At 67.3% G+C, this 56898-nt stretch carries 49 protein-coding genes and 3 pseudogenes (1 of these 52 only partly in view); 29 read left to right on the top strand and 23 right to left on the bottom strand.

Going from position 1 to position 56898, the window contains the following annotated elements; genetic code table 11:
• Nucleotides 1-13: the start of an HpcH/HpaI aldolase/citrate lyase family protein gene (locus ACP95_RS07465; protein ID WP_049980603.1), read on the bottom strand. 833 nt of this gene lie to the left of the window's left edge; the window shows 13 of its 846 coding nt (coding positions 1-13); it begins with the start codon at nt 11-13; its stop codon lies off the left edge, out of view.
• Nucleotides 14-87: 74 nt separating this feature from the next.
• Nucleotides 88-795: a PGF-CTERM sorting domain-containing protein gene (locus ACP95_RS07460; protein ID WP_049980602.1), complete on the bottom strand. Its 708-nt coding sequence runs from the start codon at nt 793-795 to the stop codon at nt 88-90.
• 206 nt (nt 796-1001) lie between these two features.
• Between ACP95_RS07460 and ACP95_RS07455 the strand changes: the two genes are divergently transcribed.
• On the top strand, nt 1002-1481 hold the full coding sequence (locus ACP95_RS07455) for a MaoC family dehydratase (protein ID WP_049980601.1): 480 nt from the start codon (nt 1002-1004) through the stop codon (nt 1479-1481).
• A gap of 3 nt (nt 1482-1484) precedes the next feature.
• On the opposite strand, the gene ACP95_RS07450 is transcribed toward ACP95_RS07455, so the two are convergent.
• The 3 genes and pseudogenes from ACP95_RS07450 to ACP95_RS07440 all read right to left on the bottom strand — a co-directional run bounded on the left by ACP95_RS07450 (nt 1485) and on the right by ACP95_RS07440 (nt 4701).
• Nucleotides 1485-1880, bottom strand: coding sequence for a hypothetical protein (locus ACP95_RS07450; RefSeq protein WP_049980600.1), 396 nt, complete (start codon nt 1878-1880; stop codon nt 1485-1487).
• An 86-nt stretch (nt 1881-1966) separates the two neighbouring features.
• Nucleotides 1967-3759, bottom strand: a pseudogene (locus ACP95_RS07445) (acyl-CoA carboxylase subunit beta).
• A 78-nt stretch (nt 3760-3837) separates the two neighbouring features.
• Nucleotides 3838-4701, bottom strand: a complete 864-nt coding sequence (locus ACP95_RS07440; RefSeq protein ID WP_049980599.1) for a 3-hydroxyacyl-CoA dehydrogenase family protein — start codon at nt 4699-4701, stop codon at nt 3838-3840.
• 190 nt (nt 4702-4891) lie between these two features.
• On the opposite strand from ACP95_RS07440, the gene ACP95_RS07435 reads away from it, so the two are divergent.
• On the top strand, nt 4892-5647 hold the full coding sequence (locus ACP95_RS07435; protein WP_049980598.1) for a DUF7409 domain-containing protein: 756 nt from the start codon (nt 4892-4894) through the stop codon (nt 5645-5647).
• Nucleotides 5648-5795: 148 nt separating this feature from the next.
• Nucleotides 5796-7889: a hypothetical protein gene (locus ACP95_RS07430; protein ID WP_049980597.1), complete on the top strand. Its 2094-nt coding sequence runs from the start codon at nt 5796-5798 to the stop codon at nt 7887-7889.
• A 5-nt stretch (nt 7890-7894) separates the two neighbouring features.
• Here ACP95_RS07430 and ACP95_RS16455 read toward each other — a convergent pair whose 3' ends face one another.
• The 3 genes from ACP95_RS16455 to aglJ all read right to left on the bottom strand — a co-directional run bounded on the left by ACP95_RS16455 (nt 7895) and on the right by aglJ (nt 9367).
• Nucleotides 7895-8023: a DUF7503 family protein gene (locus tag ACP95_RS16455; RefSeq protein WP_272913168.1), complete on the bottom strand. Its 129-nt coding sequence runs from the start codon at nt 8021-8023 to the stop codon at nt 7895-7897.
• 132 nt (nt 8024-8155) lie between these two features.
• Nucleotides 8156-8365 carry a ribbon-helix-helix domain-containing protein gene (locus tag ACP95_RS07425; protein WP_049980596.1) on the bottom strand — a complete coding sequence of 70 codons (210 nt, stop codon included), beginning with the start codon at nt 8363-8365 and terminating at the stop codon, nt 8156-8158.
• An 81-nt stretch (nt 8366-8446) separates the two neighbouring features.
• Nucleotides 8447-9367 (bottom strand): S-layer glycoprotein N-glycosyltransferase AglJ, encoded by a 921-nt coding sequence (gene aglJ, locus ACP95_RS07420; RefSeq protein WP_049980595.1) that lies wholly within the window; start codon nt 9365-9367, stop codon nt 8447-8449.
• Between the two features lie 683 nt (nt 9368-10050).
• Here aglJ and ACP95_RS07415 point away from each other — a divergent pair.
• The 4 genes from ACP95_RS07415 (at nt 10051) to ACP95_RS15290 (ending at nt 14627) form a co-directional block, all read left to right on the top strand.
• A complete protein-coding gene (locus ACP95_RS07415) occupies nt 10051-11196 on the top strand; it encodes a glycosyltransferase (RefSeq protein ID WP_049980594.1) in 1146 nt (381 codons plus the stop codon).
• Complete coding sequence (locus ACP95_RS07410; RefSeq protein WP_049980593.1) at nt 11193-12236, top strand: glycosyltransferase family 4 protein; 1044 nt, start codon at nt 11193-11195, stop codon at nt 12234-12236. Before ACP95_RS07415 ends, ACP95_RS07410 begins: the two co-directional genes overlap by 4 nt.
• A 24-nt stretch (nt 12237-12260) precedes the next feature.
• The gene (locus tag ACP95_RS07405) at nt 12261-13613 is read left to right on the top strand and encodes a sulfatase (RefSeq protein ID WP_049980592.1); all 1353 of its coding nucleotides are present in this window, start codon (nt 12261-12263) and stop codon (nt 13611-13613) included.
• 108 nt (nt 13614-13721) lie between these two features.
• The gene (locus ACP95_RS15290) at nt 13722-14627 is read left to right on the top strand and encodes a glycosyltransferase family 2 protein (protein ID WP_082224618.1); all 906 of its coding nucleotides are present in this window, start codon (nt 13722-13724) and stop codon (nt 14625-14627) included.
• Nucleotides 14628-14715: 88 nt separating this feature from the next.
• On the opposite strand, the gene ACP95_RS07400 is transcribed toward ACP95_RS15290, so the two are convergent.
• The 3 genes from ACP95_RS07400 to ACP95_RS07390 are packed head-to-tail and all read right to left on the bottom strand — an operon-like array spanning nt 14716 to nt 18662.
• The gene (locus ACP95_RS07400) at nt 14716-16065 is read right to left on the bottom strand and encodes a sulfatase (protein WP_049980591.1); all 1350 of its coding nucleotides are present in this window, start codon (nt 16063-16065) and stop codon (nt 14716-14718) included.
• Nucleotides 16062-17603 (bottom strand): alkaline phosphatase family protein, encoded by a 1542-nt coding sequence (locus tag ACP95_RS07395; RefSeq protein WP_049980590.1) that lies wholly within the window; start codon nt 17601-17603, stop codon nt 16062-16064. The genes ACP95_RS07400 and ACP95_RS07395 overlap by 4 nt, the downstream gene beginning before the upstream one ends.
• Nucleotides 17604-17627: 24 nt before the next feature.
• Nucleotides 17628-18662 (bottom strand): glycosyltransferase family 4 protein, encoded by a 1035-nt coding sequence (locus tag ACP95_RS07390; protein WP_049980589.1) that lies wholly within the window; start codon nt 18660-18662, stop codon nt 17628-17630.
• A gap of 101 nt (nt 18663-18763) precedes the next feature.
• On the opposite strand from ACP95_RS07390, the gene ACP95_RS07385 reads away from it, so the two are divergent.
• From ACP95_RS07385 to thrS, 8 genes are all read left to right on the top strand, one after another.
• Nucleotides 18764-20353, top strand: coding sequence for an alkaline phosphatase family protein (locus ACP95_RS07385; RefSeq protein ID WP_049980588.1), 1590 nt, complete (start codon nt 18764-18766; stop codon nt 20351-20353).
• 93 nt (nt 20354-20446) lie between these two features.
• Nucleotides 20447-21316 carry a hypothetical protein gene (locus tag ACP95_RS07380; RefSeq protein WP_049980587.1) on the top strand — a complete coding sequence of 290 codons (870 nt, stop codon included), beginning with the start codon at nt 20447-20449 and terminating at the stop codon, nt 21314-21316.
• 56 nt (nt 21317-21372) lie between these two features.
• Nucleotides 21373-22908, top strand: coding sequence for an alkaline phosphatase family protein (locus ACP95_RS07375; RefSeq protein WP_154018491.1), 1536 nt, complete (start codon nt 21373-21375; stop codon nt 22906-22908).
• The gene (locus ACP95_RS07370) at nt 22908-24224 is read left to right on the top strand and encodes an oligosaccharide flippase family protein (RefSeq protein WP_082224617.1); all 1317 of its coding nucleotides are present in this window, start codon (nt 22908-22910) and stop codon (nt 24222-24224) included. The genes ACP95_RS07375 and ACP95_RS07370 overlap by 1 nt, the downstream gene beginning before the upstream one ends.
• An 8-nt stretch (nt 24225-24232) precedes the next feature.
• Complete coding sequence (locus tag ACP95_RS07365) at nt 24233-24439, top strand: hypothetical protein (RefSeq protein ID WP_049980584.1); 207 nt, start codon at nt 24233-24235, stop codon at nt 24437-24439.
• Nucleotides 24440-24561: 122 nt separating this feature from the next.
• Nucleotides 24562-27921: an oligosaccharyl transferase, archaeosortase A system-associated gene (locus ACP95_RS07360; protein WP_082224616.1), complete on the top strand. Its 3360-nt coding sequence runs from the start codon at nt 24562-24564 to the stop codon at nt 27919-27921.
• The gene (locus ACP95_RS07355; protein ID WP_049980583.1) at nt 27921-28859 is read left to right on the top strand and encodes a DUF368 domain-containing protein; all 939 of its coding nucleotides are present in this window, start codon (nt 27921-27923) and stop codon (nt 28857-28859) included. The genes ACP95_RS07360 and ACP95_RS07355 overlap by 1 nt, the downstream gene beginning before the upstream one ends.
• Before the next feature lie 71 nt (nt 28860-28930).
• Nucleotides 28931-30859, top strand: coding sequence for a threonine--tRNA ligase (thrS, locus tag ACP95_RS07350; RefSeq protein ID WP_049980582.1), 1929 nt, complete (start codon nt 28931-28933; stop codon nt 30857-30859).
• Here thrS and ACP95_RS15705 read toward each other — a convergent pair whose 3' ends face one another.
• Together ACP95_RS15705 and ACP95_RS07345 are read right to left on the bottom strand one after the other, a co-directional pair.
• On the bottom strand, nt 30860-31015 hold the full coding sequence (locus ACP95_RS15705; protein ID WP_154018490.1) for a hypothetical protein: 156 nt from the start codon (nt 31013-31015) through the stop codon (nt 30860-30862).
• Between the two features lie 108 nt (nt 31016-31123).
• On the bottom strand, nt 31124-31981 hold the full coding sequence (locus tag ACP95_RS07345) for a hypothetical protein (protein WP_049980581.1): 858 nt from the start codon (nt 31979-31981) through the stop codon (nt 31124-31126).
• A gap of 135 nt (nt 31982-32116) precedes the next feature.
• On the opposite strand from ACP95_RS07345, the gene ACP95_RS07340 reads away from it, so the two are divergent.
• The 5 genes from ACP95_RS07340 to ACP95_RS07320 all read left to right on the top strand — a co-directional run bounded on the left by ACP95_RS07340 (nt 32117) and on the right by ACP95_RS07320 (nt 37900).
• The gene (locus ACP95_RS07340; protein WP_049980580.1) at nt 32117-33313 is read left to right on the top strand and encodes a pyridoxal-phosphate-dependent aminotransferase family protein; all 1197 of its coding nucleotides are present in this window, start codon (nt 32117-32119) and stop codon (nt 33311-33313) included.
• A 153-nt stretch (nt 33314-33466) separates the two neighbouring features.
• On the top strand, nt 33467-34759 hold the full coding sequence (locus tag ACP95_RS07335) for an ABC transporter substrate-binding protein (protein ID WP_049980579.1): 1293 nt from the start codon (nt 33467-33469) through the stop codon (nt 34757-34759).
• A gap of 21 nt (nt 34760-34780) precedes the next feature.
• Entirely contained in the window at nt 34781-35824 is a 1044-nt protein-coding gene (locus tag ACP95_RS07330) for a carbohydrate ABC transporter permease (RefSeq protein ID WP_049980578.1), read from the top strand.
• Nucleotides 35821-36720, top strand: a complete 900-nt coding sequence (locus ACP95_RS07325; protein ID WP_049980577.1) for a carbohydrate ABC transporter permease — start codon at nt 35821-35823, stop codon at nt 36718-36720. The genes ACP95_RS07330 and ACP95_RS07325 overlap by 4 nt, the downstream gene beginning before the upstream one ends.
• Nucleotides 36721-36751: 31 nt before the next feature.
• Nucleotides 36752-37900 (top strand): ABC transporter ATP-binding protein, encoded by a 1149-nt coding sequence (locus ACP95_RS07320; RefSeq protein ID WP_049980576.1) that lies wholly within the window; start codon nt 36752-36754, stop codon nt 37898-37900.
• Nucleotides 37901-37915: 15 nt separating this feature from the next.
• On the opposite strand, the gene ACP95_RS07315 is transcribed toward ACP95_RS07320, so the two are convergent.
• Both ACP95_RS07315 and ACP95_RS07310 read right to left on the bottom strand, forming a co-directional pair.
• Nucleotides 37916-38365, bottom strand: a complete 450-nt coding sequence (locus ACP95_RS07315; protein ID WP_049980575.1) for a universal stress protein — start codon at nt 38363-38365, stop codon at nt 37916-37918.
• Between the two features lie 43 nt (nt 38366-38408).
• The gene (locus ACP95_RS07310) at nt 38409-39512 is read right to left on the bottom strand and encodes a Gfo/Idh/MocA family protein (protein ID WP_049980574.1); all 1104 of its coding nucleotides are present in this window, start codon (nt 39510-39512) and stop codon (nt 38409-38411) included.
• 215 nt (nt 39513-39727) lie between these two features.
• Between ACP95_RS07310 and ACP95_RS07305 the strand changes: the two genes are divergently transcribed.
• Nucleotides 39728-40690 carry an ROK family protein gene (locus ACP95_RS07305; protein ID WP_049980573.1) on the top strand — a complete coding sequence of 321 codons (963 nt, stop codon included), beginning with the start codon at nt 39728-39730 and terminating at the stop codon, nt 40688-40690.
• Here ACP95_RS07305 and trmB read toward each other — a convergent pair.
• On the bottom strand, nt 40687-41721 hold the full coding sequence (trmB, locus tag ACP95_RS07300) for an HTH-type sugar sensing transcriptional regulator TrmB (RefSeq protein WP_049980572.1): 1035 nt from the start codon (nt 41719-41721) through the stop codon (nt 40687-40689). The genes ACP95_RS07305 and trmB overlap by 4 nt on opposite strands.
• 132 nt (nt 41722-41853) lie before the next feature.
• On the opposite strand from trmB, the gene ACP95_RS07295 reads away from it, so the two are divergent.
• From ACP95_RS07295 to kdgK1, 3 genes and pseudogenes are all read left to right on the top strand, one after another.
• Nucleotides 41854-42765 (top strand): dihydrodipicolinate synthase family protein, encoded by a 912-nt coding sequence (locus ACP95_RS07295; RefSeq protein WP_049980571.1) that lies wholly within the window; start codon nt 41854-41856, stop codon nt 42763-42765.
• A gap of 31 nt (nt 42766-42796) precedes the next feature.
• Nucleotides 42797-44031 (top strand): annotated as a pseudogene (locus tag ACP95_RS07290) (mandelate racemase/muconate lactonizing enzyme family protein).
• Complete coding sequence (gene kdgK1 / locus ACP95_RS07285; RefSeq protein WP_049980570.1) at nt 44028-45008, top strand: bifunctional 2-dehydro-3-deoxygluconokinase/2-dehydro-3-deoxygalactonokinase; 981 nt, start codon at nt 44028-44030, stop codon at nt 45006-45008. Before ACP95_RS07290 ends, kdgK1 begins: the two are co-directional and overlap by 4 nt.
• 15 nt (nt 45009-45023) lie before the next feature.
• Here kdgK1 and gfcR read toward each other — a convergent pair whose 3' ends face one another.
• A complete protein-coding gene (gene gfcR / locus ACP95_RS07280; protein WP_049980569.1) occupies nt 45024-45644 on the bottom strand; it encodes a transcriptional regulator GfcR in 621 nt (206 codons plus the stop codon).
• On the bottom strand, nt 45641-46681 hold the full coding sequence (locus tag ACP95_RS07275; protein WP_049980568.1) for an alcohol dehydrogenase catalytic domain-containing protein: 1041 nt from the start codon (nt 46679-46681) through the stop codon (nt 45641-45643). The genes gfcR and ACP95_RS07275 overlap by 4 nt, the downstream gene beginning before the upstream one ends.
• Nucleotides 46682-46742: 61 nt before the next feature.
• On the opposite strand from ACP95_RS07275, the gene ACP95_RS07270 reads away from it, so the two are divergent.
• A complete protein-coding gene (locus ACP95_RS07270; RefSeq protein ID WP_049980567.1) occupies nt 46743-48014 on the top strand; it encodes an HAD family hydrolase in 1272 nt (423 codons plus the stop codon).
• A 7-nt stretch (nt 48015-48021) separates the two neighbouring features.
• On the opposite strand, the gene ACP95_RS07265 is transcribed toward ACP95_RS07270, so the two are convergent.
• The gene (locus ACP95_RS07265) at nt 48022-49386 is read right to left on the bottom strand and encodes an MFS transporter (protein WP_049980566.1); all 1365 of its coding nucleotides are present in this window, start codon (nt 49384-49386) and stop codon (nt 48022-48024) included.
• Between the two features lie 94 nt (nt 49387-49480).
• Nucleotides 49481-50443, bottom strand: a complete 963-nt coding sequence (locus tag ACP95_RS07260; RefSeq protein WP_049980565.1) for a PGF-CTERM sorting domain-containing protein — start codon at nt 50441-50443, stop codon at nt 49481-49483.
• Nucleotides 50444-50687: 244 nt separating this feature from the next.
• Between ACP95_RS07260 and ACP95_RS07255 the strand changes: the two are divergent.
• Nucleotides 50688-52216 (top strand): annotated as a pseudogene (locus ACP95_RS07255) (cryptochrome/photolyase family protein).
• A 291-nt stretch (nt 52217-52507) separates the two neighbouring features.
• On the opposite strand, the gene ACP95_RS15700 reads toward ACP95_RS07255, so the two are convergent.
• Complete coding sequence (locus ACP95_RS15700; protein ID WP_154018489.1) at nt 52508-52651, bottom strand: hypothetical protein; 144 nt, start codon at nt 52649-52651, stop codon at nt 52508-52510.
• Between the two features lie 99 nt (nt 52652-52750).
• Between ACP95_RS15700 and ACP95_RS07250 the strand changes: the two genes are divergently transcribed.
• Nucleotides 52751-53368, top strand: coding sequence for a DJ-1/PfpI family protein (locus tag ACP95_RS07250; protein ID WP_049980564.1), 618 nt, complete (start codon nt 52751-52753; stop codon nt 53366-53368).
• On the opposite strand, the gene ACP95_RS07245 is transcribed toward ACP95_RS07250, so the two are convergent.
• Nucleotides 53365-54552 carry an MFS transporter gene (locus ACP95_RS07245; protein ID WP_049980563.1) on the bottom strand — a complete coding sequence of 396 codons (1188 nt, stop codon included), beginning with the start codon at nt 54550-54552 and terminating at the stop codon, nt 53365-53367. The genes ACP95_RS07250 and ACP95_RS07245 overlap by 4 nt on opposite strands.
• A 147-nt stretch (nt 54553-54699) precedes the next feature.
• Between ACP95_RS07245 and sod the strand changes: the two genes are divergently transcribed.
• Both sod and ACP95_RS07235 read left to right on the top strand, forming a co-directional pair.
• On the top strand, nt 54700-55302 hold the full coding sequence (gene sod / locus ACP95_RS07240) for a superoxide dismutase (RefSeq protein WP_049980562.1): 603 nt from the start codon (nt 54700-54702) through the stop codon (nt 55300-55302).
• A 132-nt stretch (nt 55303-55434) separates the two neighbouring features.
• A complete protein-coding gene (locus ACP95_RS07235) occupies nt 55435-55731 on the top strand; it encodes a DUF5827 family protein (protein ID WP_049980561.1) in 297 nt (98 codons plus the stop codon).
• Between the two features lie 14 nt (nt 55732-55745).
• On the opposite strand, the gene ACP95_RS07230 is transcribed toward ACP95_RS07235, so the two are convergent.
• Nucleotides 55746-56537 (bottom strand): HpcH/HpaI aldolase family protein, encoded by a 792-nt coding sequence (locus tag ACP95_RS07230; RefSeq protein WP_082224615.1) that lies wholly within the window; start codon nt 56535-56537, stop codon nt 55746-55748.
• Nucleotides 56538-56898 lie beyond the last annotated feature (361 nt).

Raw genomic sequence — 56898 nt, 5'->3', positions numbered from 1 at the left:
TTCTGCGTGCCATACGCCAGCCTCGGACGGCGCGGAGTTAACTGGTCGGGATCGGACGCCGTCGAAAAATCCGGGTCGGCGGTCGCGTCAGCTACCCCGTCGCCGGGCCGCGACGAACGCCGCGCCGACCAGCGCCAGCACCGTCAGCGCCGCGCCGAAGCCGGGGGCGCTGGCGCCGCTTTCGTCGTCGTCGGTTCCGTCAGTCGTCCCTTCGTCGGTGGACGCCGTCTGCGTGTCGTCGCCAGCGGGCCACTCGGTCGCCGTCTCCGTCGAGGAGCGGTCGTTGTCGCCGAGGCTCAGCGTCGCAGTGCCCTCGCCGCCGCTGCTCTGCGGGTTGATGTCGAGGCCCACGTCGTACTCGCCCGCGTCGGCGTTCTGGGCGTTCTCGAACACGACGACGATCTCGTCGCCGGCGTCGACGTCGTAGCTACCGCCGAAGGTGAACGTCACCGTCTCGCCGTTGTTGCTCGAGTCGACCGAGCTCAGGTCGTCCGAGACGTTCTTGTCGACCGTCTTCCCGTCCGAGTCGTCGTCCACGTCGATCCCGACGGCGACGACGTCGCCGGTGCCGACGTTACTCACGTCGACGCCGCTGTCGGAGTAGTCGACCTCGAACCCGTTGAGCGACCCGGCGGCGTCGTCGCCGGCGGTCAGCGTCGCCGTGTGCGTCGACGTCTGCCCGGGCGACGTGGGCGATGCTTGCACCGAGCCGTTCGACGCCGCCGCCGCGGCGCCCGTGAAGGCGCCGACGGCGACGAGCGCGACGAGCGCTAGCGTTCGGACTGTTGCGTTCATAGTTGGAGGAAACGGTCACCCTTCGTCCGGGTCACCCGTTCGTTTCGACCGAGTAGATGGTTACGGATAGTTGCTTGGGCCACGTATAAGCTGGGTGTCGTGAAACCGCCCGACGTGGCCACACTGTCGTGCGTCGGTTTCCCACGATCCCCGCGTCGGCGGATCGAGTCGGCAGCGTTTTGCGACGACCGGCCGAGGGGGGCGGTATGACGGGCCGTTACTACGAGGAGTTCGCGGTCGGCGAGACCATCGAACACGAGAAGCGCCGCACCGTCTCGGAGTCGGACAACCAGTCGTTCTGCGACATGACGATGAACCAGCAGCCCCTCCACCTCGACGCCGACTTCGCCGGCGACACGCAGTTCGGCGAGCGACTGGTCAACGGCCTCTACACCATGTCGCTGGCGGTCGGGCTGACGATCCCCGACACCACCGACGGCACCATCGTCGCCAACCTTTCCTACGACAACGTCGAGCACCCCAACCCCGTGTTCCACGGCGATACTGTCTACGCGCGCACGACCGTCACCGACAAACGCGAGACCAGCGACGGCGAGCGCGGCATCGTCGAGATGCACGTCGAGGCGCTGAAAGTCGACGAGGACGGCGACGGCCCGAACGGCGACACGCTCGTCTGTGAGTTCGACCGCACCGCGCTCAGCCTGAAGCGCGAGCACGCCGAGTGAGCGCTAGGCCACCGCGAGGATCGTCGCCGCGTTGACGGCGACGGCCGCCCACGACGGTATCGCCACGCCGACCGGAACGAGATACCGGTAGCGCTCGCCCTCGCGGGTCAGGAGGGGCAGGAGCCGCCAGGCCGCGTAGCCGACCGCCAGTGCGAACCCCTTGAGCAGGACGCCCGCGCCGATCAGGCCGAACTCCCGAATGAACGCCCGGGCGATCCAGTTGCGCTCGGCCAGCCCCATCGAGAGGCCGAGGCCGGTGAGCGCCACGTCGAGGACCATCGCGAGCACGGCGACCAGCCAGAGCGTCTGCGGCCGCGGGAGCGGTCCGTCGAGCGCGTGGGGGCGTGTCGCGACCCGTGGCTCCTGTGGGGGCGTCGCGGGGCGGGAGTCGTCGACCATCGTCGGTCGACCGGTCGGTCCGGCGCATGAAGAGTAGTCGCCGAGTATCAACCGCCAGACGGCTGCTAACAGCAGTTAGGAGGCTTCTACAGCACCGTGCCGTGTTTCTTGTCGGGGAGGTCCTTCTGGACGTCCTCGTAGAACGCGAAGCGGTTGACCAGCTCCTGGCGCAGCGTCGACGGCGGCACCACGTCGTCGATCACGACTTCGCTGGCCATGCGGTGGGCGTCGATGTCCTGGCGGTACTCCTCGCGGAGCTCCTGCTCGCGCTGTTTGCGCTCCTCGGGGTCGTCGATGGCGTCGAGCTTGTTGGCGTAGACGGCGTTGATCGCCGCCTCCGGCCCCATGATCGCGATCTCGCCGGACGGGAGGCCGAGCACGCTCTCGGGGTCGTACGCGGGGCCGCCCATCGCGTAGATGCCGGCGCCGTAGGCTTTCCGCACGACGACCGTCTGTTTCGGCACCGTCGCCGAGGAGGTGGCGTAGATGAACTTCTTCCCCTTCTCGAGGATGGCGTCTTTCTCCACGTCCGAGCCGGCCATGAAGCCGGGCGTGTCACAGAGGTAGAGCAGCGGGATCTCGTAGGCGTCGCAGGTCCAGATGAACTCCGCGGCCTTCTCGGCGGCGTCGGGGAAGATCGCACCCGAACGGTGGTTCGGCTGGTTGGCGACGACGCCGACGGGGCGGCCGTCGATCCGGGCGAACGCGGTGACGATCTCCTTCCCGTACTCCGGCTTCATCTCGAACACGGACTCGGCGTCGCAGATCCGGTCGAGCAGGTCGTGCACGTCGTACGCCTTGTTCGGGTTGTCCGGCACGACCTCGTCGATCCCCTCCGGGGAGAACGTGGGGTTCTCGGGCTCCGAGCGCGGCGGCTTCTCGCCGGCCTTGTCGGGGAGGTAGCTCATCAGCTTCGCCGCGTACTCGCGGGCCTCCCGCTCGTCTTTCGCGACGAGGTCGGCGCTGCCCGAGTGTTTGGCGTGGACGGCGGGGCCGCCGAGATCCTGCATGTCGATCTCCTCGCCGGTCACCATCTTCACCATCCGCGGGGAGGCGATCGCCATCGCGCTCATCCCCTCGACCATGATGGTGAAGTCCGCGAACACGGGCGTGTACGCGGCGCCGGCGATACAGGGGCCGTACAGCACGCAGATCTGCGGGACGTAGCCCGAGAGCATCGAGTGGTTGTAGTAGTACTTCCCGATCCCCTCGCGGTTGGCGAAGAAGCCGGTCTGCTGGTCGATCCGCCCCCCGGAGGAGTCCATCAGGTAGAGCACGGGGTTGCCGGACTTGAGCGCGCGCTGCTGCATCCGGAGGAACTTCTCGACGCCGCGGCCGGCCATCGACCCCGCCTTGACGGTGAAGTCGTTGGCCATCCAGTGGACGTCGCGGCCCTCGAACGTCGCCGCGCCGGTGAGCAGGCCGTCGCCGGGCAGGCGGGTCCCCTCGTCGTACTCCTCGACCTCCGGGGAGTCGGGGTGCCACTCGTCGAAGGCGGCGAACTTCCCGTCCTCGAACTGGACGCCGTCGGCGGCGCCCTCGCGCTCGGTGTCGCCGGGGCCGCCGTCGCCGTCCTCGCCGAACCAGAGGTCGAGTCGGTCGCGGACGAACAGTTTGCCCTGCTCGGGCAGGCGCTGTTTGTACTTCTCGGGCCCGCCGTCGAGGATCTCCTCGATCTCCTCGCGCAGCTTCCGTTCGCGCTCGGTCGGGCCGAGATCGTCGTCGAGCGGGTACTCCGTCTCGGGGGGCGTCGCCGTCGCCGCCGGTTCGTCGGCGTCGCCGACCAACACCTCGATCTCCGCGCCGAGATGTTCAGCCAGCGCCGCGGCGACCGCCGACGCTTCCTCGTCGGTCGCACCTCGCCGATGCGCACGTGCATACGGGGGTGGTCGGCCGAACGAGGCAAAAAGGGTCCGAAGCCCGATCGGTCGCCGGGGCGTCGTCGCCCCGAGTCGGGCTACTCGTCGTACTCGTAGAAGCCGCGGCCGGTCTTCTTCCCGAGGTCGCCCGCCTCGACCTTCCGCTTCAGCAGGTACGCCGGGGTGTAGCGGTCGCCGAGCTCCTCGTGGAGCGTCTCGCTGGCGTGGAGACAGACGTCGAGGCCGATGTGGTCGGCGAGCTCGAGCGGGCCCATCGGGACGTTCGTCCCCAACGTCATCCCGCGGTCGATGTCCTCCTTCTCGGCGACGCCCTCGTCGAACGCGCGGATCCCCTCGTTGATCCAGGGCATCAGGATGCGGTTGGTGACGAACCCCGGCTTGTCGTCGGACTCCCAGGTCTCCTTCCCGAGGTCCTCCGCGAACGCGTGCGCGAGCGCGGTAGTTTGGTCTGCTGTCCGCTCGCCGGTGACGACCTCGACGCCGTCCATGATCGGGACGGGGTTCATGAAGTGGAGGCCGACGACCGAGTCGGCGCGCTCGGTCGCGCTCGCGATCGTCGTGATCGACAGCGTCGACGTGTTGGTCGCCAGCAGCGCCTCGTCGTCGAGCGTGTCGTCGAGGTCCGCGAAGATCGACTGCTTGAGCTCCATCTCCTCGGGCGCGGCCTCGACGACGAGCTCGGCGCTCGCGAGGTCGTCGAGCTCGGTCGTGCCCGTGATGCGGTCTTTCGCCGCCGCGGCCTCGTCCTCGCTCAGCGCGTCACGGTTTACGAGCCGCGAGAGCGAGTCGTCGATGGTGTCGAACCCGTTGTCGAGGAACGCCTGCTCGACGTCCCGCATCACCACGTCGTACCCCGCCGTCGCGGCAACCTGTGCGATGCCCGCGCCCATCGTGCCGGCGCCGACGACGCCCACCGTCTCGACGTCTTCCAGTGCGTACATGGGCGGCGTTCGGCCCGGGACGACCGTAAGCGTAGCGACAACCGACGGAGGGCATCGACACCCCTCCAATCGCGGGAGAAAAGGGCGCTCAGACGCTCTACGGGGGCGTCTCCGACCTCGTTTCACACAAACCTTGAAGTATCTTTGGTCCGCAGGGAGGGGTAACGTGACCCGCCTGTTGGAGCATCTGATGGTCGACGTCGACGACGTGGAGCGTCGGTCGGTCGACGAACCGACCGACCTGAAGTTCGTCGGCCCGGCCACGGCCGAGGCCATCGAGGCGGCGTCGTTCAGCGCCCAGGACGTCGCCGACAAGGAGGTCTCCTACCGGATGCTGCAGGAGGCTGGCGTCAACCCAGGGGTTGCGGCGAAGATCCGCCGCCACCACTCGCTGGCGTGGTCGTTCGACAACGACGGCGACCTGGACCGCCGCTCCGAGCAGGTCCGTGGACTGAAGGACGACGAGGCGGCGTGGGTCGCCTCCAGCCACGGCGAGGAGCCGATGGCCGACGACGCGGCCGAGGGAGAGGCGCCGACGCCCGCCGCGGAGAGCGACGCCGACGAGGCGGCGTGGGTCGAAGCGTCGAAACAGTCCGAGGAACCGGCGACCGACGAGGAGGCCGACGAGCCGTCCGCGGCCGACGACGAAGTCGACGGGGAGACGGCGTGGGTCGCCGACGCGACGGGCGACGACGCCTCCGCGAGCGCCGACGGGAGCGGCGACCCGCTCGCGGCCGAGGCGGCCTGGGTCGAGCGCTCGAAGCCGACGCCGCTGACCGACATCTCGGGCGTCGGCGAGAGCTACGCCGAACGCCTCGCGGAGGCGGGCGTCACCTCCGTTCGCTCGCTCGCGACCGCCAGCCCCGAACTCCTCTCGGACGTGACCGGCATCGCCGAGGGGCGACTCCAGCGCTGGCACCGCGAAGCCAGCGAGAAGGCCGACTGACGCCGTTCTCCTGACAACTCGGTCGTATCACCGCGTTGCAACGTCTGACGCGACGAAGCCTTTATACTCGCAGAATCAGCACCGATAGATAGATGACGGGTTCCGGGGCACCGGTCGGGCGGGGCAGTAGCTCGGGGGTGGGCCGCCGGTGAGCATCGACATCGCGACCCGCGGGACCGCGCTGCACGTGACCGACAGCATCGAGCAGCGCCAGTGCGTGCTGCGGATGCCCGAGCCCGCCGCGACGGAGCCGATCGACGGCAACCGGTTCTACTTCCCCGTCGACGCCGCCGCGCGGATCGACACCCAGAGCGTGACCCTGGGGAGCTACGTCGCGACGTTCGTCCGCGACGGCCAGGGCGACGTGGTCGCCCAGATGGACCGCACGGACGAGCTCGACCTCGAGCCCGGCGAGTACCTGATCGAGCTCGAGCAGCCGGTGAAGCTGTACGTGCGGATCGAGGGGTCGCTCAGCGTCGAGACCAACGGGATGACGACGACGGTGCGCACCCAGGGCGACCTGTTCGTCGCGGGGCGCTCCCGGCACAACCACCCCGCGGGGACGATCACGACGACCGAGGACCCCCGGGAGATGATGCGCGCGGTGTCGGCGATGTCGTCGTCGCTGAAGACCACCTCCGTCGAGCGCTCCTACCCGACGCTGCGTGGCCACCCGCCGGAGATCGAACTCGGCGACGAGCTCGACATCCCCGACGGGATGGCGGCGGCCGACGCGGGGGTCCGGATCGAGGTGCCGCCGGACCTGCGCTACGTCTACCCGGTCGCGCCGCTGGCGTTCTACCTCGGCGCCGAAGTAGTCCCGGGGAGCGTCCCGCGGCTCGTCGGTGAAGATGGGTTCAGCTACCGGCTCGACGGCGCCGACGGGTTCGAGGACACCGTCGCACAGACGCTGAAGCAGACGCTGCTGTTCGACTGTGTCGCCCGGACCGAGGGGTTCTACGCGGTCGACCTCGCCGAGCGCGCGGACGTCGACGCGCTGGTCGACCTCGACTGGGCGGATTTGTACGGCCGCTCGCTCTCGGCGCGGCTGGACGCCTACCTCTCGATCCCGTACGAACGGATCGCCGACTGCGTGCCCGAGTGGAAGACGGCGGGCTACGTCGCCCCCGACCCCGAGAACGCCGAACTGCTGCCGTACCTGATCGACGATCTCGCGACGATCAAGACGCCGGCCGGCGAGGCGACGACGGCCGAGCAGGTGCAGACCGACTCGCTGTTCGACTTCGCCCGCTCGGGGGCGTCGACGCCCAGCCCGAACGCCGTCACGGGGCCGACTAGGAGTGCGACCCGCGCCACGGGCCGGGCGCAGGCCCCCCAGGGGCCGCTCCCGGATCTCGTCGAACCGGAGCCGACCGGCGCGTTCGAGACGGTCTGGGCCGACGACGGCGTCCCCGTCGGCGCGACGAAGGCGTCGATCGACGGCTACCGCAACGGGTTGGAACACACGCCCTCCGAGGAGATCGGCGTCACCGTCGTCGTCAACGACGAGGGGATGACCGACGAGGGCGACGTGGCCCAGGAGGTGTACGGCGACGACGCGGAGTTCCCGTTCGACCTGCGGGTGTACCGCAACCTGACGACCGACCGGCTCAAGGCCGTCCTGGAGACCGAACGGGAGTTCCTCCACTACGTCGGCCACATCGAGGCCGACGGGTTCGAGTGTACGGACGGCCGCCTCGACGCGCGCGAGCTCGACTTCGTGGGCATCGACGCGTTCTTCCTCAACGGCTGTGCCTCCTACGACCAGGGGATGGCGCTGCTGGAGAACGGCGCCGTCGGCGGCGTCGTCACGCTGACCGAGGTTGTCAACAGTGGCGCGACGCGGGTCGGGCAAGCGATGGTGAAGCTGCTGAATCACGGGTTCCCGCTGCAGTCTGCGCTTTCAGTAGCGAGTAAGCAGTCGTTCGTCGGCGGGCAGTACTCGGTTGTTGGGGACGGGGACGTAGACATCGTTCAGGGACAGGGAATCGGAGCGATGTTAACTGAAATTGAAGAGAAAGAAGAGAGGTACGAAGTTTCCGTCCGTGCCTATCCTGACAGCGATCTGGATGTTGGCTCGATGGCGTCACTATCTATCGGGGATGATTCACGGCAGCATCTCGTCCCCGGCCGGATTGGTAAAGTAGTGTATGAGAACCGTGAACGGCTCCTCCAAGCGGTTGATGGGGACCTGACGAAATACGCCGGCTCTATTCAGTGGTCAAACGACCTCGACTTGTAGTAAATTTACGGCCCCGCCGTCGCGTGCGCGGAGTCAGCGACCACACTACCCGCCTGCGAGAGGAACAGCATCATCGTGAACAGCACGCCCATCATCTTCGGGTTGTCGGCCAGGAACGACTTGAGTTCGGACATTACACTCCATGCGAACAGTTCGCTATATATGTTGATAGATATTACTCGGTTTGATTCTAGGGCGTCATAAACGAGATGTGAGTCAAACCGACGGAAGGAAACCGGACCGAACGCCCGGCCGACTGGAACCTCTCAGTCGAGATACCCCAGGTTCTCGAGCTGTTCCGCGATCTCCTCGAACTCCGCTTCGGTGAGCTCGCCGCGCTCCTGGTGTTTGATCACGATGCTGCGGAGCAGGAACCGGACGAGGTCGCTCGTGCTCGAGAAGCTGGTGCCCTCGATCGTTTCGTCGACGCGCTCGGCGAGCTCGGTGGGGATCGAGACGGTGGTGTAGTCGGTCATACTCGGCACTCGGGCGCCAGTGCGGAAAAGGACGCCGGCCCGTCGCCTCGTGGGCGGCGACGACGCCGATGCCTCCGGTGCTCAGTCGTCGCCGGCGAGGGACTCGATCCGGTCCAGCTGCTCGCGGTGGAGCGTGAGGATCAGGTCCGAGAGCACGCCGAACATCAGCAGTTGGACGCCGAGGAGGATCCCCGCGGCGCCCGCGAGCGCCCAGACCTCGTGCGGGACGCCGTAGACGAACCACTCGACGGCGACGTACAGTGCGATCACCGAGCCCGCGACGCCGGAAGCGACGCCGACGCTCCCGAAGTAGAACAGCGGGTTGTTGGTTTTCGCCCGTCGGAACAGTTCGAGGAAGATGATCCCGCCGTCACGCACCGGGTGGAGGTTCGTGTTCGACCCTGCGGGGCGCTCGAGATACGTGATCGGCACCACCGTGGTGGGGATTCCCTGCTTCGCGCACTCGACGGCCATCTCGGTCTCGATGCCGAACCCCTCCGCGGAGAGGTGGAGGCGCTCGAACGACGCGCGAGTGAACGCCCGGTAGCCGCTGAGGATGTCCGAGAACTCCTCGCGGTGGATCGTCCCGAACAGTCGGTTGATGAGCTTGTTGCCGATCCGGTTCAGGCTGGTCATCGCGCCCGCCTCCATGTCGGCGAACCGATCGCCGATGACGTGGTCGTACCCCTCCTCGAGCGGCGCGAGCATGGCGTCGGCGTCCTCCGGCCGGTACGTGCCGTCGCCGTCGGCCATCAGGACGTACTCGCGGTCGATGTGTTCGCGGACCGCCTCGCGAATCGCCTGTCCCTTCCCCGAGTCGGACTGAACCTCGACGCGTGCGCCGTGCTCGCGAGCGGTCTCCCGGGTGCCGTCCTCGGAGCCCCCGTCGATCACGAGGACGTCGTCGAACCCGTGCTCGCGGAAGCCGTCGACGACGTCACCGATGGTGGCCGCCTCGTCGTACGTCGGGAGGAGGACGGTAACCTGCTCGGGGTCGGGCATCTCGTCTCCGTGTGGTGTGGGGTGGAGTGAAAAGGCTTCTACTTGGGCGCGAATGCTTCTGGATAGACTCGGCGATTCCTAATCGGGTGGAACCGACAGACGCGAACCGATTATGAAACGAGAACGCCCGCAAAACCCCCTGCTAGTCGGGTCATAATCGCCCCAAATCCCCGCAAGTAGTGTAACACATCACCCAGAAAAGCCAATCACACTCGCCCCAGACAGAACGGGAAATGCCGAGTAGAACCGCCGAAGCGGTGGAAAACAGCACATGAGGTTCAGAGTGCTTCTCGGTTCAGACCTCGAAATACGGGGTGAAAATCTTCATAATCGGTTTCCCTCTGGCGGTTTCCAAATCGAGATGACGACCAAGAAAATTCAGAAACGGAGGTTTCAGCGCCTCTCTAGCCACTCCAGAATACTCTCAGTCTCAATCTGTCGGCAACGACGGCACGAACAGTATTACTCAGCTACTGTAACTCACAGGTACAGCCCTTGCGGGACCGAAATCCGATTATGAAACGCCTCGATGACTGCGTGGGCGTCGCTGACGCCGAAATCCGCCGTCTTTCTGAGTATGAAGACAGTTCTGCGCTCCAACAGCTCGATGGGACTTCCGGCTGACTACCTCTCGGGAGTCACACACCGGCGGGGTTTTTGCCCGCGGTGGTCCAGGATGGGGTATGCGACGTTACGTCGAGGCGCTGGCCGGCCTCCTCGCGCTCACCGGCCTGCCCTATCTGGCCTACGTGGGGCTGTACTGGCTCCTCGGGCCCGAGGGCTCGCCCGCGGAGAAGGATTACGACGCCGAGCCGACGGTGAGTATCGTCCTCCCGACGTACAACGAGAAAGGGATCGTCGAGGCCAAACTGGAAGAACTGGTCTCGCTCGACTACCCGATGGAGAAGGTGGAGGTCGTCGTCGTCGACTCCAGCGACGACGAGACGCCGGAGCTGGTGGAGGCGTTCTTCGCGGACCGCGAGGCGCCCGAACTGACGCTCATTCGTGAAGAAGAGCGACGCGGGCTCGCGGTCGCCCTGAACGAAGCCTACGAAGCGGCGTCGAACGAGATGGTGGTCAAAACCGATTGTGACTCCCGGATCGCCGACGACGCGCTGCGCGAGGCGGCGGCGAACCTCGCGGACCCGGATATCGGCGCCGTCACGGGGCGGAACGCGGAGGCCCTCGGTGGGAGCGAGGTAGAGGAGGGCTACCGCGACGTGCAGGCCCACATCCAGACGCTGGAGTCACACCTCGACTCGACGCTCATCTTTCACGGCCCGTTCTCGGCGTTCGAGAACGAAGCCATCGTCCCCATCGACGAGGACTCCATCGCCGACGACACGGAACTGGCGCTGAAGATTCGGAAGGGCGGCGACCGTGTCGTGTTCGACCCCGAGATCGAGTACAAGGAGGCCGCCCACTCGACGTTCCGAAAGCGCCGACAGCAGAAGGATCGCCGCGCTATGGGGCTGATCCGGTTGCTCTGGCGACAGCGCGAGATGCTGGGCGGGTACGGTGCGTACGGGCGCGCCGTGCTGCCGTTCAACTGGTGGTTCATGATCCTCTCGCCGTGGCTCGTGATGGCGTCGATCGCGCTGGCGACAGTTGGTGGGTTGGCTGTCGGTGGCCCGCTGGGGCTGGCGGTTCCAGCGGCAGTCGGCGGGTTCGTGGCGCTCGGCTCGCGTGAGAAGCTGGGCGGGTTGCAGGCGGCGTACTCGCTGTTCGACACGCAGGTATCGCTGTTCCGTGCGAGCCTGAAGCTTCTGGGTGGCGAAGGTGACGGGACGTGGGAGATCGACGAGGAGTTGCGGGAGGTGTACGGGTGAAGATACTGCAGGTTACTCCACGGTACCCACCAAACACTGGCGGCGTCGAGACGCACGTGAAGGAGATCAGCGAGCGACTAGCCGACCGTGGTCACGAGGTGGTTGTCCACACCGCCGATCTCGGCCCGGATGTCGACGGCTGGGAGCTCCGAAACGGCGTCGAAGTGCATCGACATCGAGGGTTTTCGCCAGGGGAGGCGTTCCACATCGCCCCGGGTATCGCGTCGTCGATTCGTAAAACTGATGCGGACGTTGTCCACGCGCACAACTACCACTCGTTTCCCCTGCTTTTCGCTGCGCTGGGTGTGACCGACCAGCGGTTCGTCGTGACGGCACACTACCACGGGGAGAGTGCGAGTGACTTCCGTGATCGACTGCTGTCGCTGTACCACCCGTTCGGGAAGTGGGCGGTCAAGCAGGCCGACAAGGTGATCGCGGTGAGTGAGTGGGAGCGTGACCGGCTTCGGGAGGACTTCGGCGTCGACGCGACGGTGATTCCGAACGGCGTCGATGTTGAGCGGTTCGCGTCTGCGGAGCCGGAGGTTCGTGACAGGCCGTACCTGCTGACTGTCGGTCGCCTAGAGGAGTACAAAGGCGTACAGCACGTGATCAGAGCGATGCCGGAGTTGGAGGCGTACGACCTGTTGGTGGCTGGATCTGGGCCGTATCGAGAGGAACTGGAGCGGGTGGCCATCGAGGAGGGCGTCGAAGATCGAGTGGAGTTCCTCGGCTACGTCGACGACGAACGGCTGCCGAGACTATACGCGGGTGCGGACGTGTACGTGACGTTGTCGGAGTTTGAGGCATACGGGATGACCGTTGCGGAAGCGTTGGCCGCGGGGACGCCGTGTGTGGTTCGAGATTCGGGGGCACTCACCGATTGGATCGATCGCCACAGTTGTATCGACGTCTCCAACGAGGATCAGAAGACCGTTACCGACGCTGTTCGAACCGGCGTAGATATCGTCCCGGACCGGTCAGCGCTTGTGACGTGGGGCGACGTAACTGATCGCGTCGAAACGAAGTACAACAACGTTTAGTCCCTATCAAGCGGTACCTTCCTTATGCAGAACGTCCTCCTCGTCACGGTGGACTCCCTTCGCGCCGATCGGGTGAACGAGCGGGTGATGCCCGAAACCGCGGAGTTCGAGGATGAAGCACTCTCGTTCACCGATGCAGTCGCGAACGGTCCTTCAACGCCGGCGTCATTCCCGGCGATCCATGCTTCACGGCACTTTGCCAGTATCGAAGGACTGGGTATCCCTGAGTCTGGGGACGGGATCATAACGCTCGCCGAGCACCTCTCTGATGCGGGCTACGACACTGCTGGCTTCACTGACAATCACTTCGCGTCTGGTGACTACAACTTCGACCGCGGGTTCGATACGCTCCACGACGCCTCGGGATCGACGGAAGCGGGGCGGCTGAAGCAGTTCGTGCAATCGAATCTGGACAAGAAGGGGGCACTGTTCCGGGCGATCGAGTCGGTTTACACACGGGTCGACGGCGCTCTTTCAGCAGCAACTGGCAAGGAGAGCGAGTACGAACGTGCAGCGTCGTTGAACGAGCGGGCGATCGAGTGGATCGAGGGGCGTGAGCAACCATGGTTCGTTTGGCTGCACTACATGGACGTCCACCACCCGTACGAGGCGCCCGTTACGTACCAAGAGGAGTTCCTCGACTCGCCGCGCTCGGTATCTCAGTGTCGTGCGCTCTCTCGGAAGGCCACCCACCACCCTGAGAAGATGAGTGGGGAGGAGTGGGATGTCCTGACCGATCTATATGATGCGGAGTGTGCCTACACAGACGCGCAGTTCCACACGCTCCTTGACTCGCTGGCGGAGCTAGGGGTTCGCCAGGAGACGGTCACGCTGTTTACCGCAGACCACGGCGAACTCCTCGGTGAACATCGGAAAGGTGGCCATCCCCCCGAGTTCTGGGAGGGGACGATCAGGGTGCCGTTCCTGCTGGACGGCCTCGAGCGGGATGGCGAACACGGCGGGCAGATTCGCCTACTGGACACGGCCCCAACCCTCGCCGATAGCGTCGGGGTCGACCAACCGGCCGAGTGGCAGGGTGAATCGGCGCTTGAACTCGCGGCTGGGGAGGGTCGAGAGTTCGCGTTCGGTGACGTGGGGAGAGACGTAAACTACAGACGGTGTTACGTCCGGCGAGCGGACGGCTGGAAGCTGCTCAGACACGCTGACGACGGCGAACACCTGTTTAACGTTCGAGAAAACCCGAGAGAGACGGCCGACGATGATCGACTTGGAGACGAGGTGGCTGCAGAAGCCGAACTCGCGACTGCACTTGATCAGCATACTGCGGAGATGGAGCGTATGCGCTCGGGTTCGCAGGCAATCGAGGAGGGAGAAGAGATGGTCGATGAGCATCTGGAGGCACTAGGTTACAAGTAAGCCGTTGTACGCGGAACGCCCCTACGAACCTCTTCTTCTCCGTTTCGACGAGTGGTACGTTTCAAGGGTAAAATTAATTCGGAGCCGCGAATTGGCTATTTATGAGAAATGTCTATCCCGAACTACGTTAACAACCCGGATTTCCCCCCAAATCCTCCACCTGCTGATGTGGACGTTAGTGTGGTGATCCCGACGAAAGACCGTCAGCACAAGATACCGACTACTATCGCATCGCTCCAAACACAGGAGTATCTGCCTGCCGAGATAATCGTTGTCCACACTGGGACACCCGAAGTAAAGCGGCTAGTCGATGGGTTCCCCAATATCGTGGGTGTCGAACAGACAGAAGGAGGGAGTGCCCACGCCCGGAATCTTGGGATAGATCACGCCTCCGGTGATATTGTCGCGTTTACTGACGACGACTGCATACTCCCGCCGAACTGGATCTCTGGCATCGTCTGGACTATCGAGTGCAACGAGGGCATCGTAACGTGTGGGGGGAGTAACTGGCCGCACGAGGCGGTCCGACACCGCCTCGCTGCGCGAGTTGACGAGGAGCGGATACGCACGAACCAACTTGGGTGGGCAAAGGAGCAGGACGACGGTGTGACTATTGGGGGCGTAGAGCTACGTACGTTTGGCTGTCAGAACGTTGCATTCAGCCGCGATGCAATCGGCTCGACCAGATACACCTCGAAGGGTGATCTCGAATCCGAGCGACCGTTTCAAGAAAACGTACTCGATAGCGGCGATAACGCGTACATTCCCATCACGGCCTGGCACTTTCGGGATTACACACTCGTTGGGCTGTTTCAACAGCGCTATCGAAATGGGCAGGCGTCGGTTAGGGGACGGGGGGGTAGGTCACTCCTCCCATCAGTTGTCGGATTGTTCGCCTTCCCGCTGTTGCTCTTTAACGAACTGCGGGCTGCGAACGACTCCGCCGTTGGGTTCGTCAAGTTCCTCGCCGACATGACCGCGAGACTCGGTGCTGCAACGAACCTCTGGTCCTGAACTGATTTTCGTCGGTTACGGGGTCCGACAGTAGACCAGACGGCTGTGTATTATACTGCTGAACGCTTTCCTCGGATGGCGGCAGCATTTACTCCAGATACCCCAGCTCCTCCAGACGGTCCTTGGTCGCGTCATCTACCTCCATCTTCTTGCCGCCAGATTCCTCACCAAAATCGAACTTGAGGAACGCCGACTTGAGAGAACTGTTCAAGCCCTTGCGGGGATCGAGTTCACACGGATCTTCGTTTAGGTCGAAACGCCGTTCTTGCCCCGTCTCTGGAATCGAGACACCCTTCTCGTCCCCAACCCACACCGCTCGTTGGTTGTAGCCGTAGCCGGTCTCTTCGCTGAGAACCGGCAGCGGCCGCTGCCTCGTGTCGCCCTGAAGGGGAGTCCCGTCGACCTCCAATGTCCCTTTCGCGCCGATAGCCGTCAGAACCGTCGGCGCGATATCTATAAGCGAGACTTTCTCGGTATCCCCACACACGCCCGGTGCACGTATCCAGAGCGGAACGTCGGTCAGTTCTCCGAGTACGCTGTGCCCGTGGTCCGTCGCATAGTAGCCTCGAGGGTCTTCGTTCAGTTCCCGTTCGAGTTCAGGATGGTCCCAGAGTGCCTCGCCGTGGTCACTGCAGACCACTACGACGGCGTCGTCAGGTAGGACCCCAAATAGGCCCCCTAGCGCATCGTCTGATCCTCTTATCGAGGCGTCGTAGGCACGGGTTCGTGCGTCGCGGTAGGCCTCGAACCCCTCTCCGTCGGTCGTCTCTCGGAAGCGCCAGTCCTCAACCCCTTCGATATCGGGAACGTCGAAGGTTTCGCGGTGCCGATCGGGTATGTCGAGTGGCGCATGTGGATCTCCCAGCTGTAAGTGGAGGAAGGGTTGATCGCGGCCGCGCAACCAGTCGATCGCCGTCTCGACGCGCTCCTCCGCATCAGTATACTTCACGCTCACGGTGTCAAACCGATCACCGACCGCCCGTTCGGCCATCGGGATTGCGGTCACCATCGCCGTCTCGTAGCCCGCCGCGGAGAGGAGGTCGGGAAGCATCGGTACCTCTGGGGCGGGTTTGTTCGGGAACTGCTCCGAGGACAGGTCGCGGGGATCGGTGTCGAAGCAGCCCCCGTGGTTGTGTGGATAGCGCCCGGAGAGGATCGAGGGAACGGACGGAAAAGTCCACGGTGCGGGCGCTTTGGCGTTCGGGAAGGCCGCGGCATCGACGCCGTCCAGCGTCGGCGTCGTTGGCCGTTCGTAGCCAAACTCACTCACGTGATCCACGCGGAGGCTGTCGATCACGACGACGACGACGGGGCGCGGATCATCGATCGAGAACTCCCGCGAGAAGGACTGCTCCCGCCGTGCCAATCGGTGCGAGATCCGGTGTTTTGCGTCCATCCAGAGGTTGTTCAGTCGTGGGAAGCGTTGGAGGACGCTCATTCTACGTATCCCAGATCCCGTAGCGTCTCTTCCACTTCTTCCCCCGCTCGCTCCCCACTTGCGTCTGTTGCAGACGGTGGACCAGTCTCCACCTCACGCTCCTCCGCTTCCCCGTTGAGAACGTCGAAACGCACGTCGCCGTCGACGTCCTCCGGGACCGCTTCGCCGAGCAAGTGCAGGAGCGTCGGTGCCACGTCGTAGATTGAGAGGTCCGTTTCGCCTGTCGCGATTTCCTCTCCCGCCGCGGCGAACAGCCCGGTTCGGCGGTGGGTTGCCAGCCAGTCAGAATTGTTCCCGAACACGTCGCCACCGACGCTTTCCGGAGCGTCGATACCTTCGGTGTACTCTACGAGGAGGTCCGGCCCCCGGGGGCACGTCCCCGAGTAGAACGTCTCGGGGTCGTGGACGGCTTCGGCGACGGGTGTTCCGTCCGGTGTCTCGAGCGATTCGAGCGCCGATCGGAGCGCCGAGCGATACGATTCCCGTTCGTCGTCGTCCGCGAATGCCCGGTCGTTCAGGTAAATCGGACCCCGGCCGAGCGAGATGGCTTTGGTCGTTGACCAGTCGATCGGCGCGTCCTGTACCGCGGTTCGACCATCTTCGGACGGGAAGAATCGCTGTGCCGACTCCGGAACCACCGCTTGGGCAACGTTCACGAGCCCGAGTCTGTCCACTACGCGCTTCAGGCGCTCGCGGGTCAGGCCGAGTCGTGCGAGCGCACCTTGTGTCGTGTCGCTTCCGCCGACGAGATCACCCCGTTCGACGAGCCACTGGTTTGGGTAGAACCCCGTCTCAATCTCGGTAAAACCGTGATCTGACATGCAGACGACGGTGGCGTCGGGATCGTCCAGGAGCGTGCCGAGACGTTCGTCAACGCGCTCGTACATCTCCCGCAGTCGCTCGGGACGGTCCCAGAGACGGTGTTGGACAGTATCAGTGACGAACACCGTGAAGTGAATCGGGTTCGCACCTTTCTCCTCGGCCAGCCACTCCGCCGTGTCGAACCGCTGGTCGATCAGCTCTTCCGCCTCGGCAACAAGTTCGTCCGCGCTCGCTTCGCCGATGACGAGTTCGGGTTTCACTCGGTAGTCGGGGACGACATCAAGGAGTTCGTCTTTCAGTGATTCGGGTTTCGTGAACGTCTCGCGTTCGGAAGCGGGACTGCCAGCGATACAGAGCACACCCTCGTCGGTGTTCGGTGGGTGTGTAGTCGGCATGTTCACCGTCGCTGGCTCGTACTCACCGTCGGCGAGTACGTCCCAGTACTCCCGCGAGCGGAAGTCCGCAGAGTCGTTCGTCTCGATCGACGGGCCGGTAGCGTCGAAGGCGAACCATTCGTACACGCCGAGTTTTCCGGGCGTCTTTCCGGTCGAGTAGCACTTCCACGCGGGGAACGTGATCGGGGGGAGCGTCGTTTCCAGCCCACCGCTCGCCCCATTCTCGAACAGTCGGGAGAACGCAGGGAGGTGGCCCTCGTCGGCCCATCGTCGGAGGAGGGACGGCTCCGCTCCGTCGAGCCCGACGACGTAGAGAGTCATGGTTTTGAAGTGCGCGGGGCGTGGCTAAAACCCTTCGAGAACACGTCTGAAGGCGCTTCGAAACGCTGCCTTCCGGCTGTCGGCGTCGAACTGGCTTCCGATCCGCCGCGCGCGAGCGGCGAGAAGGCGGTTCGTGGTGTGGGAGTTGCCGAACTGCCGCGACACGCCGCGTGCAATCGAGGCGGAGTCGGCCTCGACGACCAACTCTTCGTCCACCTCGCGGACGACAGATCGGGTTCCAGCACCTTCCGTGACGAGCGGGGGGAGGCCCGCCCGCATCGCCTCCAACGTGCTCACGGGGAACGTGTCCATCCGGGAAGGTTGAACGAACAGCGACGCCGGCCCGAAAGCATCGACGAGCGACTCGACGTAGCCCCGGCGTTCGACGCCTTCGACTCGGTCGTAGTCCTCAGGATGGCCTCCGCCGACGACGTGGAGTTCGGCCTCGGGATGGGTCCGTCGGACTTCTTCCCAAGCGTCGACGAGGAGATCGACGCCTTTGTAGCGCGCTGCACGGCCGACAGTGACGGCAGTCTTACTCTCCAGGGCGGGCGATACGGTTCCGAGCGCGTCGTACACCGCTGGTTGAATGAACGGATGGGCGACCTCTATCGGGGTGTTTGGGCCGACGATCGGCCGGGTGAACTCGGCGGCGAACTCCGAGACGGCGATCACGCCGTCGATAGTGCGGCTCCCGACCGCGCGGACCATCGGCGTCCCAAAGCGCCCAATGAGGGATTTGAGCGCGGAGTCGCCCTCGAACTCCCCGTTCCCGAGGGCGTGGAGACCGTGGTCGGCACAGAGGTAGACAAACTTTGCGTCGCTCGTGAACGCCTTTGCGACCGCAGTGTAAAGTGGACGCGACCCCTCCACGATGAACACGTCGTACTCCGGGAGAGAGAGCCCGTTGTACGCATCCGACGCCAACGAGTCACCGAAAACACTCGGCTCCCGACCGCGATAGTTCACGAGGTCTGCCCCGACTGCGTCGGCGAACCCTTCGTGAGCAGGGTGTGGATCCTGATACAGCATCGCCACGTCGGCCGTGTCGGGGTCCATATGTGGACAATCGAGGGCTTATGGCTTCAACGCACCGTCTTGGTCCGGTTGTGGGATAGTGGACCGTCACCGTTTTGCCCGGTCCTCCGGTTCGGTGAACTATGAAAACCCTCCTCGTCGGTCTCGACGCGGCCTGTGCAAACGTTCTCGATCCGTTGTTCGAGGAGGGAGCACTCCCGAACCTCCGGCAAATCTTCGAGGACGGGAAGCACGGGCCGCTCGAGTCGCAGATCCCGCCGTGGACTGCCAGCGCCTGGCCGTCGATGTATACTGGTACCAACCCCGGCAAACACGGTGTCTTCGACTTTCTCTCGTTCGACGGATACGAGTGGGACCTCGTCAACGCGAGCCACGTCCGTCGTCGCACCATCTGGGAGTATCTCGATGAAGCGGGCTACACGAGTGCAGTCGTCAACGTACCTGTAACCGCACCACCTCGGCCGTTCGACGGCGCGCTCATCCCGGGCTATCTCGCCCCGGAACACCCTGAATGCCACCCTAAAGGACTCTTGGACGACGTACGTGAGGAACTTGGTGACTACCGAGTCTACGCCCCTCGAGAGACCGACGAGAGTCAATCCGACGCCGCAAAGTTCGAGTCCTACCTCGATCTCACTCAATCACGAGGTCAAGCACTTCGCTACCTTGACGAGCGGTTCGACCCGGACTTCGGGTTCGTCCAGTTCCAGAAGACCGACGCCGTCTTCCACGATTTCCCTGGCGACGACGAGAAGGTTCGCGCGATCTATGAAGTCGTCGACGACCAACTTAGGGCGATTCTCGACGAGTGCGAACCTGACACCGTGATCGTCGCGAGCGACCACGGGATGGGACCGTACAGCGGACACGAATTCCGGATCAACGAGTATCTGAAAGGATCAGGTGACGTGGTGACGACACGGGATGGAGACTCAGTTCCTTCGTGGTTCCAGTTGAAAGACCAGAAGCTCGTCGGTGACGAGGAGACAACGCACCCAGCTATCGCTCGGGCAGCCGCCTTCGCCGCAAAGTTCGGACTGACCTACCAACGAGGCAAATCGATCCTCGAAGCGTTTGGGCTCGCTGACTTCGTCGGACGGCACGTCCCCGTCTCAGCCGTCTTCGCGGCGAGCGAGCGTGTCGACCGCGCGAACTCTCGGGCTTACCTCCGTTCACCATCCGAACTAGGCATCCGGATGAACGTCGCCGGTCGAGACCCGAAGGGCGAGATTCCGTCCGCCGAATACGACAGGGCCCGCGAGGAGCTGATGACGCGGCTCCGTGAGATTGAGACTCCCGAGGGCGAGCCCCTGTTCGAATCGGTCACTCCACGGGAGGAGTACATCTACGGCCCCTACGCCGACGAAGCGGTCGACATCCTCTGCGTTCCACGGGAGTTCGAACACTCCCTGTCCTCGTTGATCGGAGATACGTGGGAAGAGCCCGAGCCGTATAATCACAAGCGCGACGGTATTGCCGCCGTGAGTGGCGAGGGAGCAGACGTAGCTGAGCTACGGGATGCGACGATATTCGACGTTGCACCGACAGTCCTAGCATCGATGGGTGTCGCTCCCGACGAGACGATGGACGGTCAGTCGTTCGTCCCGGGACCCGATCAGGAGGCGTATCCTGAGTTCGACCCGGGGGATAGAGCAACGACGGACGATACAGCTGTCGAGGAGCGTCTCGCGGATTTAGGGTACTTGGAGTAGACCACAAGAGGCAAGCCCACGTCCCGAATCGTCCCACGCATGTATGGCCTCGAAGAGATTCGACGAGGAATACGCCGTCCGCGCGAAGCGTTGATGGAAGTCAACGCTGTCTACAACCGCCGGAAACACGGAGCGTACTACAACCCCGATGGCGTGGACATCTTCGAGGAGGACTGGGATGCCCTGGCAATTCTGGACTCGTTCCGGTACGACACTTTCGCCGACAGATCGGAGTTGCCCGGTCGATTGGAGACTCGCACCTCCCGGGGTGGAGGGACTGTCGAATTCCTCTTCGGCAACTTCCAGAACCGCGAACTGCACGACACTGTCTACATCACTGCGAACCCCCAGTTCTACCGCTACCACGACGAACTGAACACGGAGTTCCACGCCGTGTGGAACGTCTGGCAGGATCGATGGGACGACGATCTCCACACCGTCCATCCGGAGGACATGACTGACGCGTGTCTCGAAGCAGCGGCAGAGTACCCCAACAAGCGATTACTCTTCCACTACAACCAACCCCACCCACCGTTCATTGGCCCGACCGGACGCGAACTGGATATGGGGACCGGACCGGACGAGCGACGTGGGTTCTTCTCGGAGCTGGTCAACGATGTTTTCCATGAGTTCACGTCGCGCGAGGAGTTCCGAAAGGCGTACGAAGAGAACGCCGACCTCGCGCTGGATGCCGCGGCGGAGTTGCTTGACGACATCCAGGGGCGGTTCGTCGTCACCGCTGATCACGGCGAAATGCTCGGTGAGCGGGCGGCACCACTTCCCGTCCGTTACTACAGCCACCGAATCGGGGTCCACGTCGACGAGCTCACGAAGGTCCCGTGGCACGTACGGGAGAGTGACGATCGCCCCGAGATCGAGATCGAGGATGGCGAGGCGATAGACGACTCAGCGTCGGACGAGACAGTCAGCGAACGCCTGCGAGACCTCGGCTATATGGAGTAGGGGCCCCTCGTTACCGGATCGACAGACTGACTTCAGTCCCGGTGAGTGAGGTAGACATGAAGCTGCTCGTCCTCGGATTGGACGGTCTCTCCTTCAATATGCTCGACCGGTTCGATATCGAACCTGAGTATCTGTCCACGGTTTTCGAATCCGGTATTTCTGGTGACTTGATGAGTGTCGATACCCCGACGACGCTCCCGGCGTGGACGTCGTTCGCGACTGGAAAGGATCCGGGAAGTCACGGTCGGCCGAACATGATTCGCCGTCTCCCGAACTACGAACGGGACACATTGGAAACGAATACGAAGGACGCCGCTGCGTACGACCTGCTTGACGACTCAATATTCATCAACCTCCCCGGATCGATCGGACGAGTCCCGACGGGCGAGAACAGCCACCTCGTCGCGGCCATGATGGCGAAGGACAAGGAAGACGCGGTCCCCAATCACCTGCAGGAGTTGGACACCTTCGACGACTACGTTCTCGACCACGACAAGGCCAAGAAAGCACGTCCGGACGATTACTTCGACCACGTCTGTGAGATCACTCGGCGGCGTCGAGACTTCGCGAAGGAAGCCTTCCAGAAGTACGATCCGGAGGTGGGGTTCTGCCTCTTTTCGACACCCGACTGGGCAGGACATCTTCTATCGAACTTCTCGGACGACGCCACTCGTGGCCCGTACTACCGGCGACTGCTGGAGACGGTCGACTCCTGTGCGGCGGACCTCGCGGAGATGGCTGACAACGTCGTACTGATGAGTGACCACGGCTTTGAGTACAAGCACACGAACATTCACCTATCGGACTGGCTGCAGGAGGAAGGATACCTCGCCACGAAACAAAACGACGACGCCTCACGAACGGCCAAGTTGGCAGTTGGCACCGCGAAACGACTGGCGAAACGCTCGGACTGGCTCTTCGAGCGCATGAGGCAGGCCTACAACTACATCATTGCGACCGATGCGGGACAGAGCCTTCAGGAGGCTGCGACGCCCACGATCGACTACCCGAATTCACGAGCGTGGCAGCTCCGATACGGCTGTGTCTTCGTCAACGACGACCGCTTCGATCACCCGACTGTGGACGATCCAACCGAACTCATCGCCGAGTTACAGGAACGTATCTCTGCTCTGACCGACGAGGACGGCAACGACCTTTTCCGGGCTGTTCTAACGGCTGACGAGGCCTATAACGATCCGGGCGAGTGGACTCCAGACCTCATTGCTCGACCAGCACCCGGACACTACCCAACGACACTTGAGTCACCTACTGGCGGGTACGCGAGCGACACGAACAACTTCAACCATCGGTACCGTGGGCTGTTCGCCGCCCGTGGGCCCCTGTTTGGCTCTGGAGAGGTGGAAGGGATGTCGGTCGTGGACGTGCTTCCGACGGTCATGCATGCAGTCGGCCAGCCTCTCTCCCCCGAGTTCGACGGGAAAGCACGTACCGACATCATTGTCGAAGATCGACAACCGAGCTATCTGGCTTCGGAAGAGCTTCCGACGCCACGGACGCGCGAGATGCTGGACGACTCGGAGCGGGATCAAGCTGTAGAGGACCGACTCGCCGATCTGGGTTATCTCGAGTAATGCCGGACGAGGGGCCGTCCAAACGGGGTGAAGAATCGCCCGATGGAACTGATTCATCAACGGATACTCCGTCCTCCGAGGCTCTTGAGTCCGATACTGCGGGATTGAGTATGGGGCGAGAGGCTGCCGTAGCCCTACTCGCTAAGGTGTTCCTGACGGCGACTGGGTTCTTAGGGTTCGTTTATTTCGGACAGACTCTCGGCCCGGCTGGGATCGGGCTCTACTACTTCGTATTAGCTGTCGCCAAGTTCCTTGTGCAAGGGATGGGCGGTGTCTCGAACGCCATCAAGAAGCGTGTCGCAGAAGTCGAGGCCGAAGTAGAGCGATACCTTGGTTTGGGACTTCTCGTACTGATATCCTTTACAGGCGCTCTCCTCGTGGGTGTCTACCTACTCGAAGGGATCATTCGTGCCGAACTCGGCCCAGTCAGATACGCGTATGGCGGTGTCGCGATCGTCGGCTCACTTGGCCTGTTTACCCTGACGAACCGTATCTACGCTGGCATCGGCAAGCCCGGGGCGTCCTTCTGGGTGGATACACTCCGGAGCGTTCTCACGCTCGGTGGACAGGTGGCGCTAATAATGATGGGCTACGGCGCGGTCGGCCTTATGGGTGGACTAGTCGGGGCGACAATCATCACCGGATTACTCGGATTCCTGCTGATCGGTGTTCGACCGCGTATACCGACTCGTGAAACCGTGCGATCGACACTCTCATTTGCGCGCTGGAGCGTTCCGAACGCACTGGTCGATAATCTCTACACTCGCATGGACCCTATGATCCTGGGGTTCCTAGCGGGAAGTACCGTCGTTGGATACTACGAGGCAGCTATCCGTGTGACGATGCCAGCCACACTCGTTGCTATCAGTATCGGCGATTCACTGGTAGTGAAGGCGAGCGGACTGTCTTCGCTCGGCGAAGATGTCCAGCACGACCTCCGCAATGCGATGTCGTATGTCGGGCTCATCGCTGCACCATTATTTTTGGGGGCGCTTGCGCTCCCGCCGGAAACGTTGCTCGTCTACCTGCTCCGTGAGGACTTCGCTCCGGCATGGCCCGCGCTTGTCGGATTAGCCCTGTTCCAAGTGTTCAACGTGTACAAGATGCCGTTCGAGGCCGTATTGGACGGAATGAATCGCCCTGACCTTCGATTCCGGGTGAGTCTTCTCACTGTTCTCATCCACCTCCCTCTGGTGTATGCTCTTGGCGTCACCTATGGGCTGCTGGGTGTGTTGCGGCAACGATCGTCGCCGAGGCAATTCGTTTCGTTGCCTATCAGGCTGTCGCACGCTCCGTATTTGATCGTTTTGTACTGACCCGTCCCATGGCTGAGCAGTGGATCAGTGCTAGTGTAATGTTCGCGATCGTCTCCGTCGCGGGCGATCGCATCGCCCCGATCGGGGGATGGATCGAACTGATCGCGCTACTCTCCCTTGGTGGTGGTACGTACTTCGGCGTTCTCTTTGTTATCAGTAAGCACTTCCGAACAACGGCATGGAGTGTGTTCTCCGACATCACCCCCACATCGTAGTTCCAAGACGAATGGTCGCGTGATGGTCAATTCGATAATTTCCCTTCCTTTGACGTGTGGCTTCTTAGCTAAACGCCCGCTCTTTCACAAACCTTATCCCCCTTTTGCTACGATTCACGCCAATGAGTTCGCGCAGCGAAAGCGACGACTTCCTCCAGTCGTTCCGCGACACTGCGGTCGACTGGTACCACGTCCCCGCACTCCTCCTCGCGATGGCGTGGATGTTCTGGGTCCGGATGCAGAGCTACTCCCGCTTCATCCAGAACGGCGAAGTGTACTTCTCGGGCAACGACGCCTGGTACCACCTCCGCGAAACGAACTACATCGTCCGTAACTTCCCCTCCGCGATCCCGTACGACATCTGGACTGGTTTTCCGATCGGGAACTTCGTCGGCCAGTTCGGTACCCTCTACGACCAGTTGATCGCCCTCGTCGCCCTGATTATCGGCCTCGGGTCCCCGACCGACACCCTCATCGCCAAGACGCTGCTCGTCGCACCAGCGGTGTTCGGCGCGCTCGCGGTCGTCCCCGTCTACTTCATCGGAAATCGGTTCAGTAGCCGCATCGGCGGCCTGTTCGGTGTCCTCCTCCTCGCCCTCCTCCCGGGGCTGTTCCTCCAGCGAACCCTCGTCGGCGCCGCTGACCACAACGCCGCGGAGCCGTTCTTCATGGGGCTCGCGATGGTCGGCTTGTTCGGCGCCGTCGCCGTCGCCGACCGGACGATGCCCGTCTGGGAGGTGATCCGCGAGGAGCTGATCGAGTCCCGCGAACTCGACACGCTGAAGGAGCCCCTCGCGTGGTCACTCGCAGCCGGGGTCCTCGTCGGCCTGTTCCTTTGGGCCTGGCCGCCAGCCGTGTTCCTGGTCGGCATCGTCGGCCTGTTCCTCGTCCTGAACGTCGTCACCGACGTCGTTCACGGCGACACGCCCGAACCGGTCGCGTTCGCGGTGACGGTGGCGATGCTGGTCACCGCGCTGATGAGCCTGCTCGCGATCGACACGTTCGACACCTCGACGACGACGCTCTCGCTGCTCCAGCCGTTGGCCGCCCTCTCGGTGGCTGCCGCGGGCGTGTTCCTCTGTTGGCTCGCACGCTACTGGGAGCGCGAGGACCTCGACACGACGTACTACCCGGTCGCGGTTCTCGGGTTGGGGATCGTCGGAACCCTGATCATTTCCGTCGTCGCGTCGGGGCTGTTCGACAGGGTCGCTGCGAACCTCCTCCGCATCGTCGGCTTCAGCGCGGGCGCCGCAACCCGCACCATCTCGGAGGCCCAGCCGTTCATCAGCCAGACCTCCATCCAGCAGTACGGGCTCAACTCCGCGTCCGAGCGCGTCGTGCTGGAGTATGGGATCACGTTCTTCACGGCGGTCCTGGGTGTCGTGTTCATGCACGCCCGGCCCCTGATTCGGAAGGGGACCCAGCGAGCGTACAGCTACCTCGGCGGGAGCCTCGTCATCACCGCACTGATCTTCCTGACGCCGCTGCCGAGCGTCGTCGGCGGCGCCGTCGGCGTCGACCAGCAGGTGCTCGGCCTGCTCGTCGTCGCTGCACTCCTCGCCGGCGCGCCGCTGGTCGCGGAGTACGAGTCGACCGACCTGCTGTTCGTGGTCTGGGCGGCGTTCATCACTTCGATGGCGTTCACCCAGGTGCGGTTCAACTACTACCTCGCCATCGTCGTCGTCGTCGCCAACGCGTACCTGTTCGCGCGCGTGCTCGAGTACATCGACGTCGACGCCGCGCTCGCGGCGGCCGACCTCGAGGTCCGCACGATCGGGTTCGCGACGGTCCCGGTCGTGTTCGCCCTGCTGCTGCTCGACCAGACGCTCGCGGCGATCGTCGTCGCCGCGGCCGTGCTGGTCTCGGCGATCATGTTCGTCGAGGAGCTGGAGGGCCACCAGGTGCTCACCATCGCGGCCGTCCTCCTGCTCGTCGCCGCACCCGTGCTCGCGGTCCCGGTGACGCTCGGCGGCGGTGCGGGGAGCCAGGGGACGCAGACGGCGACTTCCGTCCAGACTGGCAACAACACCGGGCCTGGCTCGGTGCTCGCCTGGCAGGGGACGTTCGACTGGATGCAGAACAACACCCCCGAAGAGGGGAACCTCGGCGGCGCCGGCAACGCCGATCAGATGGAGTACTACGGCGCCTACGAGCGGACTGACGACTTCGAGTACCCCGAGGGCGCATACGGCGTGATGTCCTGGTGGGACTACGGCCACTGGATCACCACGCAGAGCGAGCGGATCCCGAACGCCAACCCGTTCCAGCAGGGCGCGACCAACGCCGCGAACTACCTGCTCGCACCGAACGAGAGCCAGGCCCAGGAGGTGCTCGACCGTCGCGCCCAGCCGGGTGAGGAGACCCGCTACGTGATGGTCGACTACCAGATGGCCTCGGTCACCTCGAAGTTCAGCGCGCCGGTGACGTTCTACGACGACGAGAACGTCTCCTACGGCGACTTCGCGGAGACGGTGTACAGCCTGCGGGAGACCGAGCGCGGCACGTTCGTCGACATGCGCTCGCAGCTGTACGAGCAGCGCTACTACGACAGCCTGATGGTGCGGCTGTACCGCTACCACGGCTCCGCACAGGAGGCCCAGCCGATCGTCGTCGACTGGGAGACCCGCGAACTGACCGCCGCCGACGGTAGCACCGTCGAGGTCCGAACGGTCGGCGACAACGAGTCGATGGTCAAGCGCTTCCCCAACATGACCGCCGCCGAGGAGTACGTCGAGGAGGACGGCAGCGCCCAGATCGGCGGCGTCGGGCCGTTCCCGAGCGAGGACGTGCCCGCGCTGGAGCACTACCGGCTGGCCCACGCCAGCGAGGCACAGAACCCCAACTTCCAGCTGAACGACCGGCGACAGGCCCAGATGGCCGGCGACCAGCTCTACGGGCTGATCTACCAGACCTCGGCCACGTCGCCCAACTGGGTGAAGACGTTCGAGAAGGTGCCCGGTGCGACCGTGCAGGGCTCCGGGGCGCCCGCGAACACCGAGGTGACCGCCTCCGTGGAGATGCGGATGCCGAACTCGAACTCCACGTTCGTCTACACGCAGCAGGCCCAGACGAACGAGGACGGCGAGTTCACGATGACGCTGCCGTACTCGACGACGGGCTACGACGAGTTCGGCCCGGAGAACGGCTACACGAACGTCAGCGTCCGCGCGAACTCCAGCTACACCGTGACGACGCCGTCGACGACGAACGAGTCCGGCTACACGATCCAGTACGGCCAGGAGTTCGACGTCTCCGAGGGGAAGGTGCTGGGCGTCGACGAGGAGCCCAAGCAGATCACCCTCGAGGAGCGCTCGCAGGCGCCCGAGGGCGCACAGAACGACAGCAACACCAGCAGCGTCACGGCCCCGGACTCGGTCACGCTCGACTCGACGACCGACGGTGACTCCACGGACGCCGGGAGCGTCGACGACACTGGCGCGCTGACTGACGCGTTCGCCCCGACGGCCCGAGCGACGAACTGATGCGCGGACGGGACTCCCTGGGCGTCTACCTCCGCGGGATCGCGATGGGCGCCGCGGACGCGGTGCCCGGCGTCTCGGGGGGGACCATCGCGCTGCTGACGGGGATCTACCCCCGACTGATCGCCGCGATCACCGCCGTCGAACCCGACCGACTGTTCGACATCGTCGCGGCGCCGCTGCCCGACCGTCGAGCCGACGCCGTCGACGCGTTCCGCGAGATCGACGGGCTGTTCCTCGCCGCGCTGGGGCTGGGGATCGCGACCGCGATCGTCACCGTCTCGCGCCTGCTCGAGCACGCGATGGCGGCGTACCCGGCGGCGACGTTCGGCGGGTTCTTCGGCTTGATCGGCGCCTCGGCGTGGCTGCTGCGCGGCGAGATGCAGTTCGACACCCGCGGCCAGCAGGCCGCCGCAGTCGCCGGGTTCGCGGTCGCCTTCCTGCTCTCCGGGCGGGCGGCGGGCGCGCTCGGCCACGGGCTCCCCGTCACGTTCCTCGCGGGGTCGATCGCCGTGACCGCGATGATCCTGCCCGGCGTGTCGGGCTCGCTGCTCCTGCTCCTGCTCGGCCAGTACGAGTACATGATCGACCACCTGAGCGACTTCGTCGACGCCCTGCTCGGGATCGTCACCGGCGATCCGGCAACGATCCCGGGCGAGACGCCGACGATCCTCACCTTCCTCGCGGGCGGCGTCGTCGGATTGTTCACGGTCGCCCACGCGGTCAGGTGGGCGCTCGAACACCGGCAGGCGGCGACGATGACGTTCCTCGTCGCGCTGGTCGTCGGCGCGCTCAGGGCGCCGGTGGTCCAGACCGCGACCCGGCTCGAGGCCGGGTGGACGACGGCCGCGATCGGCGCCTTCGCCGCGGCAGCGGTCGTCGGCGCCGCGTTCGTCCTCGGGATCGACCGCGCCGCGGGCGGCGACGCGATCGACATCTGAGTGGTCGGCAGTGCCACGGTCCGCGGGCGCGTCTCGTCAACTCTTAATCCCCGCGGCCAGTTGCGTGCCGTATGAGTCAGATCACGGTCGTGCTGCCGGACGGGTCGGAGCTCTCCGTCCCGGAGGACGCCACGGTCGAGGACGCCGCCTACGAGATCGGCCCCGGACTCGGGGACGACACCGTCGCCGGCGTCGTCGACGGCGAACTCGTCGCGAAGGAGGACCAGCTCCACGACGGCGCCCAACTCGAGATCGTCACCGACCAGTCCGACGAGTACCTCGACGTGCTGCGCCACTCCGCCGCCCACGTGTTCGCCCAGGCGCTGCAGCGACTCCACCCCGAGGCGAAGCTCACCATCGGCCCGCAGACCGACGACGGGTTCTACTACGACGTGACGAACGTCGACCTCGACGACGACGACCTCGACGCCATCGAGGCGGAGATGGCCGAGATCATCGAGGCCGACTACGAGATCGAGCGGCTCGAACGCTCCCGCGAGGAGGCGCTCGAGCAGTACGCTGACAACCGGTTCAAGCGCGAGATCCTCGAGGAGGAGGCCGCCGGCGAGGAGACGGTCAGCTTCTACCGACAGGACGACTGGGAGGACCTCTGTCAGGGCCCCCACGTCGAGTCGACCGGGGAGATCGGCGCCGTCGAGCTGCTGAACATCTCCTCGGCGTACTGGCGCGGCGACGAGGACAACGAGTCGCTCACCCGGGTGTACGGCACGGCGTTCGAGTCCGAGTCCGACCTCGAGGAGTATCTCGAGATGCTCGACGAGGCTGAGGAGCGCGACCACCGCCGCATCGGGAAGGAGATGGACCTGTTCTCCGTCCCCGACCACTCGCCGGGCTGTGTCCACTTCCACCCCCCGGGGATGACGATCCGGCGGGAACTGGAGGAGTACATCCGCGAGAAGAACGACGAGCTCGGCTACGACGAGGTGTGGACGCCCGAACTCAACAAGGCCGAGCTCTGGAAGCCGACGGGCCACTACGACAACTTCACCGAGAACGGGGAGATGTTCAACTGGGTGCAGGACGACACCGAGTACGGCCTGAAGCCGATGAACTGCGCGAACCACGCCCACGTGTTCGACACCTCCAGCCACTCCTACCGCGACCTCCCGATCCGGCTCTCGGAGTTCGGCACCTGCTACCGCAACGAGCAGTCCGGCGAGCTCTCGGGGATGCTCCGCGTGCGCGGGTTCACGCAGGACGACGGCCACGCGTTCATCCGCCCCGACCAGATCGAGAGCGAGATCCGCAGCACCCTCGGCGTCGTCAAGGACATTTACGAGGACTTCGGCTTCGACATCAGCTACAAGCTCGAGACCCAGGGCGACAACGCCGTCGGCTCCGACGAGATGTGGGACGACGCCACCGACTCCCTGAAGGCCGCGCTCTCGGGCGAGGGGCTCGACTACGAGATCGAGGCCGGCGAGGCCGCGTTCTACGGCCCGAAGATCGCCATCGACGCCGAGGACGCCATCGGCCGCAGCTGGACCGTCGGTACCGTGCAGCTCGACTTCAACATCCCGCGGCGCCTCGAGCTCACCTACGTCGGCGAGGACAACGACGAGCACTACCCGGTGATGGTCCACCGAGCGCTGCTGGGCTCCTTCGAGCGCTTCATGGGCGTCCTCATCGAGCACTTCAAGGGGCAGTTCCCGCTCTGGCTCGCGCCCGAGCAGGTGCGCATCCTGCCCGTTTCCGACGACGCGCTCGGCTACGCACACCGCGTGAAGAACGACCTCGACGAGTTCCGCGTCGAGGTCGAGGACCGCGACTGGACGGTCGGCCGGAAGATCCGGCAGGCCCACGACGACCGCGTGCCGTACATGATCATCGTCGGCAGCGACGAGGAGGAAGCGGGCACCATCTCGGTCCGGGACCGCTACGAGCGCGAGGCCGACGACATCGACCCCGAGGCGTTCCGCGCACACCTCGAGAGCGAGCGCGGCGAGAAGCGTCTCGAACCCGACTTCCTCGAGGAGTAGTCAGGCCGGGAGGAAGGCGGTCACGAACCCCACGAGCGCGCCGACGATGAGGAGGGACGCGAGGAGGATCGCGACCCACCGCCGACCGCTGCCCCGCAACGACGGCGTCTCCGACGGGAAGAACGGCGACAGCGCGCCTCTCGAGCGATCGTCCATATCGACAGTTCGACCTACAGCTGCATCAATCCTCGCCGCAGGTTACTGCGTGCGGACGAACGGGACGGTCCGGCTGTGACCCAAGTCACGCTGAGTCCGAGGCTGGTTTCACCCCAGGCGGTACGGCGTCACGTACGGGCTGCCGTCCTGCCACTCGAACACCGCGATGTACGGTTCGCCGTCGTCGTCGTCGGGGCAGCGATCGGTGCGTTCGACGGCGAAGCGCTCGCCGTCGACGTTCTCGGCGTTGAGGTTGAGCACCGCGGGGTACGTCCGCTCGCCGAAGCCGAACACGTGCTCACCGTAGTGGTGGCCGACGCTGAGGTGCGCGTGGACCGGCCGGGGTTCGCCCTCGGGCCCCTCCATGCGGTACTCGCTCCAGTTCCCGGCCGCACAGACCTCGTAGCGCGGCACGTCGATCTGCTGGGGGAACGGGCTGGGGTTGGTGACGACGACCTGGCCCAACTGGGCGCCGGCCTGCCGCTCGCCGTCGCCAGTGATCTGGACCTCCGCCTGGGTCTGCAGCTCGTAGGCGAGTCCGCCGGCCACCACGTCGACGGCCAGGACGAGCACAGCCAGCACTGCGAGGGCCGCGAACGCCCGCTTCGCGTGCGTGGGCGAGACGAACCGACTCCGGTCGTCGATCCGGGTCCGGAGCCCGAACAGGACCAGCGCCAGCCCCAGCAGCGCGAGCACCTGGAGCGTCGTCCCGGCGTCGAACGTGTTCGTGAGGTCGAGCAGTAACGCGAACGCGGAGATCACGACGACGGCGTAGCCGAACAGTGTCAGCTGGTCGTCGTCGGTCGCCTGCGAGACGGCGAACACGCCCGCGAGGAAGGCGACGACGATCGCCGCCTTCGACACCGGGGAGTAGGGGAACTGGTGGTCGAGGATGAAGATGACGACGGCGATGGTGCTGATCGCCGCCGCGGCGGCGTTGAACAGCGTCTCCGAGTCGATGTCCATGTGACCGACACGCGACGCCCGTCGACTAATACGTCCCGTTGACACAAAGAGCGACTTCAGCGACGCTCGCGCGACGCGGTTTCGGGAACCCCCGCTTCCCACGGGTTTTTGCGGGAGCCTGCCGAACGCTCGCGCATGTCACAGCCACCCGAGGCGCCCGACGTGGGAGAGCTCTCGCCGCCGAACCGGACGCTGATGGGGCCCGGCCCCAGCGACGCGCACCCGCGCCTGCTGCGCGCGATGTCGACGCCGCTGGTCGGCCACCTCGACCCCTCGTTCGTCGAGCTGATGGACGAGGTGCAGGAGCTGCTGCGCTACACGTTCCGCACCGACAACGAGTGGACCATCCCCGTCTCCGGCACCGGCTCGGCGGCGATGGAGGCCGCCATCGGCAACCTGGTCGAGCCCGGCGACACGATGCTCGTGCCGTCGAACGGCTACTTCGGCGGCCGGATGGCCGAGATGGCCGAGCGCGCGGGCGGCGAGGTCGTCGAGGTCGACGCGCCGTGGGGCGAGCCGCTCGACCCCGACGACGTGGCCACCGCGTTCGAGGAGCACGAGATCGACGTGTTCGGCTTCGTCCACGCCGAGACCTCGACGGGCGTGCTCCAGCCCGAGGTGCCCGAACTCACCAGCGTCGCCCACGACCACGACGCGCTCGTGATCGCCGACACCGTCACCTCGATCGGCGGCGTCGAACTCCGCGTCGACGAGTGGGACATCGACGTGGCGTACGCCGGCCCGCAGAAGTGTCTCTCCTGCCCGCCCGGGGCGTCGCCGCTGACGCTCAACGACGACGCGATGGAGAAGGTGCTGAACCGCGAGGAGGACGCCCGCTCGTGGTACCTCGACCTCTCGCTGCTGGAGGGGTACTGGGGCGACGAGCGCGCGTACCACCACACGGCGCCGATCACCAACGTCTACGCGATCCGCGAGGCGCTGCGGCTCGTCGCCGAGGAGGGGATTGAGGAGCGCTGGGCGCGCCACCGCCGCGTCGCGGGCGCGCTGAAGGCCGGCCTCGAGGCGATGGGGCTGGAGATGAACGCGCCAGACGAGTACTGGCTGCCGAGCCTCAACGCCGTCCGCGTCCCCGACGGCGTCGACGACGGCGAGGTGATCGACTACCTGCTCGAGGCGTACGACCTCGAGATCGCCTCCGGGCTGGGTGACCTCGAGGGCGACATCTGGCGGATCGGCTGTATGGGCTACTCCGCGAACCCGAAGAACGTCTCGCTGGTCGTGACCGCCCTCGGCGACGCACTCGCTCGGCAGGGCGTCGACGTGGACGTGGGCGCGGCCGTCGAGGCGACGGCCCGGGAACTCGAGGAGTAGCGATTCCGGGGGCGGTCCGGCCGTCGGTTCCACCCGGAGTTCTCTCGACAACTCGCGCTCGCGAGCCGTCGCTGGGGCGATTTTTTCAACGAGCCCTGTCCTGTGAGGCGTTACCACAAGATTTACTCGTAAGTGTGTATACGTTCGTCACATATGTCCTCGGACATGAACGACGACGGGCTCTCGCGGCGAACTGTGCTCGCGTCCGCCGCCGCGGCGGGCGCGACCGGACTGGCCGGCTGTAGCAGCCTCACGGGCGGCGGAACGGAGACCGACGCCGGGATGAGCGAGATCGAACTGCTGCACGCGTGGTCCTCGGGCGACGGCAACGCCGCCATCGCCGCCCTCATCGAGGGGTTCGAGGAGGAGCACCCCGACGTGGAGTTCGCCGAGGAGCCGGTCAACGGCGCCGCGCGAGGCAACCTCGACCAGGTGGTCTCCAACCGGCTGCAGGCGAACGACCCGCCGAGCACGTTCCAGACGTGGCCGGGCGCGACGCTGACGAAGTTCGGCGACGCCTACGCCGACATCGAGGGGGAGGTGTGGACCGACGACCTGAAGGAGAACTACCTGCCGGGCCCGAAGGCGCAGGCCCAGCTCGACGGGACGTACGTGACGGTCCCGCTCAACATCCACCGCATCAACAACCTGTTCTACAACACGGCGGTGCTCGAGGAGGCCGGCGTCGACCCCGAGTCGCTCTCCTCGCCCGCCGACGTCGTCGACGCGTGTGCGGCCGTCGCGGAGAACACCGACGCCGTGCCGTTCGCCCAGCAGACCAGCGGCCCGTGGTCGACGATCCAGCTCTGGGAGACGGTGCTGCTCGCCCAGGCCGGCATCGACGGCTACGAGGCGTTCATCGGGGGCGACGGCGACGTCGACCAGGTCCGCTCCGCGCTGGAGAACGTCGTCGAACTCAGCGAGTACTACCCCAGCGACGCCTCCTCGATCAGCTTCACCGAGGCGAACACGATGGTGATGGAGGGCGACGCCGCGTTCATCCACCAGGGCGACTGGGCCGCGGGCGCCTACAGCGGCGACGACGAGTTCAACTACGGCGAGCAGTGGGGCCAGGTCACCTACCCCGGCTCCGAGGGGAGCTACCTGCTCAACATGGACTCGTTCCCGTACTTCGACAACAACCCGTCGCCGGAGGCGACGAAGACGTTCCTCAGCTACTGCGGCACCACGGACGCGCAGGTCCGGTTCAACCGCGAGAAGGGATCGATCCCGCCGCGGAAGGACGCCGACGTCTCCGAGCTCAACGCGTTCCAGCAGGACCAGTACGACGACTTCACGAGCGCGGACAGCCAGCCGCCGTCGATCCAGCACGGGCTGGCCGTCTCGCCGGAGATCAAGACGAACATCACCAGTGCTTTCAGTGGCTTCCTCGAGGATTACGACGCCGACGCGACCGCCGAGGCGCTCGTCGGCGCCTTCGAGTAACGTCGCCCTGGAAGCACAGTTATGCGTAACCCGATAGCCACACTCCGCAACCGCTGGTCCGACAGCGACGCGCGTGCCGACGGCGGCGAGCCCGCCTCGACGCGGTCGTTCTTCGACCGGGACTCGGTCCGGTCGGCCCCCTTCTGGCTCCCGCCGTTCCTGCTGGTCGGACTGTTCGTGTACGGCGCCGTCGTCTGGAACTTCCTGCTCTCGCTCACCGACTTCACCGGTATCGGCGAGCCCGACTACACGGATCTGGACGTCGAGAACTACTTCGTCGCGTTCGCCGACCCCGTCGACGGGCTGCTGTCGACGGTCGGCCTCGGCGGCGAGGTTCAGGGGGGGTCACCCGCCTGGTCGGAGCTCACCGTCGAGCCCGTCTGGAACTCGCTGGGGAACACGATCGCCCTGATGGTCGGGTTCGCTGCGATCTGTCTCGCACTCGGGCTCGTGCTGGCGATCCTCGTCGACCGCGGGATCCGCTTCGAGAACACGTTCCGGACGATCTACCTGCTGCCGATGAGCCTCTCGTTCGTCGTCACGGCGAAGTTCTGGCTCTACATGTACAACCCGAACACGGGGCTGATCAACATCGCCCTCGGCGCCGTCGGGATCGGCCCGGTCCAGATCGTCCAGAACCCCGACCTCAAGCTCGGCGCGGTCGCGTTCGCGCTGATCTGGCAGTTCAGCGGCTACGCGATGATCGTCTACCTCGCGGCGCTGCGCGGGATCCCGTCGAGCCACTTCGAGGCCGCCCGCGTCGACGGCGCGAGCACGATCAAGATGTACTGGCGCGTGATCATCCCCCAGCTCCGCACGGCGACGGTGAGCGCGCTGGTCGTGATCACCGTGTTCGCGCTCAAGGCGTTCGACTTCCTGTTCTCGATGTACGGCGGCTACCAGCCGGGGCCGTCGGCGGACATCCTCGCGACACGGATGGTCAGGGAGGCGTACGCCAACCAGAACTGGGCGTACGGCTCGACGATCGCCGTCATCCTGTTCGTGATGGCGCTGTTCATCGTCGCGCCGTACATCTACTCGCAGTACCGACGGGGTGAGCTATGAGCACCGCCGACACCGACGCCCGGCTCAAGCGGCTCGGCCTCTACGCGGTGCTGGTCGCGATGGCGGGGTTCTACCTCCTGCCGATCCTCACGGGGCTGTTCACGTCGATCACCAGCCCCGAGAGCTACACGGGGCAGTCGCCGTTCCTGCCGCCGCTGGAGCCCCTGATTGCCGAGACCGGCTCCCTCTCTCTGCAGCCGTGGGGGAACGCGTTCGACGGGCTCGCGCGCGGGCTGGCGAACAGCTTCATCCTCGTCATCCCCGCGACGATCCTCTCGGGGCTGTTCGGCAGCATGGCCGCCTACGGGCTGACGAACGTCGACTGGCGCGGGCAGGTCGGCATCTACGCCCTGTTCGTCGCCGGCATCTTTATCCCGTACCAGGCGGTGCTGGTGCCGCTGACGCAGTTCTGGTACAACGTCGTGCCGCTGCAGTCGCTGTTCGCCCCGTTCGCGGCGTTCCCGCTGGTGCAGGCGTACCACTGGAAGCTGGTGGCGCTGATCGTCACCCACACCGCTTACGGGATCCCGATCTGTACGCTGCTGTTCCGCGCTCACTACAAGAAGCTCTCCGACGAGATGATCGAGGCCGCCCGACTCGACGGCGCCTCGGTGTCGACGATCTACCGCCGGATCGTGCTGCCGCTGTCGATCCCGATGTTCGCGGTGGTGTTCATCTACCAGTTCACCCAGATCTGGAACGATCTCCTCTTCGCGCTGACGATCGTCCAGTTCGGCGACGCCTCCGTCGTCACGCAGGAGCTGGTGGGGATCGGCGTCTCGCAGGCGGGGACGAACTTCCCGCTGCGGATGGCGGCGGCGCTGCTGGCGGCGCTCCCGACGCTCGTGGTGTACGTCCTGTTCGGCGACAAGTTCGCCGAGGGGGTGACCGCATGAGCGACGGGGACCGGTTCAGAGGTGATTCACTATGGCAGAACTAACGCTCGATTCGGTAACGAAGGTGTTCAACGAGGGGGGTAGCGACGAGGTCGTCGCCGTCGACGAGCTGTCGATGGGGATCGAGGACGGCGAGTTCCTCGTGCTCGTCGGCCCCTCCGGCTGTGGGAAGTCGACGACGCTGCGCATGATCGCCGGCCTCGAGACCGTCACCGACGGCGAGATCCGGCTGGGCGAGCGCACGATCAACGACAGTTCGCCCGCGGACCGGGACATCGCGATGGTGTTCCAGTCGTACGCGCTCTACCCCCACATGACCGTCCGGGAGAACATGCGCTTCGGGCTGGAGGAGTCGACCGACATGCCCGACGAGGAGATCAGCGCGACCGTCGAGGAGACGGCCGCGATGATGGGGATCGAGGAGCTGCTCGACCGCAAGCCCTCGGAGCTCTCCGGCGGCCAGCAGCAGCGCGTCGCGCTCGGCCGCGCGATCGTGCGCGACCCGTCGGCGTTCCTGATGGACGAGCCGCTCTCCAACCTCGACGCCAAGCTCCGGGCGACGATGCGCACCGAGCTCCAGCGCCTGCAGGCCGACCTCGGCGTCACGACGGTGTACGTCACCCACGACCAGACGGAGGCGATGACGATGGGCGACCGCATCGCCGTGCTCGACGACGGCGTGCTCCAGCAGGTCGGGACGCCGCTGGAGTGTTACCACACGCCGAACAACCGCTTCGTCGCCGGGTTCATCGGCGAGCCGTCGATGAACTTCTTCCCGACGACTCGCTCGGACGGGACGCTCTCGGCCGAGCAGTTCAGCTACCCGCTCCCCGCGGCGATCGCGTCGGCGCTGGGCGATGCGACCGAGGTCACCCTCGGCGTGCGCCCGGAGGACGTGGAGCTGCGCCCGGCCGACGGCGACCGCGACGACCACGAGTTCGACTGCGTCGTCGACGTGGTCGAACCGGTCGGCGAGTCGAACAACGTCTACCTCCGCTTCGCAGACGCCCCCGAGGGCGAGACGTTCATCGCGACGATCAGCGGGATGCGCAACGTCGCCGCCGGCGACCGCGTGGTGGCGACGATCCCGCCGTCGGCGATCCACCTGTTCGACGATCGGACGGGCGAGGCGCTGAAGAACCGCTCGCTCGACGACGTGGACGGCGTGACGCCGACCTAGCCCGTCGTTCCTCCTTCAGGGCTCCCGGATGTACGTCACCGGGCAGTTCGCGTTGAGCAGGATCTCCTGGGCGGTCGAGCCGAACACCGCCTTCCCCGTCGGCGAGCGCCCGCGGCCGCCGACGATCAGCATGTCGGCGTCGAACCGGTCGGCCGCGTCCAACAGTCGCTCGCTCGCCTCGCCGACCGCGCCGTGCCACCGGTAGTCGACGTCGGCCTCGTCCAGCATCGTCCCCAGATCCCGGACGGTGGCGTGGCGTTTCGCGACCATGTCCGGGGTAACTTCGGCGCCGGGGCCGAACTCCAGCTGGCGCTTGACGGACTCGTACTGGTCCTCGGAGAACACGTGGACGAGCCGGACTGTCGCCCCCGCGGGCCCGGCGACGTCGATGGCGGTTCGGGCGACTGACGCCGCGCGCTGTTCGTCCTCGTCGCCGACGGCGACGACGACCGTTTCGAGACTCATGGCTCCACCTCACTGCTGCCACCCACATAATCGCTCGGGCGACTCATTGCGCCACCGCTACCCACTCCCCGCGTTCGTCGCTCTCCTGGATCGCGCTGAGCACGCGCTGGACCGCCAGCCCATCGGCGAAGTCGGGGCTGTACGCCGACCCGTCGGCGACCGCCGAGAGGAACTCGGCGTTCTCGTGGACGAACGTGTGCTCCCAGCCGAGCGTGTGGCCCGGCGGCCACCAGTGCTCGAGGTAGGGGTCGTCGGCCTCGGTCACGAGCACGGTCTCGAACCCGCGGTTCGCCGGCCCCAGCACCTCGAGCTCGTTGAGCCGTTCGAGCGAGAAGCGAACGGCCCCCTCCGAGCCCTCGATCTCGACGGTGTGGTCGTTCTTCCGCCCCGGCGCGACCCGGGAGGCCTCGAGCGTCCCCGCGGCGCCGTTCTCGAAGCGGATCTGCGCGCTGTAGGCGTCGTCGACGGTGACCGCTTCGGTCCCCTGGCCCTCCGCGGCCGGTCGCTCGTCGACGTACGTCGTCGTAGGGCCGCTGACGCGCTCGATATCGCCGACGAGGAAGCGCGCGAGGTCGACCGTGTGCGCGCCGAGGTCGCCCAGCGCGCCGCTGCCGGCCCGTTCGGCGTCGGTTCGCCAGCTCGCCGGCGCCTCGGGGTCGACCAGCCAGTCCTGCAGGTAGCGGCCACGGAACCGGCGGATATCCCCGAGCTCGCCCGCCTCGATCAGCTCCTTCGCGTACTGGATCGCGGGCACGTAGCGGTAGTTGAACCCCACCCCTGCGGGAACGTCGGCGTCGGCCGCGGCGTCGGCCATCCGCTCGGCGCCCGCGAGCCTCGGCGCCAGCGGCTTCTCACAGAGCACCGGCGTCCCCGCCTCCAGCGCGGCGATCGTCGGCTCGGGGTGGACGTGGTTCGGGCCGAGGTTGTAGAACGCGTCCACGTCGTCGACGACCTCGCGCCAGTCCGTCGCGGTCCGCGCGAAGCCGAGCCGGTCAGCCGCCGCGGCGAGCGCCGCCTCGTCGCGACCGATCAGCACGTCGCGCTCGACCGCCGGCGCGTCGTCGACGAACATCGGCAGCCGCGCGACGGCGTTGGCGTGGGCCTTGCCCATGAACCCGTAGCCGAGCATCCCGATCGAGAGCGTCACGCGTCCGCCACCTCCCCCGTCGGCGGCGTCGACGGCGTCATCCCCACTCGAACCCGACGTGTCTGGCCCGCGTCGACGGTCGAAAACAGCGTGGTAGCGTCAGTCACACCACACGGTTGCGACCGACGCGTAAGAAATTTACTTACGTTCGAAAGAATAGTTCACAGCATGCGCCCGCACCGATCTCAGACGGTTCTCCTTCGAACGGTGCCGGCATGACCGCGTGGTACGCCGGCGTCGACCTCGGTGCGAGCAACATCAAGGCGGTCGTCGGCCCCGAGAGCGGCAGCGTCGTGAGCCGCGCGCGCCGGCGGACCCCTCGCGGCCCGGACGGCGACGCGGTCGCCGAGGCGATGGTCGCGGCGACCCGGGAGGCGCTCGACGACGCCGGCGTCGCCCCGGGCGAGATCGTCCGCGGGAGCGTCGCGTCGATCGGCCCGCTGGACAAGGCCGCCGGCGAGCTCGGGCGGTCGGCGAACCTCGGGCCGAACGTCGACCGCGTTCCGCTGTCCGCGCCGCTGTCGGAGCTGCTCGACGCGGAGGTGTCGGTGCTCAACGACGCCAACGCGGGCGTCGTCGGCGAGCGGTTCTACGCCGACCGGACGCCCGACGACATGGCGTACCTCACGATCTCCTCGGGCATCGGCGCCGGGGTCGCCGTCGACGGCCGGGTGCTCTCGGGCTGGGACGGCAACGCCGCGGAGGTCGGCCACAACACCGTCGAGATCGGCGGGCTCACCTGCGGCTGCGGCGCCGACGGCCACTGGGAGGCGTACTGCTCGGGCACGAACATCCCCCGACACGCGCGCCACGTTCACGAGACGGAGGGCGTGCCGACGGATCTCGACCTCGACGAGATCGACGCGAAAGACGTGTTCGAGGCCGCGGACGACCCACTCGCCGAGCGCGTGATCGAGCGGATGCAGGCGTACAACGCGGCCGGCGTCGCCGACCTCGTCCACGCGTACGCGCCGCTGGTGGTGTACGTCGGCGGCGCGGTCGCCCGCAACAACCCCGAGCAGGTCGTCGACCCGATCCGCGAGCGGCTGCCGGAGCTGGTGATGACGAACGTGCCGGAGGTCCGGCTCACGTCGCTGGGCGACGAGGCGACCGTCCGCGGCGCGCTGGCGGCCGCGATCACCGCCGGCCGGAACGACCGCTCGCAGCTCCGCCCCTAGGCGCGCTCGATCTCGATCCGGTGGGCCTCCACGTCCTCCAGCGCCGCGACGCGGCCGCCGACCCGGACCTGCTCCTCGCCCGTGTCGACGGTGAAGGCGGCGATCGACTCCTCGTCGTTGAGCGTCGTCTCGACCACCTCGCCCGCGACGTCCCGCGGCTCGCCCGTCAACACGTCCCGGCCCTCGACGCTCGCCCGGAGCGGCCCGGAGAGCGCCTGGAGCTCCTCGACACAGCGCCGGAGCGACGCGTAGCGCCGCGGCAGGTCGCGCTCGGGCGTCATCGCGAGCGTCTCCCCCGAGGCCCACAGCACCGTGGAGACGAACCCCGAGACGAGGAAGCCGAGCTCGGAGCGGTTGAACACGACGCCGTAGCGCTCGGGGCCGCCGCTGAGCGCGTCCCGAGTCGCGTACAGCGAGAACTCGCCGTCGGCGACCGCGGCGACGGGGGTCGTGATGCCGCGCCGGGAGCGGGCCGTCGTCGCCACGGCGGTGTACTCGTACTCGCCGGCCGCGGGCACGTCGGCGGCCGGCGACACCAGCAGTTCGATCGTGACACCGGCGTCGCGCTTCGCCCGGAGCGCGGACTCGAACTCCGCGAGCAGGTCGGGCGTCAGCGACAGCAGCAGCTCGTACTCCGCGGAGTCGATGATCTCCCGCAGGTAGCGCTCGATCGTCGCCGGCGACTTGATCAGCGTCACCGCCTCGGCGTCGCGGGCCGGCGCCGTGTAGCGCTGCTCGAGCCCGCTGACGAGCTCGTCCAGCGACGACCTGACGCCGCCGAACGCCTCCTCGGGGTCGACCGCGAGCACCTTCATCGGCCGTGACTCCTGGAGTTCGACGAAGCCGTGCTCCGCGAGGCTCCGGACGGTGTCGTACACGCGGGGTTGGGGGATGTCGGTCCGCTCGGCGATCTCGGTGGCGGAGAGCCGGCCGTGCTCGAGCACGGCCAGGTACGCCTCGATCTCGTACTCGCCGAAGTCGAACGTCTCCCCGACCCGCTCCAGCGACACGCGCAGGTCGTCGTCGTGCATACTCCGGGGATGCCCGCCCGGTCACATAAACACCGTTCGTCCGTCCCGCCGCCGGCCGGTGAAATAAACGTTCACTCGCTTCCGAATTCCCGTCCCGGTAGTTCCAAGGCGCCGGCTCCCCACCCCTCGCCCATGTCCGCTCCCGACCCCGGCGACGCCGACCCGCTCTCGCTGCGCGGCGTCGTCCCGCCGACCGTGACCGCGTTCGACGACGACGGCGCGCTCGACGCCGAGACGACCGCCGCCCACGCCCGCTTCGTCGTCGACCGCGGCGTCCACGGCGTGTTCCCGCTGGGGACCAACGGCGAGTTCGCGCTGCTCGGCCCCGAGGAGCGCGACGAGGTCGTCCGGGCCGTCGTCGACGAGGTCGGCGACGAGGTGCCGGTGATCGCCGGCGTCGGCGAACCCGCGACCCGCCGCACGGTCGAGCGCGCCCGGGCGGCCGAGGACGCGGGCGCCGACGGCGTCGTCGTCGTCACCCCGTACTACTACCCGCTGGACGGCGACGCCGCGGTCGCGCACTACCGCACCGTCTGTGCCGCCGTCGACTGCCCGGTGTACGTCTACCACATCCCCTCGAAGACCGGCAACGATCTCTCCCTCGAGACGCTCGCCGAGCTCGCAGAAATCGACAATCTCGCCGGCCTGAAGGACTCCTCGAAGGACGTGCCGTGGCTCGGGCAGGCTGTCGCCGCCCACGACGACCTCACCTTTCTCGCGGGGTCGGACTCGCTGCTCAAGCCCGGCCTCGACCTCGGCTGTACGGGGATGGTGTCGGCCGTCGCCAACGCGTTCCCCGAACTCGTCGTCGACCTGTACGACGCCTACGACGCCGGCGACCGCGAGCGCGCCGCGGAACTGCAGGAGCGCGTCTACGAGGTCCGGGACGCGATCAAGCGCGGCCCCTACATGGCCGGGGTGAAGGAGGCACTCGGCCACCGCGGTTTCGACGCCGGGCCGCTGCGCTCGCCGCTCCGGCGGATGGACGACGACGACAGCGCGGCGCTCCGGGAGGAACTGGCGGAGCTGGGTCTGTTGGAGTAATCTTTTACTACGCGTGTAGTAACCGTTCGGCATGGTCGACTACTCGGAGCTCCACGATCCGAACGCGGAGTACACGATGCGGGAGCTCTCGGCGGAGACGATGGGCGCCACCGGCGAGCGCGGCGGCGGGCGGGACGTCGAGATCACCGACGTGCAGACGGCGATGGTCGACGGCAACTTCCCGTGGACGCTCGTCCGGGTGTACACCGACGCCGGCGTCGTCGGCACGGGCGAGGCGTACTGGGGCGCCGGCGTGCCCGAACTGATCGAGCGCATGAAGCCGTTCCTGATCGGCGAGAACCCGCTGGACATCGACCGGCTGTACGAGCACCTGATCCAGAAGATGTCCGGCGAGGGCTCCGTCGAGGGCGTCACCGTCACCGCGATCTCCGGCATCGAGGTGGCGCTGCACGACCTCGCGGGGAAGATCCTCGACCTACCGGCGTACCAGCTCCTGGGCGGCAAGTACCGCGACGAAGTGCGCGTCTACTGCGACTGCCACACGGAGGAGGAAGCCGACCCCGAGGCCTGCGCCGACGAGGCCGAGCGCGTCGTCGAGGAGCTTGGCTACGACGCGCTGAAGTTCGACCTCGACGTGCCCAGCGGGCTGGAGAAGGACCGCGCGAACCGCCACCTGCGGCCGGGCGAAATCCGCCACAAGGTCGACATCGTCGAGGCGGTCACCGAGCGCGTGAAGGATCGCGCGGACGTGGCGTTCGACTGCCACTGGACGTTCTCCGGCGGCAGCGCCAAGCGCCTCGCCGAGAAGCTCGAACCGTACGACGTGTGGTGGCTCGAGGACCCCGTTCCCCCCGAGAACCTCGACGTGCAGGCGGAGGTCACCAAGTCGACGACGACGCCGATCACGGTCGGGGAGAACCGCTACCGCGTGACCGAGCTCCGCCGACTGATCGAGGACCAGGCCGTCGACATCGTCGCCCCGGACCTGCCGAAGGTCGGCGGGATGCGCGAGACCCGGAAGATCGCCGACGTGGCGAACCAGTACTACGTCCCCGTGGCGATGCACAACGTCGCCTCGCCGATCGCGACGGTCGCAGCGGCCCACGTCGCGCCGCCGTCCCGAACTCGCTAGCCGTCGAGTACCACTCCTACGAGCTCGGCTGGTGGGAGGAGCTGGTCGAGGAGGACGTGATCGTCGACGGCTCCATCGAGGTGCCCGAGCAGCCCGGCCTCGGCGTCACGCTCGACCTCGACGCCGTCGAGGAACACTTGGTCGAGGGCGAGGAACTGTTCGACCCCGTATGAGCCTGCCCGCCTTCGACGACGACCCCGCGCCGACGCTCGCGACGTTCGGCGAGAGCATGCTGCGGTACAGCCCGCCCGCCGGCGAGCGACTCGAGACGACCGACGACCTCGCGGTCCACGTCGGCGGCGCCGAGAGCAACGTCGCCGTCGCCGCGGGCCGACTCGGCTGCGACGCGGCGTGGCTGTCGAAGCTCCCCGACTCGCCGCTCGGCCGCCGGGTCGAGCGCGGCGTCCGCGAACACGGCGTCGAACCGCTCGTCGCGAGCGGCGAGGGCCGCGTGGGGACGTACTACCTCGAACCGGGCGGCGAGCCCCGCGGCACCTCGGTGGTGTACGACCGCGCGGACGCCGCCGTCCGGACGGCGACGCCCGACGAACTCGCGGTCGACCGCATCCGTGCGGCCGACGCGTTCTACACCAGCGGGATCACGCCCGCGCTCTCGGAGACGCTCGTCGAGACGATCGAGGAACTGCTCGTGGCTGCGGGCGAGGCCGGGGCGACCCGCGCGTTCGACCTCAACTACCGCGCGAAGCTCTGGGCGCCCGAGGAGGCCGCGGCGACGATCCGCCCGCTGCTCGACCACGTCGACGTGCTGGTCGTCGCCGATCGCGACGCCGCGACCGTCCTGGACCGCGACGGCGAGGCGGCGACGGTCGCCAGGAACCTCGCGGCCGACTACGGCTGCGACCTGGTCGTCGTCACCCGCGGCGACGCCGGTGCTGTCGCTGCACACGACGGCGAAACGTACGAACAGGACGCGCTGGCGACCGACACCGTCGACCCCGTCGGCACGGGCGACGCGTTCGTCGGCGGCCTGCTGGCGAGCCGGCTGGCCGGGGAGTCGGTCCCCGGGGCGCTCGAAGTCGCGGCCGCGACGGCGGCGCTGAAGCGAACCCTCGCCGGCGACGCCGCGGTCGTGACGCCCGACGAAGTCGCTGCGGTGCTGGAGGGCGGAGCGGGCGGGATCGACCGCTGAACGGGGCGTCGACGCTCAGTCGCCGTCGCCGACCCGGATCACCTGCAGCAGCGAGTACACCGGGACGCCGTCGACCTCGTCGAGCCCCTGTTTGTCCGCGAGCACGCCGCAGGCGACCGGCTCGCCGCCGCGGGCGCGCACGGCGTCGATCGTCTCCTGCATCGTCGTCCCCGAGGTGATCGTGTCGTCGACGATGTAGCAGTCCCGCTCGCGAACCTCCGCGAAGTTCCGGGAGAAGCCGCCCTCGAGGTCGTCGATGCTCCCCTCCTCCCACTGGTGTTTGCGCGGGGTGTACGTCGCGAGGTCGGTGTCCAGCTCCGTCGCGACGGTCGTCGCCAGCGGGCCGCCGGCCTTCTCGACGCCGACGGTGAGGTCCACGTCCTCGCCCTTCTTCGAGAGCAGGTCCGCCAGCGCCGCGGCGACGTGGCCCAGCCGGGCGGAGTCCCGGCCGACCGCCGACCAGTCGACGTGGATGTCGCCGGGGCCGCCGCTCTGGACCGGCGTCGCGCCGGCGCGCTCGACCAGCCAGGAGGCGGTCTGCCGGGAGACGTTGAGTTCGTCGGCGATCTCCCCCTTCGAGAACCCCCGGTCGGCGAGCGATCGCGCGTCCTCGATCAGGTCGTCGACGTTCTTCATGGGTGGGGTTCGACCGCCGTCTTGATAACGTCGCTGTCCAGCGCCGCCTCGAACCGGTCCATGGGGTAGACGTGCTCGGTGAAGGCGTCGACGATCGACGGCGGCAGCGCGTCCAGCCACTCGACGGCCCGCTCGAAGTGGCTGTACCCCGCGTTCACCGAGCCGATCAGGGCGCGGTTGCCGACGACCAGCTCGCGGTGGAGCTCGCCGAGTTCGACCGACGCCTCGTGGTCGCCGGGCACCCCCAGCAGCGCCGCGACGCCGTTCGGCGCCAGCGCGGCCGCGGCGCCGACGGCGTGTGGCGCGTGGCCGGTCGCCTCGACGACGAGGTCCATCGGTGCGTGGGCGTCCGGGATCTCGTCGACGGCGGTCTCCCGCGAGTCGACGTACGTCGCGCCGGCCTCGCGCGCCAGCTCGACCGCGGGGTCGTCGCGGTCCCGGCGACCCAGACAGTACACCTCCTCGAACCGGTCCTCCAGCACCGGGACCGTGAGCAGCCCCAACGAGCCCGTCCCGAGCACGAGCGCGCGCTCGCGCTCCCAGGTGAACGGCTCGCGGGAGGCCGCGACCAGCTCCAGGGCCTTCGCCGTGATCGACAGCGGCTCGACCAGGAAGCCCGCGGGCGCCAGCCGCTCGGGGAGCCGGAGGAGGAACTCGCTGGGGACGGCGACGTACTCGGCCATGAACCCGTCGGCGCCGTCGATGCCGCACTCGACGGTCGCGTCCATCGGCGCCATGTCGGGCTCGCCCCGCCGGAAGTACTCGTTGTAGTCCCCTGGCGGCCGCCGGACGGTCGGCACGACCGTCTCGCCGGGCTCGAACGCGGTCCCGTTGGGGTCGGCGACGCTGCCGACGGCCTCGTGGCCAAGCACCATCGACCCCGCGACCTCGCCGTGGGCGCCGGCGACGACCTCGCGGTCGGTGCCGTCGACGCCGACGCGGTCGATCCGGACCAGCACCTCGCCCGGCCCGGGCTCCGGCCGCGGCCGGTCGACGAGCCGCGGCGATCCGTTTTCCTCGAGTACGACTGCGTCCATGTCACCCCCTACCGCACAGCTGCACAAAACGTTTATCCTATAGTGAGTAAACTTTTGAGCCATGCGAAACCGCGACCGCCCCGGCGTCGACCACCGCGAACGGCTCGACCGGCTCTACGACGAGTTCGACACCGCGTCGATCCGCTCCCTGCGTGACTTCGTGGAGCTGTTCCCGCCGGTCGACTCGACGGCGGCGCTGGAGCGGTGGGAGACCGCCCGCGCGGACTACGAGAGCCGGAACGCCCGCGTCGCCGACGCCTTCGGCGACGCCTACGCCGAGATCGCCGGCCGCGCGACTCGGGAGACGGCGACACGGGCGGTCGACCTCTGGGAGCGGGAAGGGCGGGCGGTCAACGCGCTCGTACTCGACGTGGACGAGACGCTGCGCTCGGCCGGCGGGACGGACAACGAGATCCCCCGCGAGACGCTGCACCTGCTCACGGAGCTCCACGACGCCGGCGTGCCGATCGTCATCTGCACCGGCCAGACCCTGGAGAACGTGAAGGGGTTTCTCGTCCAGGGGCTCGGAAGCGAACTGGTCCACTCCGGCGAGCTCTCGGTGGTGTACGAGGCCGGCAACGGCGTGTTCACGCCCGGCCACGGCTCCGACACCAAGCAGCTGCTGTACGAGGAGCTCGCGCCGTCGGTCCGCCGCGTGTTCGAGCAGGTGCGCTCGAGCGCGCTCGGCGACGCGCCGACGGCGGTCGCGCGGGGCTGTCACCTGCAGGGCAACGAGTTCAGCGTCACGCTCAAACCCAACCACGAGACCGGCAGCGACGACGCGCGGGCGGTGATCGACGAGGCGCTGCGCCACCAGATCGACTCGCTCGGCCGCGCGGTCGCCGAGGAGACGGGCATCGAGGGCGACGCCGCGGGCTGGGCCCGGTCGTTCTACGCGAGCGCCGACGACGAGATCGCGGCCGTGCTGGACCGCGTCGACGCGCCCGTCCCGAGACGTGTCGACGTGCCGGAGCCGGCCCGGGAGCTGTTCGAGCGCGTCGACGTTGGCTACTACGAGGCCGACGCCGCGGAGATCACCTCGCTCGAACTCGACAAGGTCGCCGGCGTCGAGGCCGCCTTCGACGTGCTCGGGATCGACGACCCGTTCGCGCTCGTCATGGGCGACTCGAAGTCCGACCTGCGCGTGATGGAGTGGGTCGACCGCCACGACGCCGGCATCGCGGGCGCGCCCGAGCACGCCTCTGAGGTCGTGCTCGACCACGTGCGGGAGACCGACGGCCTGCTGTTCGACCGCGGCGACGCCGGGACGCCGCTGCGCACGGTGCTCGCGCTGAACCAGCTCGCGGCGATCGAGACCGAGCGTCGCCGCTGACCCGCCGTTACCACTCCGTCAGCGCGCCCCGGCCGTGGAAGTGTGTCAGCACGACCGCGAACGTCACCGCGCCCGTGATCGCGAACGCGCCGCCGACGAAGAACACCGTCTCGATCCCGTACCGGCTCCAGAGCCAGCCGGCCAGCACTGGGCCGAGCACGCTCCCCGGGCGCCAGACGAGCTCGCGGATGCCGAAGCTGGCGGCGATCCCGCCCTCGTCGGCGCCCTCGTCGGCGAACAGCGCCATGCTGGCGGGCTCGCGGAACGCGTCGACGACGCCGAGCAGGCCGTTGATCACGAGCAGCGGCACGAACGCCGGGCCGAGCTTCCCGAGCAGCGAGTAGCCCGCGCCGACCCCCGTCAGGTCGCTGAGCAGCGACGGGACGATCAGTTCGTACGTCCCGGGGAGCCCGATCGCGCCGCCGATGGCCGGGGTGAACGGCACCGCGAGCGCGACGAGCCCGTAGGCGCCGCCGCCGGCGAACACGAACAGCGAGCGACCGTAGCTGTCCGACAGCCGGCCGGTGAACGGCTGGCAGAGCATGTTGGTTAGCTTCTCCGCGACGAGGACGAACGCGACCGCGAGCCCGGCGTACGCCAGCCCGCCCCGGGCCGCCGAGACGCCGGCGTAGATCGCCACCCACGACCGGACCACGGTGACGGCGACGGCGTACTGCGCGCGGAACGAGGTCAGGGTGATGATGCGCTCGTTGAGCGCCAGCCCCGCGAACGGGTTGCCGTACGACCGGCTCTCGTCGGCCGGGAGGTAGAGCCAGACGCCCGCGAGCCCGAGCGCGAAGGCGACGACGATCACCGTGTAGATCGGCGTGAACCCGACGACCTGGTACAGCCCGCCCGCGATGATCATCCCGAGGATCGACGCCAGGAAGCGCACGGAGTTGGCTTTCCCGATGGCGTTGGCGCGCTCGCCGTGGTCGGCGAGCTCGCCGACCAGCGAGAGCGTCATCAGCCCCGAGCCGGTGACGGCGACGCCCTGCAGCGCGCGGACGCCGATGAACGCCGTGCTGTCGGCGAAGCTCGTCGCGAGTTCGACGCCGACCAGCGACGCCGCGGCGGCGACGGCGTCGCCGATGGGCTGGACGTTCGCGAACGCGACGTAGGCGAGCACGCTCACGCTCAGCACCGCGAGCAGCACCTTCTTCTTGTCGTAGCGGTCGCCCGCCCACGCCAGCGGGATCACGACGATCGTCTGGGCCAGCGTGAACCCGGTGATGAACAGCCCGCCCATGAAGTCCGAGGCGTTCAGCACCTCGATGTAGAACGGGATCAGCAGCGCGAGCGTCGAGTAGCCGAACCCCGTGGCGAACCGCGAGAGGTAGAGCGACCAGAACTGCAGGCGTTGCTCGTTCACACGCCGACTGCGTGTGAGCCTCGAAAAGGGGTTTCGTTTCGATACGCGGTGGTAGCCGGCGTCGGGCTGCAGAAAAAGGGGGGGGGCGGCGACGTTACTCGCGGCGCGCGAGGAAGCCGGCGCCGATCAGCGCGAGCAGCGCGGCGACGACGCCGAAGCCGGGCGCCGACGTGCTCGTCTCGGTCGGCGTGTCAGTCGTGGTCGGGCTGCCCGTGGCCTGGGTCGTGCCCGTCCAGCTCTCGTTCAGCCCGGCCGCCTCGGAGCTGATGCTGAGCGTGTACTCCTCGTTCGCGTCGAACGTGAAGAAGGAGAACTGGCCGGTCGCGCGACCGTTCTCGTCGACGGTGACCTGCGTCGTGGTCTCGGCGCCGGTGTCGTCGCCGGTGCCGGAGACCAGCGAGAACGTCAGCGAGGTGCCGGGCGCGAGCGTCGTCGCGACCTGGTAGTTGACGACCTCGCCGGCGGGCGCCTCGCTCACGCCGTCGAGGAAGTTGACCTTCGGCTCGACGACGCCGAACGTCGCGGTGCGGGTGTAGTTCTCGCCGTCGGTGACGTCGTCGGTCAGCGTCGCCGACGCGGTGAAGCTGTCGCCGACAGCGGCGACCGAGCTCGCGTTGCCCTGCTGGAACTCCGTCTCCGCCAGGTCGAGCGCGACGTACACCGCGCCCTCGGTGGCGTTGACGGCGACGCCCTCGGTGTCGGCGGCCGCGTCGAGCGTCTTCGCGGACTCGTTGGCCCCGACGCTGCTCTGGGTCTGCTGGAGATCAAGCTCTAGCTCGTCGCCCAGCAGCGTGCCGTCGTCGTCGGCCGCGGCGGGCACGCCGGCGGCGTCGAGCCGGAGCACCACCACGTCGCTGGCGGCGACGATGCTGTTGGTCGGGTCGGACTGGGTGCCGGCCTCGGCGGCGGCGGACGCGGAGGTGGTCGCGGGCGCCGCGGTCACCGTGAGGTCACCGACGGCGTCGGACTCGACCGGTGCGGTCGCGGCCGCCGCGGGTGCGACGGCTGCGAGAAGCAGTACGAACGCGAGCGATAGAGCGGTGTACCGTGTGTTCATGGTTGGTGATGGCCCGCGCTACTCGCCGTGGCGTCTCGGGGTGGGTCTGCAGCCGCTAGGGGTGGACGCCGTGGGAGGGCGAGCGGAGCGGAGCCGGACCGAGCGAATCGGTCGCTGTCCGTTGGTTCGTGTGGTCGAACTAAACGGTTCCTTTCCGGACGCCGTCTGGGAGACGTTACCCCGGCTGTACCGGCAGCGTTTGCCAGGCCAGTAGTTTCACGGCGCTCCCGGCCGACCCGTGCCCATGACGCTGTTCTGGCATCGGCGCGATCTGCGGGCGAGCGACAACCGGGGGCTGGCGGCGGCCGCCGACGACGCCGACGCGGTCGTGCCCGTCTTCGTGTTCGACGACGCCGTGCTCGAGCACGCCGGCGACGCCCGGGTGCGGTTCATGCTCGACTCGCTCGCCGCACTCCGCGAGGCGTACCGCGAGCGCGGGAGCGACCTCGTCGTCGCTCGGGGGGACCCGGCGGAACTGCTGCCCGCGCTGGCGGCGGCCGTCGACGCCGGGACGGTCCACTGGAACGCGGACTACTCCGGGCTCGCACAGGAGCGCGACGCGCGGGTGGCGGACGCGCTCGCGGCCGCGGGCGTCGACGCCGAGACCCACCACGACGCGGTGCTCCACGAACCCGGGACGATCCGGACGAACGCCGGGGAGCCGTACTCCGTCTACACGTACTTCTGGAAGAAGTGGCGCGACCGCGAGAAGCCCGACCCGTTCCCGGCGCCCGACGGCAGTGATCTCGCCGACGGCGCGGTGCTCGACCCGGACCTGCTCGCGACCGACGACTCGGACGGGTCCCGCCTCGACGACGCGCTCCGTTCGAGCCTGCCGTCGATCGACGACCTCGGCTTCGCGGAGCCGGACGCCGACGTGCAGGCCGGGGGAACTGCGGCCGCAAACGACCGGCTCGAGGAGTTCTGCGACGAGGCGATCTTCAGCTACGAGTCCGAACGCGAGTACCCCGCCCGGTCCGGGAGCTCCCGGCTCTCGCCCCACCTAAAGTTCGGCACGATCGGCCTCCGAACCGTCTACGAGGCGACCGAGGCGGCGATGGCCGAGGCGGAAGCGCGGGACGACGCGAACGACGACTACGACGCCGAGGCGGACGAGGACGAACTGGGCCCCGCCCAGGAGAGCGTGCAGACGTTCCAGTCTCAGCTGGCCTGGCGGGAGTTCTACGCGCAGGTGCTCTACTTCAACCCGGAGGTCGTCGCGGCGAACTACAAGGAGTACGAGGAGCCGATCGAGTGGCGCGACGACCCCGAGGAGCTCGCGGCGTGGAAAGCCGGCGAGACGGGCTACCCGATCGTCGACGCGGGATGCGCCAGCTCCGCGCGGAGGCGTGGATGCACAACCGCGTGCGCATGATCGTCGCCTCGTTCCTCACGAAGGACCTGCTCTGTGACTGGCGCGCGGGCTACGACCACTTCCGGGAGCACCTCGCGGACCACGACACCGCCAACGACACCGGCGGCTGGCAGTGGGCGGCGTCGACGGGCACCGACGCCCAGCCGTACTTCCGGATCTTCAACCCGGCCACGCAGGGCGAGCGCTACGACCCCGACGCCGAGTACATCCGGGAGTACGTGCCGGAACTCCGGGGCGTCGACGCCGACGCGATCCACGATTGGCCGGAGCTGAGCGACGAGGAACGCGCGGAACTGGCGCCCGACTACCCCGACCCCATCGTCGACCACAGCCAGCGCCGGGAGCAGGCGCTGGCGATGTACGAGCGGGCGCGGGGGGAGGAGCCGGAGGAGGAGTAGGGATTTCTAGTCGGCTACGGCGTCAAGCTAGTTGCAGCGTTCCGAGGGTCGCTGCTGGTCACGCGCCGTGTTTGGCTCTCACACAGCCACGGCATAGGCTCCCTGCAGCGGTCCGGAGACCGCTGCCGGTCGCGAGCCGTGGTTTGGCTCTACACAGCCACGGCATCGAGCTTCGTGCAGCGACCCGTCGGTCGCTGCTGGGCACGAGCCGTGGTTTGGCTCTCACACAGCCACGGCATCATGCTCCCTGCAGCGGTCCGGAGACCGCTGCTGGGCACGCGCCGTGGCTGGCTAGCCGTGCGTTGCGGTATCCGTCGTCCCCAGAATCGTCTCACAGTGGGGACACTGCCAGACCACCGGTTCGCCCCAGTCGGCGTCGATGAACGCGCGCTCGAGTTTCCGCACCTCCCGCTCGCAGGACGGACAGTTGGTCATGGTTCGGCTCCCGGCGCGCCATGATTAACCGTTTCCCTCGCGGAACCGCCCGCACCCGCCGCCGTCGCGCTTTTGCGCGCCGGCCACGCAGGGAGTTGCATGACGACACGCATCGACGTGCTGCTGTACGACGGGTTCGACGAACTCGACGCCGTCGGCCCGTTCGAGGTGTTCCAGAACGCCGCCCGCGCCGGCGCCGACTGCGCTGTCTCCCTGGTCACGGCCGAGCCGCGGGAGCGCGTCACCGCGAGCCACGGCCTCGACGTGGGCGTCGACGGCACGCTCGCCGACCCCGACGCGGCCGACGCGCCGGACCTGCTCGTGGTGCCGGGCGGCGGGTGGTCCGCCGGCGAGGGCGGGGTCCGCCGGGAGTACGACGCCGGCGACCTCCCGCCCCGGATCGCCGCCCACCACGACGCGGGCGCGACGGTCGCCTCGGTCTGTACCGGCGCGATGCTGCTCGAACGCGCCGGGCTCCTCGGCGACGGCCCCGCGATCACCCACCAGTCGGCGGTCGAGGACCTCCGGGCGGCCGGCGTCGAGGTGCCCGACGCTCGCGTCGTCGACACCGGGAGCGTGCTGACCGCCGGCGGGGTCACCAGCGGGATCGACCTCGCGCTCTACCTCGTCGAGCGGGAGTTCGGCGCCGACGTGGCCGCGGACGTGGCGACGACACTCGAGTACGAGCGCCGGGGGGACGTGCTCGTCGACCGCTAATCACGCGCGATCGCGATCCAGACGGCGGCCGCGGCGGCGGTCGTGAGCACCGCGAGGCCGATCCAGCCCGCGTCGTACCCCACGCTCCCGGCGACCGTGCCGAACAGCGGCGGCGCGACGAGGCCGCCCGCGTTGAGCGCGGTCTGTCCGCCCGCCGTCGCCGCGCCGACCTCGTCGTCGTCGACGAGCGCGGTCATGGTCGCGTAGTACACCCCGGGGAACCCGAGGATGGAGAGGCCCAGGAACCCGAACGCCAGCCACGTCGCCGTCCGGCCGCCGGCGACGACGACGGCGAGGAAGCCGAGGCCGGCGAGTGCGGCCTGGGCGGCGAGGACGAGCGCCGGTCCGCGGGTGGGTCGGCCCGGGATGCGGTCGGCCAGCTCCCCGCCCGCGAGCCGGCCCAGGCTCCCCGTCACCTGCACCGTCGCGAGCACGGCGCCGCCGACGCTCGCGGTGGCGGCGACGGTGTCGGTGACGTGGGGGACGACGTAGCTGGTGGTCGTGAACACTGCGGCGCCGAGGAAGAACCCGGAGACGAGCAGCCCGCGGTACGCGCGGTCGTCGAGCAGCGAGCGCACGTCGGGCACCGAGAGCGACCCGCTCGCGGGCATCCCCTCGTACCGCAGTGCGGTGACAGCGGCGACGACGACCGCCAGCGCGGCGCCAGCGAGGAACGCGGCCTGCCAATCGAACCGGACGATCCCCAGCACGGCCGCGGCGTCGGTCGTGGCCATCCACGCGATCAGGAGCGCGGCGACGGCGCTGCCAGCGGTGACGCCGACCTGCTTGACGTTCATCGCCAGCGCCTGCCGGCCCGGGGGTGCGACGTTGATCGCCGCCCGGTTGGTCGCGGGCATCGCCGTCGCGTACGCGAAGCCGACGAACAGCAGCGCCACGAGGAGGATCGGGAACGTCGGGGCGACGGCGACGAAGGCCATCCCGGCCGCCAGCGCGAGCAGCCCGTACACCAGCAGCGGCCGCTCGCCGAACGCGTCGGTGGCGGCGCCGGTGCCGAACAGCAGCGCGGTGTACCCCAGCATCACCGCGGTGACGGTCAGCCCCGTCACGCCGAGGGAGACGCCGAACCCCTCGCGCACGAACGCGGTGGCGGCGAACACCGTGTAGAAACAGAGGCTGGCGGTGAACTGCCAGCCCGAGACGAGCGAGACGCCGCGCCAGCCCATACCCGCCCTGCGGCACAGCCACGTAAGTGCGTGCCCGTTCCGGCACGGGCTGCTGGTCTCTCGGAACCGGCGCGTGCGCCACGCTACCAAACGTTTCCTCAAGATTTAACATGAACCGCAACCCAACAAACGACTGGTGATTCACCGATGACTGAGTACGAACTACCGCCGCTCCCGTACGACTACGACGCGCTGGAACCGTCCATCTCCGAGCAGGTGCTGACGTGGCATCACGACACCCACCACCAGGGGTACGTCAACGGCTGGAACAGCGCCGAGGAGACGCTCGCGGAGAACCGCGACGCGGGCGAGTTCGGCTCCTCCGCCGGCGCGATCCGCGACGTGACCCACAACGGCTCGGGTCACATCCTCCACGACCTGTTCTGGAAGAACATGAGCCCCGAGGGCGGCGACGAGCCCTCGGGCTCCCTCCGTGACCGGATCGAGGAGGACTTCGGCTCCTACGAGGCCTGGAAGGGCGAGTTCGAGGCCGCTGCCGGCGCCGCCAGCGGCTGGGCGCTGCTGGTGTACGACTCCTACAGCAACCAGCTGCGGAACGTCGTCGTCGACAAGCACGACCAGGGCGCGCTGTGGGGGAGCCACCCCATCCTCGCGCTGGACGTGTGGGAGCACTCCTACTACTACGACTACGGTCCCGCTCGCGGGGACTTCGTCGACGCGTTCTTCGACGTGGTCGACTGGGACGAGCCTGCCGCGCGGTACGAGCAGGCCGTCGAGCTGTTCGAGTAGACCCGCTACTCTCGCGTAGCAAGAAGCCGGAACGCGTCGCCGTCCCGATTTCTTTCAGGACTCGCCCCATAGCGACGCTGCCGTCGACGCCGGACCAGTAGCGTTTACGCCGTCCCGTCCGAACCCCGGCGTATGCCACGCGCCAAGGAGAGTTTCGACCGCCTCCACCCCTGTGACTTCTACACGCCCGAGGAGCTACTCGTCGAGGACCAGATGTACACGGTGTACGAGATCGCTCGGCTGCTCCAGGGGCTCGAACCGGACGCCGAGATCGACGAGGAGACCGAGGCGGTGCTGCTGGACTGGGCGATCCCGTGGGTGATGAACAACGCCGACGATCTCGTCGTCGCCGAGCCGCCCGCCGACGACGCCCCCGGCTACTACGGGCTGCGACGACCGACCGACCTCGACGACGCCGACGACGAGTAGCTCGCCGCGACCGATTACTCCCCGAACAGCGACTCGTAGCGCTCGTTAGCGGCGCGTGCGCCCCGGCGGAGGTAGCCGATGTCGGTGCCCGCGATCAGGTAGTCGAGCCCGCGGTCGTGCCAGGCGTCGATCTCCGCGGGACTGGTCGCGAGCGTCCCGACGGGAACCTCAGCGGCCGCGCCCGCGTCCAGCACGCGGTCGAGCGCGTCGCGGAACGCCGGAGCGTCGTACTCGCCGAAGCAGCCCAGATCCGCCGAGAGGTCGGCGGGCCCGACGAACAGCGTGTCGACGCCGTCGACGCGGGCGATCGCCTCGGCGTGCTCGACGCCGGCGGCGGACTCGATCTGTGGCAGCACCGCGACGGCGTCGTTGGCCGCGGTGAAGGACTCGTCGAGGGTGGCGCCGTAGCCGTTCGCGCGGCTGCCGGCGACGCCGCGCTCGCCGTCGGGCGGGTAGCGCGCGGCCGACACCAGCGCCTCGGCCTCGGCGGCGCTCTCGATCCGGGGCGCCATCACGCCCGCGGCGCCGAGATCCAGCGCCCGCTTCACCTGCGTGGCGTCGTTCTCGGGCACCCGGACCACCGTGTCGGTGTCGCCCGCGGCGTCGACGGCGCGCACGAGGTTCCCCGCGCTCTCGACGGACAGCGGCGTGTGTTCGGTGTCGACGACGACGAAGTCGAGCTCGAGGGCGCCGACGATCTCGGCGGCGGCGGGCGAGCCCAGCGACACCCAGCTCCCGATCGGGGCGTCGCCTGCGGTGAGCTGCTCCCGGAGCGTCATCTCCTCGGTTCGGTCGTGGCTGGTCATGGCTGGGGTGGCGTCCGCGACGGGCAAAAGTCGGCGGGTTCCGGCCAACACGGTAGCTGGCCAGCTAAACGATCTGTGAGAGTGGCCGGGGCGGGCTCGAACTTCCGGGAGAGCGGCGCTCTCCCGTATCGCCGTTCACGCCGCGAGGCGCCGTTCACGGCGACCGTTCCGGGTTCTCCGCCCGCGACGGCCCGACAACGGTTCTCGGACTCCTCGTTCACACCGTTCGCTCGTCGTCGTCGAGAACCGTGAGAATGGCCGGGGCGGGCTCCGAACATGATGTTTACATGGCCCGCAGGTGAGCGTAGTCGTATGACCGACCAGCCGAAGACAGCCATCAAGCGCAACGTTGAGCGCTGTC

This window comes from Halolamina rubra (assembly GCF_000739555.1).
Classification (GTDB): domain Archaea; phylum Halobacteriota; class Halobacteria; order Halobacteriales; family Haloferacaceae; genus Halolamina; species Halolamina rubra.
The sequence above is the reverse complement of the archived record's forward strand: the minus strand, read 5'-3'. Positions and strand labels throughout refer to the sequence as shown.

Coding starts and splice junctions, on each gene's coding strand:
- ACP95_RS07415 (WP_049980594.1), top strand. CDS start 10,051: ATGCGACGTTACGTCGAGGCGCTGGCCGGCCTCCTCGCGCTCACCGGC.
- ACP95_RS07315 (WP_049980575.1), bottom strand. CDS start 38,365: ATGAGTCTCGAAACGGTCGTCGTCGCCGTCGGCGACGAGGACGAACAG.
- ACP95_RS07260 (WP_049980565.1), bottom strand. CDS start 50,443: ATGAACACACGGTACACCGCTCTATCGCTCGCGTTCGTACTGCTTCTC.
- ACP95_RS07435 (WP_049980598.1), top strand. CDS start 4,892: ATGGTCGACGTCGACGACGTGGAGCGTCGGTCGGTCGACGAACCGACC.
- ACP95_RS07355 (WP_049980583.1), top strand. CDS start 27,921: ATGCGCGGACGGGACTCCCTGGGCGTCTACCTCCGCGGGATCGCGATG.
- ACP95_RS07390 (WP_049980589.1), bottom strand. CDS start 18,662: ATGGACCCCGACACGGCCGACGTGGCGATGCTGTATCAGGATCCACAC.
- ACP95_RS07375 (WP_154018491.1), top strand. CDS start 21,373: ATGAAGCTGCTCGTCCTCGGATTGGACGGTCTCTCCTTCAATATGCTC.
- ACP95_RS07325 (WP_049980577.1), top strand. CDS start 35,821: ATGAGCACCGCCGACACCGACGCCCGGCTCAAGCGGCTCGGCCTCTAC.
- ACP95_RS07345 (WP_049980581.1), bottom strand. CDS start 31,981: ATGGACATCGACTCGGAGACGCTGTTCAACGCCGCCGCGGCGGCGATC.
- ACP95_RS07460 (WP_049980602.1), bottom strand. CDS start 795: ATGAACGCAACAGTCCGAACGCTAGCGCTCGTCGCGCTCGTCGCCGTC.
- ACP95_RS07440 (WP_049980599.1), bottom strand. CDS start 4,701: ATGTACGCACTGGAAGACGTCGAGACGGTGGGCGTCGTCGGCGCCGGC.
- ACP95_RS07365 (WP_049980584.1), top strand. CDS start 24,233: ATGGCTGAGCAGTGGATCAGTGCTAGTGTAATGTTCGCGATCGTCTCC.
- ACP95_RS07370 (WP_082224617.1), top strand. CDS start 22,908: ATGCCGGACGAGGGGCCGTCCAAACGGGGTGAAGAATCGCCCGATGGA.
- ACP95_RS07380 (WP_049980587.1), top strand. CDS start 20,447: ATGGAAGTCAACGCTGTCTACAACCGCCGGAAACACGGAGCGTACTAC.
- gfcR (WP_049980569.1), bottom strand. CDS start 45,644: ATGAAGAACGTCGACGACCTGATCGAGGACGCGCGATCGCTCGCCGAC.
- ACP95_RS07385 (WP_049980588.1), top strand. CDS start 18,764: ATGAAAACCCTCCTCGTCGGTCTCGACGCGGCCTGTGCAAACGTTCTC.
- ACP95_RS07245 (WP_049980563.1), bottom strand. CDS start 54,552: ATGGGCTGGCGCGGCGTCTCGCTCGTCTCGGGCTGGCAGTTCACCGCC.
- ACP95_RS07455 (WP_049980601.1), top strand. CDS start 1,002: ATGACGGGCCGTTACTACGAGGAGTTCGCGGTCGGCGAGACCATCGAA.
- trmB (WP_049980572.1), bottom strand. CDS start 41,721: ATGCACGACGACGACCTGCGCGTGTCGCTGGAGCGGGTCGGGGAGACG.
- ACP95_RS07235 (WP_049980561.1), top strand. CDS start 55,435: ATGCCACGCGCCAAGGAGAGTTTCGACCGCCTCCACCCCTGTGACTTC.
- ACP95_RS07425 (WP_049980596.1), bottom strand. CDS start 8,365: ATGACCGACTACACCACCGTCTCGATCCCCACCGAGCTCGCCGAGCGC.
- ACP95_RS07230 (WP_082224615.1), bottom strand. CDS start 56,537: ATGACCAGCCACGACCGAACCGAGGAGATGACGCTCCGGGAGCAGCTC.
- ACP95_RS07270 (WP_049980567.1), top strand. CDS start 46,743: ATGCGAAACCGCGACCGCCCCGGCGTCGACCACCGCGAACGGCTCGAC.
- kdgK1 (WP_049980570.1), top strand. CDS start 44,028: ATGAGCCTGCCCGCCTTCGACGACGACCCCGCGCCGACGCTCGCGACG.
- ACP95_RS15290 (WP_082224618.1), top strand. CDS start 13,722: ATGTCTATCCCGAACTACGTTAACAACCCGGATTTCCCCCCAAATCCT.
- ACP95_RS07330 (WP_049980578.1), top strand. CDS start 34,781: ATGCGTAACCCGATAGCCACACTCCGCAACCGCTGGTCCGACAGCGAC.
- ACP95_RS07450 (WP_049980600.1), bottom strand. CDS start 1,880: ATGGTCGACGACTCCCGCCCCGCGACGCCCCCACAGGAGCCACGGGTC.
- thrS (WP_049980582.1), top strand. CDS start 28,931: ATGAGTCAGATCACGGTCGTGCTGCCGGACGGGTCGGAGCTCTCCGTC.
- ACP95_RS07295 (WP_049980571.1), top strand. CDS start 41,854: ATGTCCGCTCCCGACCCCGGCGACGCCGACCCGCTCTCGCTGCGCGGC.
- sod (WP_049980562.1), top strand. CDS start 54,700: ATGACTGAGTACGAACTACCGCCGCTCCCGTACGACTACGACGCGCTG.
- ACP95_RS07395 (WP_049980590.1), bottom strand. CDS start 17,603: ATGACTCTCTACGTCGTCGGGCTCGACGGAGCGGAGCCGTCCCTCCTC.
- ACP95_RS07360 (WP_082224616.1), top strand. CDS start 24,562: ATGAGTTCGCGCAGCGAAAGCGACGACTTCCTCCAGTCGTTCCGCGAC.
- ACP95_RS15705 (WP_154018490.1), bottom strand. CDS start 31,015: ATGGACGATCGCTCGAGAGGCGCGCTGTCGCCGTTCTTCCCGTCGGAG.
- ACP95_RS07405 (WP_049980592.1), top strand. CDS start 12,261: ATGCAGAACGTCCTCCTCGTCACGGTGGACTCCCTTCGCGCCGATCGG.
- ACP95_RS07250 (WP_049980564.1), top strand. CDS start 52,751: ATGACGACACGCATCGACGTGCTGCTGTACGACGGGTTCGACGAACTC.
- ACP95_RS07340 (WP_049980580.1), top strand. CDS start 32,117: ATGTCACAGCCACCCGAGGCGCCCGACGTGGGAGAGCTCTCGCCGCCG.
- ACP95_RS07320 (WP_049980576.1), top strand. CDS start 36,752: ATGGCAGAACTAACGCTCGATTCGGTAACGAAGGTGTTCAACGAGGGG.
- aglJ (WP_049980595.1), bottom strand. CDS start 9,367: ATGCCCGACCCCGAGCAGGTTACCGTCCTCCTCCCGACGTACGACGAG.
- ACP95_RS15700 (WP_154018489.1), bottom strand. CDS start 52,651: ATGACCAACTGTCCGTCCTGCGAGCGGGAGGTGCGGAAACTCGAGCGC.
- ACP95_RS07335 (WP_049980579.1), top strand. CDS start 33,467: ATGTCCTCGGACATGAACGACGACGGGCTCTCGCGGCGAACTGTGCTC.
- ACP95_RS16455 (WP_272913168.1), bottom strand. CDS start 8,023: ATGTCCGAACTCAAGTCGTTCCTGGCCGACAACCCGAAGATGATGGGC.
- ACP95_RS07400 (WP_049980591.1), bottom strand. CDS start 16,065: ATGAGCGTCCTCCAACGCTTCCCACGACTGAACAACCTCTGGATGGAC.
- ACP95_RS07305 (WP_049980573.1), top strand. CDS start 39,728: ATGACCGCGTGGTACGCCGGCGTCGACCTCGGTGCGAGCAACATCAAG.
- ACP95_RS07275 (WP_049980568.1), bottom strand. CDS start 46,681: ATGGACGCAGTCGTACTCGAGGAAAACGGATCGCCGCGGCTCGTCGAC.